Here is a 43058-nt window from a genome sequence, read left to right on the forward strand (position 1 = left end):
GCCAAACGGATCCGGCCGATAACGGACACAATGGAACAGGTAAAAACAGGCCATCTCACAAGTTTCCAGATACAGCCCAATTCCGATGACGAAATCGGATATATTTATTCGGAGCTGATAAAAATGTTCTCGTCTCTGGACGATCATATTCAAAAGGAATCTGTCAATTAGCTCAAACAAAAGGAAATGGAGCTGTATACCCTACAGGCAAAGGCGTAGCCTCATTTTACGGTTTTTTTAACACAGCTAGATTGGTATAAGGGACATGCTGATGGCAGGGCAGGGGGAAAACTGGGAATAATAGGGTGGGGTGGCTAAGTTGTTATTTATTGGTTGAGCTATATATCAGGATGGAGGGCATTCCCTGGTGGCCGGGGTTTCCGGAGCCGTCGTTTATGTAGGCGTCGTTTGAATATAAAAGGTCGGAGGATTTTTTCTTTCCTAAGCGTTTTTTTCTGTGATAGTCCTTTTTCTTCTCCGGCATATCGGAAATTGAAAATGGCATTTTGTAAAGCTCGGATACGTATGCAATGTATTCTTCCATGCCGGATTCCTTCGCTGTCATAACCAACTCTCCTTTTTCGATAATTATTTGATAAATCATTTAAAAATACATAGAGTATAGTAACAATTTATGGCATTTTGTCAATAATTATGGGAGATCCGGTCAAATGTTGGGAGATTACGTCCTTCTGAAGAGCATTACTTCCGCGCAGAAGAAGCCTTCTTCTTCGGTAAACTGAACGTATCCGTTGTACTGGGATGCGATTTTGCGGATAATGCGGATGCCGTAGCCATGGACATCTTTATCCTTTTTCTGGGTTGCCAGGCCGGAATTTGTGTCCAGGACTGAGGTTTCCAGGATATTTCTGACTCTTATGAAAAGCTTGCAGGGATCGCCTTTGATGAACAGTTCCAGTTTTCTTTTTCCTTCGGGCAGCTTCAGGTTCGCTTCTATGGCGTTGTCAATCAGGTTGCCTATCAGATTGCAGCAATCCACATTTTCAATTCCTTCCAGGCCGGCGGTGACGGAATGTACTACCTTTATTCCTTTCTTTGCCGCATAGCTCAGTTTATAGCACAGCATGGAGTCCACAAATTCGTTGCCGGTAGCTGCTATGTATTCTTCCCGATTTACGATATCAAGGACTTCTGAAATGTATTGTTCTATTTCCCTGTTTTTTCCCAGGGAGGCCAGATTGCTGATGAGCTGGTAGGAATGTCTGATATCATGTCTCATCTGCTTCAGTTCTTCTATTTGTTCATGTGTCTGTTCCAGATGGCTTTCGTAATACATCACTCTTTGGCGGAGCATTTTATTATCGGAGGCGAGTTCGTTTCTCTGGTGCAGCTTTTCCATAAGATAGAAGGTAATTCCATTCATAATCACGAGACACAGCAAAGAGAGAATAAACAGATAGGCTTTCCATTCACTGCTGACATTTCCATAGCTGATATCGTGTATAATTCCGAAGGTAATGGCTGATGTTATTAAATTGGAGAGCACGACCCCCTTCTCCAGCCGCTTCATCCGAACGGGCAGCTTTCCTTCCGCACGCAGAACCCATCCGAACATGACTATCTGAAAAGCTCTTTCCAGCAGCATAACAGCCATCTTATACCACTCGAAATCGTAATACAGCTCTTCCAGTGTCCAATCGCCGCAGCGCATGGTTATTATGACTGCTGCCAGGAGTGTCAGAAGCTTAATACAGAGAACGAGCAGGCAGCCTTTCAGCTTCTGTCCGAAGGCCCCATCCAGAAATAATATGGAAAAAATCAGAATACACGGAAAATAGGCAAAAAGGATGAAACCGGTGAAATATGGGATATAGGAAGACCATGTACAAAGAACCGCCATTACCATAGTCTGAAAGACGAGTACCTGCATGCGGCGTTCTTCGCATTTACATTTACAGAAGCGGAGAAGAAAAAAGGTGACGGAAAAGGCTTCCAGAAAAAACAGAATATTTTGGATGATACTTAAGATGAGATGTTTCATAGCGTACTCCTGGAATATGCAAAATACTTTTCCAACACATCCCGTTTATAGTTCCGCCCTATTTCCAGGCACCCTATTTTCTCTCCGCAGACTGCATTCTTCGCATGATCGATCGTACGTATATAATTCATATTTACCAGAATTCTCTTATGAATTCTTACAAAATGGTAATTCTCCATTTCTTTTTCCGTATCCCTCATCGTCCCCCGGATCTTGATGCTTTCACCGGTATCCAGGTTATAAACCATATAATTCCCTTCACTGAGCAGATACAGGATGTCTCTGCAGCGCACGCTGCGTTTCCGGTTATAAGGCAGTTCCAGTATGAACTCCTTTTCCTCCCGGCGAAATTCCCCAAGCTTGCTGAAAATCTTATGCATGTCCATCCTCATCCCCTCAATATCCCTCTTACGCATAAAATAAAAGGGATAATAGTCAAAGGAATCAAACACAAGCTCCTCTTTTGAAGTGACAAAAATCAGATAAGGGCCCCTGTTTATTTCCCCGATCTGCTCTGCAGCTTCAAAACCGCTCATGCCTGGCATGAATATATCCAGGAAAATGATATGAAACGGCTTTTTATTATGTTCCTCCACAAGGTGTTTTCCCTGGGTAAAGCCGCTGATTTCATAAGGCTCAGACAGTTTTCCTGCCTCTTTATCCACTATTTCCGTCAAAATCCCCAGCATTTCCTTCACATCATCACATACCGCAATACGTACCATTTCAAAGTCTCCTGTTCCTTTTGGCAATGATTCCTATTATAACGTATACAGGCCTCCTTTAACAGTACAAAAACACGGCAGCCTCCAAATTGTCACAGAAGCTGCCGTGTCGGTATTATTCAGCTGTAACTCAGGAGCCTGTATTTTCCAGGCATATTTCCAGAGTAAATGAAAAGATCTCTCCCGGCTTTATCACCTTAAGGCTGCCGTTTTCCCGGGCCCTTGATATTCCGTCATAAAAGCCGGTGGAGGGCTCCAGCGCACAATTGCAGTCCCCGCGGTAGCCGCCGGCCGTAATCCAGACGCCCAGATAGGGAAGGGCCTGCGCATCGTACCGGAGCATACAGCGCACTCCCCGGGAAGGATACCAAAGGCCGCATGCGCCTTCCCTGCTCTTTCCCTCTCCATAATATTTCACCATGGATTTGCTTTCCGGCGCGGGAACCCGGCTGAAATCATAGATATCATTCCGGGCCGGATATACCCTTCCTTCCTCTCCCAGAACCGGATGGGAAAGAACATTCCGGTAATATTCAAAATCTGTGGGCAGAAGCAGCCTCATATCCTCTTCATACCGCATCAGTCCATGAAAGGTCCACAGGAAAGGGAATTCGCCGCCTCCCCTGTTTTCTATCCGGTAATGGAGAGAAAGGCTGCTGCCCTTAAGCTCCATTCTCTTTTCATAAGCATAGCCAAAAGCGGCGCTGGCATATGACAGCCTGATTCCTTCAGGCATTTCCTGCAGTTCCATCATATGGCTCCAGATCTCCCCATGATCCGGATAATACAGCTTTCTCCCCTGCCATTCCACCAGGCCGGGATCGATATTGGGAAAGGCATCATCCAGCCCCGACGCATCATACTGGGAAAAATCAGGGCCGAAATCCGTTTTCTTCCCGGTCTGTGCATCCCCGCCGGGAAGCCGGTACTGTCCCATCCTTTTTGGCGCCGCCAGCTCGAACTCTTTTTCCTTCAGATACAGGGAAGTAATTTTCCCTCCCAGTTCCGGAAGGACATGGACTGCAAGCTTATCATTTTCCAGTATATACATGTTTCTCCTTCCTCCCTTTCCATACCTTCAGGCGTTTATCTCTTCCAGTATCAAAAGCCGACTGTCATAGTCCCCGCAAAGACGCAGCCCTATTCCCGCCTGCATGAGATATGCCCCCGATTTCACAATCTCCCTGTCATCCAGCACAAACCGGTAAAGGGAATCCTCCTTCAGGCCTCTCAGTGTTATCCTCTGCAGCGGATCGCCGTAACGTTCATGATCCAGGAATACGAAAACGGCGCTCTGGCCGTCGCCCACATACTGGACACACTGGATATCGCTGTTTTTCAGGGAACGCAGCCGGTACAGTTCTCCCAGCTGGACTGTATTCCTTATGTGTTTATAGGTTTCCACATAGCCTTTGATTTCTTCTCTTTTTTCTTCGGAGGTACGGTTCAGATCCGTACCGATTCCCAGGCTGCCGCACATGGCGGAATGCATGGCAAAGGAAAGGGGTATTTTTCTTCCGTCCATTCCAAAATCATCCGTCAGCCATGCCCGCATATATTTCACCGGATACAGATGGCTGTAATTTTCCTGGATAAACAGCCGGTCAAGAGGATCGGTATTGTCACTGGGCCAGTATTCATCAAACCGGCGCATCGCTCCATAATCCACTCTTCCGCCGCCTGCGGCGCAGGCTTCAAACTCCACTTCCGGATGCTTTTCCCGCAGTGTATTTATCAGCCACTGCACACCCAGGGAATGGCGGTGCCAGAGGGATTTCCACTCCTGTGCAGGCAATCCGCCGCCCGCCATTTCCGAAGCATAACGGTTCATATCCCACTTAATATAGGAGATATCATTTTCCGATAAAAGGGTATCCAGGCACTCCGCCAGGTATTCCCGTACCTCCTGCCGGGACATATCCAGGATGTACTGGTTACGCCCCATCAGAACCTCCCTCGTTTGGTAACGGTAAATCCAGTCCGGGTGAAGCCTGTACAGCCTGCTTTCCGGGTTGACCATTTCCGGTTCGATCCACAGTCCGAAACGCATTCCCAGGCCTCTTACGGCCTCTGTCAGAGGCTTCAGGCCCTGAGGGAATTTCTTCCGATCCACATACCAGTCCCCCAGGCCTGCCCGGTCATGCTCCCTTCCCACAAACCATCCGTCGTCCACCACAAAAAGCTCCACGCCCAGCCGGACCGCTTTTTCCGCCAGGGCGATTTGCTCCTCACACTTTACATCGAAGGTGGTGGAATACCATGAGTTATACAAAACAGGCAGCGGCTTATCCGCCAGCCCGGAGGGCATCAGATGACGGCGGCAGTAACGGTGCATCCTGTGGCTCATGTCTTCCAGGCCTCCGTCCGTATACCCCGCATATACCGCAGGGGCTTCAAAGCTTTCCCCGCCCTTCAATGTCCAGGCAAAATCCGTGTCGTTGATTCCTATAACGATATTTAAAAATCCCGCATCCACGGCTTCCACTATGGTTTTGAAATTTCCCGAATATTCCAGGCTGCCGAACCACACCTCGCCCTGGTTTTCACGGAATGGCTCCTCCAGCCCTTTATGTACGATGAATACCGGGTTGTTCCCATGGGCGGTGAGGCCGTGGAAGCTTTCATACACCTTTTTCCCGCTGGTGATCTTTTCGCTCACCGCCTGGAATTCCATTCCCCATCTGCCGTTATAGTTCAGGGATTCATAGCCTGTTCCCGGAAGGCCGAACTGGGCGGAAAAAATACGTTCCAGCACCACAAGCGCTTCCCCGGTGTTTTCCACAATGCGCCATTTTTTAATGACGTCCTCTTCCTCGAATACTTCATAACAGAGCCTGACCCGGAAAGGATAACATTCATCCTCAAGAACCAGCTCCAGACGGTTTTCCTCTGTTTCCGCATATACTCTTCCGACGCGGAAATCCCTGACTCCGTCTGCAAAACAAACCTTCATGGACGATTCCTTGAACCGCATCCCGCCGAAGGACGCACATTCCTCCCTGAGGCAGTGAGGCGCCTGCATATTCACCGGCGCAGGGCTCGCTTCCCCGGCAAAATCCTCTATCCGGTCAATCCTCTTTCCCCAGTATACATTCTCCGGTATCCTGTCCTCTCCCACACGTATGATGTAAGAGGTATGCCGTGTCTGCAGTGCATAGATTTCATTTTTATATCCCTTTACCGACATTTTTCTTCCCCATTCTTTCTTTTATTTCCCCTGTACCAGCCAAAGCCAGGCCTGCTGCAAACCAAAGGTCCGCCTGAGCCAGACGGCTCCCGGGTATTTATACATTTTCACGCATAATCCGCCCCCGGCCCGCGGATTTAATCCTTCTTATGGGCTCATTATACGATAAGGGCCTTGTAAATGATATAATAAATCCTTGCACAAGCTTATATAAATCTTGCATTTTATTGCCTGCTCCGGTACACTGAATACATATTTTCCGGTTCCTGAGGAAGGGAAAAAGGAGGGCGCCGCATGCTTGTCTATGATCAATATATTTATCCTGAGAAGCCGGATACGGACGAGGACATTATCGTGTTCCACTCCGGTTTCTGTTCCACCACTCCCAATTACAGCTATGGCAGGGACACGCGGGATTATTATCTCATCCATTATGTGACCAGAGGCCGGGGAACCTATCAGGCCGGCGGCCGTCAATGGCAGCTGAAGGAGAACGACGGTTTTCTCATCACTCCGGGCACGACAATCGTACATACGGCGGATAAAAATGAGCCCTGGGATTTATGCTGGGTCGCTTTTTTCGGGAGGAAGGCCGGGGATCTGCTCCGAAAAGCCGGGCTCGATGAGGATCATCTGCTTTTCCATTATGACAGGGATGATTTTCTGGAAGCCTGCATTAAAAACATCTACAATGAAAGCCGGACAGGGAAGAATATCGCCTCCATCACCGGATACTTTTACCTTTTTGCAGGACGGCTGATAGAAATGTATGAAGAAAAAGAGAAGAAAAAGCCGGATATCGTGCGTTTTTCCCGTTTTGATGATGCGGTCATCTATATCAGAAGAAACATCCGTTCCCGGATTACCATAGAAAACCTGGCCAATTATATGCGGCTGGATGCCTCCCAGGTATACCGGATTTTCAAAAAGAAAACCGGGCTTTCCCCGCAGCAGTTCATCACCCGGATTCGCATGGAAAAGGCCTGTGAAATGCTGGATAAAACCGATTTGCCCGTGAGGGAAATCGCGGAATGGATGGACTACGAATACCAGTCTCATTTTACCAAGCAGTTCCGGAAGGAAATGGGGCTTTCTCCCACGGAATACAGGGAACGCTGAATACGTTCACCCGAATGCAAATACACGCCTTCATAAAAATCCGGACAGGAAAATAAGCCTTTTCCTGCCCGGCCTTTGTGCCGTGAGATATCAGTTATAAGCCATCACACAGACCATTCTGTTCTGCTGTCTGAATTGTTTACAGCCCCAGCCCGCAGTAATAACCCTGTGATACAGATGCAGCAATGGAATCCGGCTTTGCGCTGTCCCCTATATTATAGAGTTCCGGAACCTTTCCTTCCAGCGCTCTGTAAAGAGCATTGTCAGCCTTGTCGCCCACAGCGGCCACTACCGTATCCGCAGGTATGGTATGTACCGTGCCTTCCTTATCCTGACAGGCAACAGAGGAATCGGTAATCTCCAGGCACTTGCAGGAAGTGAGCAGCGTGACTCCCAGCCCTTTTAAATGACCCATGAGAATGGTGCGGGCCACGTTGACCATTTTTTCCGCCATGGTATCCAGCATCTCAATAACAGTGACCTTCTTTCCTTTTTCCGCAAGGTACTCCGCCGTTTCACAGCCGACGCTTCCGCCGCCGATAATCACTATCTGTTCCCCTGTTTCCTTCCCGTCCAGAACCTCTTTGGCATTTATGGTACGGGAAAATCCGGGTATGGGCAGTGTGGAAGGAAGCACGCCGGTGGCACAGACTACGGCATCCGGCTTCAGCTCCAGGATCTTCTCCGGCGTTATCTCCTCATTCAAATGGACATCCACGTGCTTAACTTCCAGCTGGTGTTCCAGATAGGGAATCAGTGGCGCCATATTCTCTTTATGGGGCGGTGCGGCGGCATAGAAGATCTGCCCTCCGATTTTATCCGCTTTTTCATAAAGGGAAACCTGGTGGCCCCGGACTGCGGCTATTCTGGCGGCTTCCACACCGGCCACTCCGCCTCCCACAACGATGACCTTCTTAGGCTTCTGTGCGGGCGGAATCGTATAGTCATTATCCCCGTTTCCAAGCACCGCATTGCCTGAACATCTGGCACAGGCCCCGTCCTGAAGCTGTACGTCGATACAGACGCCGCAGCCGAGGCAGGGACGGATTTCCTCTTCCCTATCCTGTTCTATGAGGTTCACCAGATCCGGCTGTACGAGAACTCCTTTTCCTATGAAAATGAAATCACACTGGCCGGAGGCAAGGGCCGCTTCCGCCACCGCAGGATCCTGTGCACGCCCTCCGCCGATCATTTTGATGGCTGCAGGCTTTCCGGTCATCTGCTGGATTCCCATTTTCAGCGCCATGCAAAGCCCGATAGCCTGGCCCTTCGGGGATCCGGAATCCGGTATGTCTTCCATGGAAGCCTCTTTTTTCCAGGTTCCTGCCAGAACCTCCAGCGCATCCACGCCTTCCTCCTGAAAACGCTTCGCATAATACATTCCGTCCTGCATGGTTATGCCCGCGTCCTCACCTTGTTCCACGGCGCTCAGTTTAACAGCAACCGTGAAATCTTTGCCGCACAGTTCTTTAATTTTTCTTATAATATTCAGATGGAAACGAACCCTGTTTTCCGGATTGCCTCCATATTCATCCGTACGGATATTCGCGGTTGAAGAAAGGAACTGCTGCCCCATATAATATCCCACACTGTGCAGCTCGATTCCGTCGAAACCGGCTTTTTTCGCCCGAACAGCCGCCTGGGCATATTTATCTTCTATCTCATGAATCTCTTCAATCGTCAGCGCCCGGGGTTCTTCATTGCTCAGTCCCATCATAAAGGAATATGGCATGGCAACCGCGCTGGGGGCTACAGGCTGATGACCGGTGACCGCCCTTCTGGATCCCCGCCCCGTGTGGCTGATCTGAAGCAGACATTTGGCGCCGTGCTCATGGATGGCATCCGCCAGCTTTGCCATTCCCGGAATATATTTGTCATCATCAATGACCAGCATACGGGAGGTATTCAGACCCACCGGCGCATCCACACAGGTTACCTCCACCATGATAAGGCCGATTCCGCCCTTCGCCCGTTCTGCATAATGGTTGATCACCGCCTGATTGACAAAGCCCTGATCGGACTGGCTCATTCCCATGGCACACATAACCGTCTTGTTACGGATTTCCAGAGAACCGATAGTGCCGGGAGATAATAAATTCGGATATTTGCTGTTCATAGTAACCCTCCTTAGTGAATATAAATCATAAAGTGAACCCAATTCACTTTTATAATACTAGAAGGGGTACTAAATGTCAATCAATAACCGCAGATTATATGATCTCCGGACAGAAGGAAACATACGCTGCAGGCAGAAGGCAAATGTTTACATTCAGCCGTGCGAGTGTTAAGATGGTTATGCATTCAGCAGACACTGAACAGGAAAAACATAGACGGAGTGACGCATATGGGAACCAGACAGCAGGAAAAATCGGAAATGACACGGAGAGAACTGAAGGAAACCGCCACCAGGCTGTTTCTGGAAAAGGGCTATGAAGCGGCCTCTATCCAGGATATTGCGGCTGCCGCAGGCTATAGTGTCGGTTCCGTATACCGGCAATGGAAAAGCAAGCAGCAGCTTTTTATGGAAATCTGGGATGAATATGTATCCGGATTCATCCGTGACAGCGTTATTTTTGCGCCGGAAGCCCCGGACTGTGATACAATGATAGATTATCTGCTTCGGCGGTCCCGCATTTTTGCCGGACAGGAGCTCACCAAAAAGCTGTATTCAACCAGCCTGATGCTGTCGGCCATGTACGATTATGAAGGCCTTGCCGACTGGGCGCATAAGTACCAGCAGATGCTGTATCTGTTTTTAAAGCAGGTCAGCGGATCCGACGATGAACCGAAGCTGAAAACCACGGCCAGCATCCTCCATTGCCTTCTGAACGCGGATGCCATGAGCGCCAGTGATGTGAAATCGCCTCATTATGAATTTGAATATGAAGCGCTGAAGGACAATCTGATTGCTATTGTAAATACCTGTCTTTAATCAGATACTCCCTAAAAAAGCTGCGGCACCAGTTTTAGGTACCGCAGCTTCTGTTTACATATATTCCGTTTCCTATACTGAAGGCCTGTTATTACCCAGCCTGCAGCAGAATTTTGGCCTACGCCAAAAAGTCTTCTATAATTACCGCTTCCGCTTCCTCCTCCGTCATACCGAAGGTACGCAGCTTCAATATCTGCTCATTGTTGATTCTTCCGATAGCCGCTTCATGAATGATCTGGGCATCGATATCCCTGGCATTGATTTCCGGGATAGAAGAAATCTGCGCCTTATCCATAATGATGGAATCACACTGCACATGGGCATGACACAGGGCGTTTCCTATCGCAATGGGATGGAATGTCTGAACCGAATTTCCCTTCGCAACGGAACGTGACACGATCTGGGCGGAACTGCCTGCGCCGTTCATTTCCACAGTCATATCCGAAACCGCCGTCTGGCTGTCATGGGTCATAAGCTTCTCCATCACATACAGCTTGGAATCCGCCTCCATGTACACCTCAGTCTTTCGCACCGTGGAATCCACACCGCCGATTTGGGCCGTATCCAGGGTAAAGACCGCACCCTCTTCCAGGTAGATCTGAGTCACCGGGTTAAGAATCTTTTCCCCGGTTCCCTCTCCTTCCCCATAATGCTTTTCCGCATAGGTGACGTTGGCGTTTTTCCCCACATGGAAGGCATGGATACCATCATGGCGGCTGTCATTGCAGCCATCGTTATGAATCCCGCAGCCTGCCACAATAATAACATTTGCCCCTTCTTCCACATAGAAATCATTATATACCACATCGGTTATGCCGGAAGCGGAAACCACTACCGGGATGTGGACCTGTTCTCCCTGGGTTTCCCTGCTGATATACACATCAATTCCCTGCTTGTCCTCTTTCCTGCGGATTTTGATATGCTCCGTGTCCCCGTGACAGAGGGGCTGTCCGTTATAGCGCAGATTATAGGCACCTTCCTGTTTAAAGCCCAGGTCATCTATTTTCTGTAGTACGCCATCAGTAACTGCATCCAGTTTCATTGCCATTTCCTCCTTCTCTGTCCAGACATGCACAGCCGGCTCCGTCAAGAAAAAGCTGAGGAGCGATTTCCTCTTTGCTGCCGCAGCTCTCCACACGTCCGTCCCGCACCACCATAATGCGGTCGGCCATACGGATGATCCGTTCCTGATGGGAAATCAGAACCAGGCTTTCCTTCTTTTCCCTGTGGATTTGCTCAAACTGTTTTACCAGCATAGAAAAACTCCAGAGATCAATGCCCGCCTCCGGTTCATCAAAGATGCTCACTTTATGATCCTTAGCCATTACTGTGGCGATTTCCACTCTTTTTCTTTCTCCTCCGGAAAGGGTCGCATCCACCTCCCTGTCCAGATATTCCTTGGCGCAGAGCCCTACGCTGCTCAGCAAACGGCAGCTCACATGCTCCGGCAGCTTTGTACCTGCCGCCAGGTTCAAAAGCCGGCGGACGGTCATCCCCTTAAAAGCGGGGGGCTGCTGAAAAGCAAAGCCGATTCCGGCATTGGCTCTTTCGTCAATGCTCATGGGGGTGATATCCTGTCCGTCCAGAAGTATCGTCCCTTCCGTCTCCCTTATAACTCCCATAAGGAGCTTGGCGATGGTAGATTTACCGCCCCCGTTCGGGCCGGTAATCACAAGCATTTCCCCATCATTTACGGTAAAGCTGATATCGGTAACAATAGGAAGTGTTTCCTGGTTTTCCGTTACCGTGTATGAAAGATGTTTTACTTCAAGCATTGGTACACCTCTTCTTTCCTTAAAGGAAAAATACAGGCAGAGAATTCCCCTGCCTGTGCCTTTTCCGAACTGAAGTGTGCGCTCCGGCACACATATTTTATTGTACACAATACGGTTATACATTGCAAGTATTAGTTTGCCATAAAACGGCAGAAAGACTACATTCTCTCCGTAATACCTTACATTTCGATTACGCAGTCAGGCTCGACTTTACGGCATACCGCCGCGACTTCCTTCATAATGCTGTCAAAACGGCTCTCGTCCGCATCGATAGTCAGCTTCTGTGCCATAAAGCTCACATTGGCGTCATTCACTCCGTCAATTTTCTTGATGGCGTCTTCCATCTTTGCAGCACAGTTCGCGCAGTCTAAATCGGTAAGGTTGTATTTTTTCTTCATAACGATTGGCCTCCTGAAATAATTGTCATTCAAACATATGATTAATTGTTCATATGATTATATTATACAAATCCATTTCTGTTTGTCAACCGTTTTTCACAAATTTTCCGGATAAGGGAAGAAGTACAGCCGCAAAACAGGCCAGTACGATATTCCCCAGCAGTTCTTCCGCCGCACGGGGCAGCCAGACGACAATAAAGGGCAATGTTTTCCATGCAGTGCAGATGGTTTCTCTCAGGATAACGGTATTAACTGTGGTAACCGCAAGACCGGAGACAATCATAACGATAAGAAGCTGGGGAAGCTTCCTTTTTTCTCCGCCGGGAAGGATTTTCTTCGACAGGATAAAATCCGCCGCGAGCAGGAGCATTCCCAGAAGCGCACCGCCCGCCGCACCTGCCGCAGTCGGAGTCATGCCCTCTCCCGTCATCAGAGCGCTGCCCAGCCCCAGTACCAGCAAGACACCGGAGCCCGCGGCAATAAGAAGGCGCATCCGTTTATCCTCTTTCTTTTTCAGGATTTCCCAGAGGAACCCTCTGAGGAAGCCCCCTGCCGCCGCGGATATCGTCAATAAAGGAAGATATCCCCCTGTTGGCTTTATGAGAAACCCAAGAAAATCAGAAAGACCGGAAACTGCCGCTCCGTAACCGGGCCCGAAAAGAAGGGCCGGAAGGATGGAAAAAATGCCTGAAATCCCAATCCGCATACCATTCTGCCCGAACAAGGGCAGATCAAAGGTCAGCGTTGTTTTCAGGACAAGGGAAAGACTCAAAAAAACCGCAGAAATGGTGATGCGGCGCACCGAACCTGATACTGCATTCATAAAAATACCTCCTGTCATGCAGCCTGGCCACATAACAAGAGGCATCCGTCAAACAGACATGCTTACACATCCATTTTACCCGTCACCCGCGGAAATCATCCGCCGCTTCTTCTTATGCGGCAGCGGGATGCGAACAATGTACCGTAAGTCTGAAAAGACTATTCGTTCCTCTGACAACTCCCCGTTCAGAAGACACTTTGGATTCCTGATCCACGCACAAAATTCTACTCTGCCATAATCTGTACTATCTTTGTCCGTAACAGTTCAGATAAAACGGAACCGTTATCTTTATTCATTGCGTCTTTATCCTATCACAGCCCTATTTTCCTGTCAATTACGTCCCACTCTGTTTTGTCATATTCTGTTCCTGATACTTGCCGCAGATACAGATAAAAAAAGGGAGTGCCACATGAGTCAGCAGGCTCTTCCCCGCGGGTTAGCCCTCTGTTTCCCTGCAGCTTCTCCCGGCCTCTGTCTCCGGGCGGTCAGTGATTCCTGTAAGGGGCGTCTAAAAACGCCAGTCCTTACGCTGCGTCCTTTGCAGCGTTAGTACTGCTGCGTTTTCAGCCGAGTGAGAACGTCCCCTGCAAGGAACACTGACCGCCCGGAGACAGAGGCCGGGAGGAACTGCAGGGAAACAGAGGGCTAATCCGCGGGGAAGAGCCTGCTGACTCATGCGGCACTCCCTTTTTTTATCTGTATCCCCTGCCGCTATTCCTTCTTGTCTAAATCCGCACAATCAGCTACAATGAAGCCAGATGTTTTCCATAATAAGAGGCAGTCTGCACGATGGGCGGCCGGGAATCCAGGGGGGGATTTATTATGATACCGGAAAAATATTTCACAGGGAAAAAATCTGTCTTCTTTTATGCAGGCGCCTTATACCGCAAGGTAATAAAAAACAGTTTTTTCAATAAAATATTTCTTGTTTATCTGGCAATCACTTTTGTCTCCTGCATCATCCTTTTTTTCACGCTGACTCAGAGCCTTATTTCCGTAAAATATGACCAGGCCCTCGTTATGAGCGATCAGATTCTCGCCACCGTGGACACCTATCTGGAGAAAAAAATCGCCAATGTAAAATCCATCCAGCAAAAGCTTTACCGTGACGGCGGCAATTGGCGTATGATAACCGAAGAGCTGAAAAACCCGGCTGCCGAACGGCTTTCCGCCTATCAGCGGCAGGAATTAAACAATGCGGTCATCCAGACCTATTACTCCATCGATAAGGATTTGAACGGAATCTTCCTCTTTGGCAGCCAGGAGGAAAACATGCTTCAGTTCGGAAGCAGCCAGTCCAATGCGGAATACAGCTTTTTCCTGGATTACTGCAGGAATCATGCATCCGACGATTTTTCCTCGCTTCAGCTGGTTTCCTCCCGCAATCCCGCCCATACCTCCAATACCTTTTCCCTGTTTCTGACGGACGCGGTTCGCAATCCCGATAACTTTGCCGACTGTATCGGTGTTTCCGGCATTTATTTCAATGCCATGAACATCCAGCAGTCCTATTACCAGTATAACCGTCACCTGAAGGGAACCATCTATATCATTGACAGCAGCCGGAATCTTCTGTACGACTCCTCCTCTTCCTATCTGACGCAGGAGCATTTCCCCTGGGAGAAACTGATGGAAACCGCAGGCGGGAATTTCCTTTACCGGGGTATCAACTATAATGTCGTCCGTTCCTCCTCCGGCCCCTGGTATATTGTCAATGCGTTTCCCATGTCCATGGTAAGAGAGGATGTAAAGGTTCTGCAGAAAAATATATTGAGCATCCTGTTTCTGATCTTTATCCTTACCTTCCTTCTGAACTACATCAGCACCAAATTTTTTGCCAAACGGATCCGGCCGATAACGGACACAATGGAACAGGTAAAAACAGGCCATCTCACAAGTTTCCAGATACAGCCCAATTCCGATGACGAAATCGGATATATTTATTCGGAGCTGATAAAAATGTGCTCGTCTCTGGACGATCATATTCAAAAGGAATATGTCTATCAGCTCAAACAAAAGGAAATGGAGCTGTATGCCCTACAGGCACAGGTCGATCCTCATTTTCTTTACAACACGCTGGAATCTATCCGTATGAGCCTTTATATGAAGGGGGAAACCGAGGCCAGCAAGATGATCCGTATCCTTTCCGATATGTTCCGCAACATCATGAAAAAGGATGTGGCCGTCTCCAACAGGGAGGAAATCAATTATGTCCGTTCCTATCTTGAGCTTTACCAGTTCCGGTACGGAAGCCGGATGAAATATGAGATTTCCATCCCGGATGAAGTATACCGCTATGCCACCATCAAGCATATTCTGCAGCCGGTCATCGAAAATGCCCTGATACACGGCATTCAGGATACGGGAACCGATGAGCATCCTTCCGCAATATCCATCAGCGCGGAAAAGAAGGGGGAGGATATTCTTTTCTTTGTCCGTGATGACGGCTGCGGCATTCCGGAGGATAAACTGGAGGAAATCAGACGTAAGCTGGCACAGGGTGATCTTTTCCAGGATTCCATCGGTATTTACAATGTGAATAACCGCCTGCGTATCGTCTATGGGAGCAGTTACCGGCTGCAGATACAAAGCCGCCTGCGCAGGCCACCTTCCTCTGACGGAACCGGCGGGGAAGACGGCGGCACACTTGTCACTCTGCGTATCCGCGCAATGAAGAAAAAGGAGCTTGAAGAATATGTACAGACTATTAATCGTGGATGACGAACCTATGATTGTGGAAGGACTGAAAGCCTATATTCTCACGGCGGATTATCCTTTCAGTGCCGTGGATACTGCCTCTAACGGCAGAGAGGCCCTTGAACAGATGGAAAAGCAGCCTCCCGATATGCTCATAACCGACATCCGTATGCCCCAGCTTGACGGCATCGGCCTGCTTTCCGCCGTGCGGGAACGGGAATGGGGCACGAAAGTCATTGTGCTCAGCGGCTATAATGATTTCGAATATGTCCGTTCCATGGCCGTATTGGGGATTGAAAATTATCTGCTCAAGCCCGTTAACGAGGAAGAGCTGTATGCTACGGTTTCCGCCACATTGAAGAAACTGGATAACGAACAGGCCCTGCAGATGAAGGAACAGCTGAATGCGGATCTGATCCGTGAAAATATCATTAACCGCTGGCTTTATGGTTCTATCGGGGAAAATGAACTGATCGAGCGGGCAGAATTTCTCGATTTTACCTTGGAGGCCGCCAGCTATCAGCCCTGTATCATACGCCTGCTCGGTACGAATGAGGATAAGGATCCCGCCCTTCTCCGCCGGTTCCAGGAGCTGTGCAGACAGATTCTTTCCCGGAACAGCAGCTGCTACTATGCCCGCAATTACGCGGGAGACATCATTGCCGTTTACTGCCCGGATGAAACGGATTCCCCGGAGGATTCCTTCTCCATTCTTCTGAACCAGTGTCTGGAAACGGTAAAAAATGAGCTTCCCGTCAGTCCTTATGTCCTGCTGGGAAGCTGTGTGGAAAATTATTGGGAGGTATCCGCCAGCTTCCGGGAAGCCATACGGGGCGGTATCCACCTGGATTCTATTGCAGCCGGAGAAGCCGCAGCAGCAAAAAAGGAGGAGTACAACGCCTCCTCCCCCTTTTCCCTCCGTCTCGCACAGTATGTGCTGGAGCATTATGATCAGGATTTATCCCTGAAAACCCTGGCGGTGCATTTCAAGGGAAATGCCGCCTATATCGGACAGATTTTCAAACGGGATATGCATAAGTCCTTTTCCGATTATCTGAAGGACGTACGGATGGAAAAAGCGAAGGAGCTTCTGGAAAACAGCAGCCTCAGCGCAAAGGACATTGCGGTGAAGGTCGGTTTTCAGAATGTCACCTATTTTTCCACCGTCTTTAAAAAAGAGACCGGCTTAAGCCCTGCAGAATACAAACGGGCCTTCCTTCCTCCGGCTGACTGACACGCTACAGTTCACGGCCCCGGTATCGCCGGTCTTATGCCGCCCGGCAGGAGCATAAGACCGGCGATACCGGGGCCGTGAACTGTAACACGAATACACTTCGTCGGCTAGTCAGCGGATATCATATACGCTGCGTATGGTAAGCCCTTCCGGTTTTCCTTCCCGGATTTTAACCCGTCTGGTTCCGGCATCCATATCAAAGTAATTATCCTCCAGCAGCATGTCATCCTCCGCATTATGGATTTCCACGCTTCTGGCATAAGCATCCGCCGTCACCACAAGCTCCTCTCCTTCCGCCCTGACCTGAAGGCAGGGATCCCGGAATGCAAAGTATTTGGGCGCACAGAACAAAACGCTTCCGGAGGAAAGGATTTCCCCATCCGCCTCCAGCCGGAAGCTTACATAGTTTTCAAACAATCCGGCTTCCGGAAGTTCCACTTTGTCAAGCCAAAGGGAGGACAGCGGCCCTGCTTCGATCCGGACGGATTCCTCCCTGATAATTGCCGCTGAAGGATCCCGCAGTGACCAGATGACCATTCCCCGCTGTGTCTGCATGGTTTCATTCGCCACATTCAGACGGATGGATCTGCGTACCTCACAGGGCTGGGCGTTCACATTCGGATCCTGGGTGAGCATGCCTTCCTCTTCACAGGACAGCAGCACAGGGGCAAAAAAGCGTTTGGCATAATAATGCAGAGCCTTCCACCGTCCGTAATAATCAATGGAAGACCAGCTTGCCGCGGGCCAGCAGTCATTCAGCTGCCAGATGACAGTCCCCATGCACCTGCCCCGGTTTCTCCGGAAATGCTCCACCCCGCAGCGCATGGCTTCCGCCTGAAGCAGCTGGGAGGCATAAAGAATGGTATCGAACCGCGAGGGATAGAGGAAGGTCTGCTCCATGTAGCTCATGATTTTTCCGTTGGCAGAGGAATTCCTCTGATGTTTTTCCATCACATAGGAAAAGATATTCCGTTCCTCCGGGCGGGTAAATGTCTCCACCGTCTGCAGGGACGGAAAGGACTGGAAACCAAACTCGGAAAGGTAGCGGAAAAAGAACTTCCGGTACTCCGTAAAGGGCTTTCCCCCGTGCCATACATCCCAATAATGCACATCTCCCCTGTTTTCATCGTTGGGCGCATCAAAGCCTCCTCCTGAGGAAGGGCTTGCCGGCCAGTAAAAGGTGTTGGGATCCAGCTCCTTAAGCACCTGGGGGATGATGTATTCAAACATCTTGAAATAGTCGCTTTTCTGGCTTGGCTTTAAACACCAGCCTTTTTCATCCATTTCCAGGAAATATTCCATCTCGTTGTTGCCGCACCATAAGCCCAGGCTGGCATGGTGGCGTATCCGTCTGATATTGTCGGCGAATTCCGCCCTGATATTCCTGTCGAATTCCTCGGTCAGATCATATACACAGCAGGCAAACATAAAGTCCTGCCACACCACCAGGCCCAGCTCGTCACAGATATCGTAGAAAAAATCATCGGGATAATATCCGCCTCCCCAGACCCTGATCACGTTAAAATGGGCATCCCTGCAGGCTTCAAGCAGGCGCCTGGTTCTTTCGCCGTTCACCCGGGGAAGGAGATTGTCCTCGGGAATATAATCCGCCCCCATGGCAAAAATACGTACGCCGTTCACCTCATGGGCAAATTCTTCACCGAACTCATCCTTTCTCCGGCTGACCCCCATGGTACGCAGCCCGATCCTTCTTTCCCATACATCGAGCAGCTCGCCATCCTTCCACAGCTGTACACAGACGGTATAAAGAGGCTGTTCCCCATAGCCGTTGGGCCACCACAGGCAGGGCTCCTTTATTTCTATTTCCCCTTTCTCTGAAATATCCTCTTCCAACCTGGTATCCTGCTGCTTTCCTTTCGGATCGGTGACGGTAATATGACAGGAAAAGCCGTCCCCTGCACCTGCACGCTTCTCTCCTCCTTCGCAGCATTTTAAAATCTCCGGCTGAAAGCCCAGAAGGACCCTGCCGTCTTCATGCGTCTGTGTGACAGAAACGCTTTCCAGCCGTCCTTTATGTACTCCCAGCAGACTCACCTTTCTCCAGATTCCCGCATCGGGTATCCTGGGTCCCCAATCCCAGCCGAACATGCTGTGCCCCTTCCGCAGCCTCGGCAGGCCCTTCATGGCATCCACACATCCGATAATCGGCTCTTCTTCATAGGAGCGGGCAATGAATTCCGTCGGGGAATAAAGAACCGCCCTGAGCGTATTTTCTTCTTTAAGAAGGGACTTTACAGAAAACTCCCATATCCTGTGCATGTTGTTGGTTTTTCCCAAATACACCTCATTCAGCCAGATATCCGCCAGGGTATCGATTCCGTCAAACCGCAGAAGGACCTCGTCCTCTTCCCGGATTTCCGCCTCCGCGGTAAAATCCACCCTGTACTCATAATCATGGGAGATAACCTCCAGAGCCTGATACTCATTATCCCGGTAATAGGGATCTTCCATCTTCCCGTTGGCCATCAAGTCCGTATAAACGCTGCCGGGAACGACGGCAGGAAGGAATTCCCCCGTCCCGTTCTGCCGCATCATCCAGCCGTGATCCAATTCCTTTTTTCTCATGCAAACAATCCTCTCTCCCTTGTAACATCCGGCCCTAAAAACCGCCGTGCGGCGGGCCGGATATCTGTTTTCTCTGCGTTTTCCTACTGTCTGCGCAGACCTGCCTGAACAATTTCGAATTTCCCGCTTTTCCAGCTATATTCTTTCCGCTCTCCTGTTTTCAGATCGATCTCCTGTTTCTGATCCCCATAACAAAGAAGCCTTTTCTCATCTTTCCCGCAGACAAGCACCACCTTTTCCGGAATGCCGTCCTTCCAGTAAATATCCGCTTTCTGTCCGCCTCTGAGACAGATCCCTTTTACATATCCGTTTCTCCACTCATCCGGCAGCGCAGGAAGGATGCGGATGACATCCCCGTGGCTTTGTACCAGCATTTCCGCCATAGAGGCGGTCAGTCCCGTATTTCCGTCCAGTTCCCAGGTGCCGGCCCACATGGAGGTCTCATCGCTCATTACCGAGGAGAGGTTGGGCTTAACCAGACGGCGCAGCGTATCCTGATAGATCGCCAGGGCCTTTTCCCCGTCACACAGACGGGCGTAATACCCCATAAGCATATTCATGCCCCAGGAAGTGATCTCAAAGTCCTCAAGCCTTCTTCGTATGCTCTCATACGCCGCCTGCGCCAGCTGCGGCTGTTCCTCCGGCCGTATCTGGGAAAAGGGGTACAGTCCCAGCAGATGAGAGGTATGGCGGTGATTGGGGATTGGTTCGTCAAAGTCATGGAACCATTCCTGCAGCTGTCCCCGGGAACCGATCCGGTAAGGCGGCAGGTTCTCCCTGATTTCCACGCATTTTTCCAGGAAGGAATCCCTTTCCAGGGAAAGCTCCTGATAACCCTTCGCAATGATGTCCAGTATTTCCCGGACGAGGATACAGTCACAGGTCGTGGAAAGAGACAGGAAATATTCCTTTCCATCTACGGAAAACATATTTTCAGGAGAATAAGAAGGCCCTGTCATATAAAAGCCGCTTTTCTCATCCGGGAACACATAGTCCGCCGCAAATTCCGCCGCCCCTTTCAGGACAGGCCACCATTCCCGCAGGAAATCCTTATCTCCGGTAAACTCATAATAATCCCAGATCAGGGTGGCGCACCATACTCCTCCCAGGGACCATACGCCCCAGTTATAGGACCAGCCCAGAGAGGTAAAGCCCCAGGGATTGGTCACCACATGGGCCGTCCAGCCTTTTGCTCCATAAACTCCGGCCGCTGTTTTCTCCCCGGACGGCACCAGGATATCCCTCATGTAGGCAAATGCGGGCTGATAGCATTCCGGCAGGGCACACAGCGCTGCCAGCCAGTACTGCATCTGGAGATTCATATCCACATGCATATCCTGCGTACAATCGATATTGTTATAGATATTATCATTCCAGATTCCTCCCATGTGCGTGGGAAGGGGCGAATCCTCCCTGGAGGAGGCGATAAGCAGGTAGCGCCCGTACTGGAACAGGAGGCCCGCCAGTCCCGGATCCTCCTTTCCCTCTGTCTGTTTCCTGAGCCGTTCATCGGTGGGCAGTTCCCTCATATCCTCAGCTCCCAGGGAAATATCCATCCGGTTATACAGAGCGCTTACATCCTGTATGTGCTCCTGTCTGAGCTGTTCATAGCCCTTCTGCCATGCTTCCTCCAGACGCCGTCCGGCCGTTTCCTCCGGATCAGGCTGAAACATATCCGTTTCCAGATCCACTAGAAGAGTTGCCCTGGTGGCATTCTCCACCCAGATCCCGCTTTCTTCCAGATGATGGTATCCATCGGTCACTACCCGGATCCTCCCGGCCAGATTGACACCGGTAAGACCGTCACTGTGCAGTGTTTCCCTGGCCTGTCCCCGGATGAGATAATCCTGCTGCCGTTCTTCTGTTATTCCGACCCGGCTGGCAATTCCCTCAAACCGGATACGCAGGGCAAAAGGCTTTCCGGGCCGGGTATCCATATGGATTACGGCTGCCTGCGCGGGATTGGAAAGAAAAACCTCTCTCCTGTAAGTGCTTCCCCCCGCCTTAAAGGATACTTCCGACCGTGCCTCCTCTAAGTACAGCCGGCGGACAAAATCCGTAACCGTATCCGCTCCGGCCGCTTCCTCCCATTCCTTTTCCGGTCTTCCTTCCGGGAAACAATCGATATAAAAATTCCCCACAGGCAGATTCGTACCGTAATTATTCTTATTTCCCACAAAACCATGACCGAGTTCATCGGCTCTTTCATAATCTTCCTCAAGAAGAGCCTCCCGGATCTGAGCCAGCAGTTCCCTGCTGTCCGCCCGGTTATTCTCCTCACTGGCTTCTCCCGACCAGTAGGTGGATTCATCCAGCTGCAGAGTCTCCCTCCACGCGCCGCCGAAATCCATGGCCCCCAGCCTTCCGTTTCCCAAGGGAAGCGCTTCCTTCCAGTTCCCCGCAGGCTGTTTATACATAAGTATTTCTTTCATATTCTTACCCCTTCACGGCTCCAACCATAATTCCGGATGCAAAATAGCGCTGCATAAACGGATAAACCACAAGTATCGGAATGACTGTCAGCATGGCAATCGCGGAACGGACCGATAAAATGGACGGACGGTTCATAACCATTGCCGTTCCGGCTGTTTTCGGGTCGTTCATGACCACGTTCATATTCTGGATAACCTGGTAAAGCATGAGCTGCAGGGTCTTCAGATTATTATCCTGTACCAGCATCAGGTTATCGTACCAGGAATTCCACTGTGTCACGGCGCTGAACATGGCCACCGCCCCCAGAATGGGTGTGGAAACCGGAAGTATGATTTTAAAGAAGGTGACAAAGAAGCCCGCGCCGTCAATTCTCGCGGATTCCTCCAGCTCGGCCGGAATGCTCTCAAAATAGGTTTTAATCAGTATGACATAATAAGCGGACAGAGCGGTGGGAATGATATACACCCAGAAATTATTTTTAAGCCCGTAGGTAACCATGGTAATTACCCAGGGAATCATGCCCGCATTCAGATACATGGTAATCACCACATATTTATAGATCCCCTTCCTGTGAGGCAGTTCCTTCTGCGTAACCAGATACGCGAACATGCTGCAGCAGATCACCGTGATCACCGTACCGAAAAAGGCACGGGCCAGGGAAACAAATATGGGCAGCAGAATCCGGTTGTTCCCGAATATTTCCTGGTAGCTTTTCAGGGAAAAATTGGTGGGAAAGATAAGGAACCATCCTTCCGCCTGCTTGGGATCGCTGAAAGAGCTGGTAAGCAGGCAGTAAAAAGGATAAATACATACAAGCAGTACGATGAACATAAAAAGGATATTTATATAATCAAAAAACGTGTTTCTTTTTTTCATGGATTTTCTCTCCTTAAGCCCGGAAGAATACGGTATGCCTGAATCGCAGCCTGCATTCTAAAAAATCGAACTTCCCCTCACTTTTTTCACGATAAAATTAGCTATCAGCAGCAGGCCGACGCTGAGCACGGACTTCATCATACTCATAGCCGTACCAAACGCATAGTTCCCCTGCACAATACCCATTTTATAGGTATAGGTGTCAATCACCTCCAGCTTATCCAGTACCATGGCATTCCCGAATACATAGTACTGCTCAAAGCCTGCCCCGGACAGCACATTTCCCAAGCCCAGGACAAGCAGCACCACAAAGGTGGACACCAGGCCCGGCACCGTGATATGCAGGATTTTCTGGAACCGGCCCGCGCCATCCACCTCCGCCGCCTCATAAAGCTGTGTATCGATCCCCGCAATGGCGGAAAGATAGAGAATAGCGCTGTAGCCGATGTTTTTAAATAAATAGGTAAATGTCTGTACGGTCCAGGCTATTTTAGGATTGGTGAGTACATTAAGAGGCTGGTCTATCACATGCAGCTTTTCGTAAAGCAGTGTATTGAGCATACCGTCCGACGGGGATAAAATGGTGACAAACGCCAGATACAGGAGAACGTAAGAAATAAAATAAGGGATGGTGGAAAAGGTCTGCACCAGCTTCCGGAACTTCGGCGCCCTGATTTCATTCAGAAGAATGGCGAATACCGCCGGAAGAGGCAGCGTGAGTATGATGAGCCCGCTGAGCACAAACGTATTTTTCACCACATTCAGCACCTGTTCCCCATTGCTGAAAAAGAACCGGAAATTCTGAAGTCCCACAAATTCCAGCTTATTCAGGGGGATACCCGGATAATACTTAAAAAAAGATATCACCCAGCCTAACAGAGGGACATAGCAGAAGGCGGTAATGAAGAGGAGAAAGGGTACACTAATCAGAAACAGCTTCCTTCGGACAGCTGCCTTGTTATTTACGGCTTTGCTTTTTGTTCTCAAATCTAATATACCTCCATAGGATCTCCGGGACCTGCTCTCACAGATCCCGGATACTTTTCAGACCAGGCAGATTCCGTTCATGCCCTGTTAACTATTCCACGCCATAGGCTTTCATAGCCTGATCGATGAGGGGATCCAAATCTGTATGGAGCTGGGCAAAACGATCCTGATACCATTTCACCACATCATCCACGCCCAGTTCTCCTACCTTTTCCATCGCCTCGTTCTGTAATGCTTCGTACTCCGCATCATCCTTTGCATAAATCATCTTAAAGATCTGCTTATACATATATTCATTGATCTGTGCATACTTCTGCTTGATGTCATCCGGCTTGGAACCGATACCGCTGGTATAAGTGGACCAGATAACGTTGGGAAGCTTTTCTCCTGCCCTGTTCTTATATTGGGTAAAATAGTCGGTGAAGCTTTCCGTGCCATAAAAGCTTAAAGCATCCTTTTTCACTGCGGAATAATTGTCCACATTGGGAATCTGTTCCGGCTGGATATAATATCCGTTGCTGTCCACGTCGATATGCTGGAACGCATTGATACCCGCATATTTCCACTTTCCGTAGGTCTCCGCCATATCCACAGTGCCGCCGGCGTTATCATCCAGATACTGCTGTGTCACCGAAGGCACATCGCCGTCCATCGTATAGGCCATTCCTTCCGCTCCCTGGGTGATCATGCGGGAACCTTCCTCGGACATACACCAGTCAAGGAACTGAATCGCTTTTTCAGGGTACTTGCATTTGCTGGTTATGGCAAATTCATTGCCTCCCACCACAGACTCCCAATAAACGGAAAGAGATACCACATCTTCAAGGGGCCTCATGGGCATATAACCCGCATCCTTCATTCCCAGCCCGTCCAGGATAGCTTCTTTGTTCATTACCTGCCATCCGTTGACAGCGGAAAGATAAGCGCCCTTATTGATCTTTTCCGTATACTCCGCGCTGCTCATGGTCACCGCGCCGGGATCCAGGATCCCCATCTGATTCGCCTTATAATACAGCTTTACGCCGTTCCAGAAAAAGCTGTCCGGATCCTGAAGAGGCGCTTCCACCTGTTTGGTTGCATGGTTCAGATAAACGGCATAATTCCCTTCCAGAGGCTCATACCCCTTGCTCAGCGGATAATCCCGGTTCACAAAACCATCCCCCATTCCCTGGGGATCCGCAAAAGCGCCGCCTATGGCATATACCTTTTCCCCTCCGGGAGTCTCCGGATAGCTGTCCTGCATTTCTTTCAGCATCTCCAGATAGTCCTCATCGGTTTCCACATCCGGGTATCCCATTTCTTTATATAAATCCCAGCGCACCCAGTTAGCCGCGCCCGGAAGCTGATCCAGGCCCATGCCTCCCCAGCCGCCCACACTGTAGAACTTTCCGTCATTGTACATATGCTCCCGGCGGTAATCGTTCCGGATGGTAAGTCTGGGGTCCGTTGACAGATTTTCCGTATATTCTGCCACCAAATCATCCAGCGGGATAATCATTCCGGCCTCCACGGCCCGGTTTAAATTATTCAGGATTTCCGGGTTGCCTGACGGGGAACCGAAATCCATAATATCATCCAGATCATTGCTGGCAAGCTTTGTGGCAAGCAGTTCATTAAAGGTACTCGTCTGAGCCGTTGTATTTCCCAGGCTGGAATCCACGGTAAGCTCGATCCGGATTCCCAGCTTTTCCTCTATGTACTTGGCAACCGGATCCTCCTGAAGCCCGGTATATTTGGACTGGTTACGGATAAACATTTTCAGGGTAACTACCTCATCCTGTCCCGCCGCTTCCTGCCCTCCGTTGTCATTTCCCGCTGTGCCGGAAGCCGTTTCGCCGCCCTTCCCGCACCCGGCCAGGGATGCCGTCATAACTGCCGCCAAAAGCATGGCAAGAATTCTTTTTCCGTTCTTTCTCATATTCTGCTTAACTCCCCTCTGTGTCCTTTGACACGCGCAATCATTTGTTCCGTAAATTTCCCTGTTTTCCGGCCGGAAGGGTGTGTCGGCACAATGCTGTTTCTTTTTTTTAACTGCCTGTTATCTCCGACACATTTACTATAATCATACTAATTCAAGCTGGCGCAACATACAATTCAAATAATTATATATTATTTTAAAAACTATAGAATAGACAAAAAGGATCTTTCCGCCCGTCCTCCCACGGCAGAAAAATCCTTCTTCACCTATACACTCTATCTTTTTTCCTGACAAAGCAGCTATCCCACTTTACCCCTGAAAAGGCTCCGTAAAATATCCCATATAGGAAACCGGCTCCCCTCCCGCTCTCAAATGGCCGGTATCCCCCGCCATCTGGCACCGGAAGTAGGAAGCCCCGTGCTCCCTTTCCTCGGACCCCAGCACCGTTACCGAAGTGGGAGCCAGGAAAAACCCGCTTGTCAGCACCACAGGGGAAATCCCCAGCAGATGCCCGCACAGGAACAGCGTCACTCCCATATGGCAGAACAGAACAATCGTGGCGTCCCTGTCCGCCTTCTGTGTCCTGTCCGTCCGGTAAATACCGCCCTCCCGCACATAACCGTATTTTTCCAGAAGCCCGTCCAGACATTTCCCAATCCGGTGATACTCTTCCTTCACATTGCCGCTCTTCATCACATCCGTGTCCAAGAAACCGTCTTTATCATACATAGCCGGTATCTTCGTCCAATATTCCGGATAGAAATCCCACGGATGCGCATTATCCCCCCTTAAGGGATCCTTAACCGGCCCGTGGAACTCCCGGAGCCACTCCATCGTCTCGGCGCTCCTTCCCATCTTTTTAAGGCTCAGAGAAGCCGTATCCTGAGCCCTTCCCAACGGAGACACATAAAAATCCGTCACATCCCAGCCGCTGACCCGCTCCGCCAGCAAAGCCGCCTCTCTCCAGCCCTTTTCCGTCAGCGTATCGTTCGCATAATCCGGATCCCCATGCCTCACAAAAATAATCCTCATCCCTGTCCTTTTCCTTTCCCATATTTATCATCTATTTATCTAAATTCATTCCCTTTCGTCTCAGCCACCGTGTAACAGTCCCGGTCCAAGCCGGGAACGCCTCACTCCACAAAATTCTGAATCCAGACTCCTTTTTTTACAAGTACAAACCCGATCACACATTTAATGATATCCGCCAGCTGGCAGATCAGATACAGCGGAACGATCGGCACAGTGGAAAAACGGCTCATCAGGAAGGCAAGGGGAATGCTGACCACCCACATAAACGTACTGTCAAACAGGAAGGTAATAAAGGTCTTCCCCCCGGATCGAAGCGTGAAATAGCAGGCATGCATAAAGGCCTGTATGGGCATGACAAGGGCGGATATCCAGATAAACTGTTCCGCAAGGCGGCGCACCTCATCCGTGGTGTTGTACATCCGCGGGAAAAGCGGCGCTATGACAGCCATGACGGCACCGATACCGATACAGCTCACCACAGAGAAGAATATCAATTTGATATCCGTATCCTTGGCCTCTTCCATCTTTCCGGCCCCCAGGAGCTGACCGATAATAATCGCCACGGAATTGCCCAAAGCGAGGAATACTACGTTAAAAAGATTGGAAATCGTGGATGATATATTAAGCCCTGCGATAACCGCCAGCCCCCGCATGGAATAACACTGCATCATAATTGCCATCCCTGCGGACCACAGCGTTTCATTCAGCATAAGGGGCAATCCCTTGATGACAATCTGCCCGATAAGATGAGAAGGGATTTTAAGTGTACGGTATACCCCTTCCATGTAAGGCGCCTTTTCCCTATGGGTATGGGTCCATATTACCACGATCAGGCATTCCACATACCGGGAAATTACTGTGGCGATTGCCGCTCCCACAACTCCAAGGGCCGGGACTCCCAGTTTTCCGTAAATCAGGATGTAATTCAGCACCAGATTCACCAACACTGCCGCAATACCGGCCTTCATGGGAAGCAAGGTCTCCCCCGACTCCCTCAGCGTACTGGAATACGTCTGGGAAAGGGCATAAGGCAAAAGTCCCAGCAGCATCCACAGTAAATAGCTGTAGCCGAAGGAAAGTGTTCTTGCCACATCCCCCGCTTCCGAACTTTCATGAAGATAAAGGGAAATCAGGCTTTCCCCGCCGCCGATAAACACAGCGATTCCAATCACTACCAGAGCGGCGCAGAACCACAGCTTAAAACGGAAGGCATTGCGCACCCCTTCATAGTTTCCGCAGCCGTAAAACTGGGCGCCGAATATTCCCGCTCCCGATATGGCGCCGAAAACACAGATATTAAAGACAAACAGCAGCTGGTTCGCCACAGCTACGCCGGACATCTGCTCCGTTCCTACCTGTCCTACCATGATGTTGTCCAGAAGCCCCACAAAATTGGTGATTCCGTTCTGTATCATAATAGGTACGGCCACCGACAGCACCAGCTTATAAAAATCCTTTGTTCCGATTAGTTTTTTTCTTATGCTCACTATCTCAATCCCCTGTTGTCAAGATAACAGCCCCGTACCTGCAGCCAGGCCATAAGCTCATATGGCCTGACTTTCCTCATAGTACGGAGCTGCCTTTACGTTATCATTTTAAAGAAACGGATATCCGTTCATTTTCCTACACAATAATATGGTAGGAAGCATTGAATTCACCGCCTTCTTCCAGCATATTGCCCCATTCCCGCTCCTCAATCGTCCCCCGGAAATCCTTGTGGTCACATCTGCCGTACCAGGGCTCGATACAGATAAACGGCGCCTTCTTTCCCGGAGGCGACCATAGGCCGAAAAGAGGCGCGTCAAACTGCATCGTCACAAATGCGTCTCCCGACGGATCCAGCAGCCTCACCTCATGGGCCTGTCCGCCCTCCACGACAAGAGCGTCCTGATCAAACAGCTCTTCCGTTATGGGAAGTGTGCCCTCATCCAGGAAATATTCCTCATGATCATCCGTAGCCAGGCCATCCGGACCGATAATTCTGGTTTCTAGAGGCTCTCCAGAATCAAACCAGAAGCTGTAGCCCTCCTTATTCCCTTCCTCATTCAGCGGACAGGCAAAAGCCGGATGTCCCCCTATGGAAAAATACATGGTTTCTTTTCCCGTATTTTTTACTCTCCAGAGTACTTCCACCTCTCTGCCGGACAAACGATATCCCAGCTCCAGACGGAAATCAAAGGGGTAGCATTCCCTTGTTGTCTCGTCGGAATCCAGTGCAAACCAGGCTTCCTCATCCGTTTGGGACACCAGGGTAAATTCCCTGTCTCTGGCAAAGCCATGCTGTGACAGCGGATACGCCTTCCCTTCATAAACGGCCTGCTTATTCCGGTAATTCCCCACCAGAGGGAAAAGCACCGGTGAAACCCGTTTCCAAAAAGCCGGATCCCCGCTCCACATATATTCCCTGCCGCTTTTTATATCCTTTAAGGATTTCAGCTCCGCACCCAGCAAAGCGATGCGGACAGCTATTTCCTCATTATGAAGTTCATAATCCCCCATACCTTTTCTCCTTCTTTAGTCAATCGATAATATCATCCCTGTCCCGGAAGCTCTCCTCCATGCTGTCTTCCACGGTTTCCCTGATTTGTCTGGTGATTCTGCGCGCTCTGGAGAAAATCCACAGATCGGACACCCCGTCAAACACCAGAAATACCCCGATAAACTTTATGGCAATGCTCATGGCTTCAAACGGATTCCACAGAAGAATGCCGCCCAGCACGATGGTCAGGCCGGCGAACAGCAGCGCCAGCCACCAGAAACCGTATTTTGCCCGGCCTAAAAATACCGCCTGCTGCAGATCATAAAATCCGTGAAGGACGAGAATAATTCCTACAATCACCGGAATCAGCCCGATGACAAAATCCGGCTTCAGCAGAATCCAAACGCCGATAACCACAAATACGATGGTAAGAACCAGATGCACCTGCTTTATAAAGGTACCGGAGGGCGTGGAAAGAAAGCTGACAAAATAGATGATCCCCATCAGCACCAGAATGGCCCCCAGGACCATACATGCGATGCGCGCCGACATATCCGGCCATACAAACAGCACCGCGCCGCAAAGGATACAGAACAGCGCCGTAAGAATAAAATTGAGCTTCAGCTCCTGCACAAAATTTTTCATAGGAAACTCCCCCTTTCAATTACTCTTAACTTACTCCCCCTGCCATTCCGTGTCAAGGGATTCCCTCCTTTTCCCGCGGCCCCGCCGGTGCCCGGAAAGAAGCCTTCTTCCGCTCGAGCAGCCGGAACATCAGATATCCCAGCATGGCCCCGAAACAATTCAGCAGAATATCATCCACATCAAATGCCCCGAAGGCGGAAAAAAGCTGAAACACCTCTATCCCCGTCACAAAAAGAAAGGCATTGCACAGCACTCGCCACCAGGAACGATAGATAGGATCCGTCCAGGGAAGAAGTATACCGAAGGGCACAAAAATCCCCACATTACCAGCCAGGTTTTCAAAGCTGTTCAGCCTGTCATGATATATGATATACATGCGTACTGTTTTGAAAAGAGTAAAATTGGCAGTTTCCAGCCCCTCCAGAATGATCCCCTTCTCCCAGGTATCCATAATTTCCTTCAGGTGCTCCCAGGGATATTTGAAAATAATAAGCTTTATCGTAACGGCCAGGTAAACCAAAAACACAGCCCTGCGTATTTTCTTTTGCTTTTCTGTGTCCTTTATCTGCGTGGTAATACTTTGCTCCGGCTTACCCACACTGTTTCCTTTCTGTTATCAGCCAATTCTGCGCGCACCCGTCCGGCTCATTGCCCTCAGGAATAACGGACTTCCATCAAAGCCAGCCCGCAGGCCGGTACAAGAGGCCCTGCACATTCCCTGGAACCGCTTTCCAGGATCGCAGTCATATCCTCCGGCTTTTTTGCCCCGGTTCCCACTTCCAGAAGCGTACCCATAAGGATGCGTACCATATGATATAAAAAGCCATTTCCGCTGAAGGTGAAATGTATTTCGTCCCCCACACGGTCGATCTGAATGGAATCAACGGTACGCACCGTTGATTTTTTTCCTTTTTTTGCCGAAGTAAATGCCTTGAAATCATGGCTTCCGGTCAAAAGGATCGCCGCCCGGCGCATGGCTTCCATGTCCAGATGCTCCGGGACCTGATAGACATACCTTCTTTCAAATATATGTGGCACGGCATTGTTTAACACCCTGTACCGGTATGTTTTGCTTTTGGCATTGAGCCGGCTGTGAAAACGTTCCGGTACCTCTTCCACAGAAATCACCCCGATATCCTCCGGCAGATAGCTGTTTATTTTCTCCATAAGCGCTTCCGGCGTGTCATCCGTATCCATATGGAAATTGGCGACCTGGCCATAGGCATGGACTCCGGCATCCGTCCTGCCGGAGCCCTGGATTTCCACAGGCTTTCCGGCTATCCGGGAAAGAAGGCGCTCCAGCTTCCCCTGTATGGTATTCTCAGGAGAAGCGGAGGAAGAGGAATCCCCTTCTCCCTTTCCCTGTTTCTGCCAGCCCTTGTATCTGGTTCCTTCATATTGAAGTACTATTTTAAAATTACGCAATCAGCAAACCTCCCAGGGATTCTTTTTCCCTTCCATAAACAGCTTACAGCTCTGCAGGGAATCCCGCACCACCGTTCTCGTATAGTTATCCGTATAAAAAGCCATGTGATGAGAAACCGTTACATTGGGAAAGCCTCTCAATATAGCCAGTTCTCTGTTGTCCAGTACATCTGATTTCCGGTCATAATAATAAAGGCCGAATTCCTTCTCCACCACATCCAGCGCCGCCGCTCCCACTTTGCCGCTTTCGATTCCTGCGATCAGCGCCTCCGATTCAATCAGCGCGCCTCTGGCCGTGTTGATAATGACCACGCCGTCTTTCATTTCAGCCAGGGATTCCTTATTGATCAGATAATGGTTTTCCTCTGTCAGCGGCGTATGAAGAGTAATGACATCCGCTTCCTTCCAGAGTTCCTTCAGGGGAACATAGGACGCATGCTCCTTCACTTCCTCATTCTCATACAGGTCATAAGCCAGGATCCTGCAGCCAAAGCCGCTCAGATTCCGGATAACGGTCCGGCCGATCCGGCCTGTCCCGATAACACCCACCGTCAGATCCTTAAGCTCTCTTCCCTGTATTCCCTGAAGCGTATAATCCTGAATATTCGTCCTCTCCAGAATTCTTTTCATTTTACGGATGCTCATTAATATCAGCATCACCGTGTAATCCGCAACCCCGTTGGGGCCATAGGGCGCATTCCCCACATGGATTCCGAATTCCTTTGCCGCTTCCAAATCGATATGATCATAGCCAATCGTTCTTGTTGTGATATAACGGATTCCGCTTTTGGCAAATTCCTCCATCATTTCCCTTGTGATCTGGGAGGTGATGATATCCACGCATTCACAGCCCTCCGTCACTCTTGCAATATTTTCCATGTCCGGCGCATCAGGGCAGGGGGACAGTGTAAGCCCCAGCTCCTGACTGTATTTTTCAAACCATTCAGCCTCATCAAAATCCCGCATATCAAAAACAGCTACGCTTTTCATTTCAATTCCTCCAAATCTTCCTTATTCAGTTTACGGAAACGGTTAAACCCTCTTATCAGAATCCGGATACTGTCCATCGTGGTCTCAAACAGTCCCGCTTCATACATATTCACCACTACAATGCCTATGGGTACCGCCAGAATGATTCCCACCACGCTGCCTACCTTATATCCGATAAACAGAAGGAACAAGGTGGGTATAGGAGGCATTCCGATGGAATCACCCACGATTTTAGGCTGGATAATCTGACGCAGCAGCTGGGCTACTCCCCAAATAATCATCAGGCTCAGAGCCATCCGGTAATCACCGGCCAGCAGTTCAATAACAGCCCAGGGCCATAAAACGGCTCCCGTACCGAATATGGGAAGGAAGTCAAGAACGGCAATGAGAAGGGCGATCAGAAGGGCATAGTCCACCTTCAGAATCCACAGACCTATCATAAGGATCAGGTAAATCCAGATTTCTATTTTGCACTGGGCCTTGAAATAACCGCCCACCGCCCCTGCCAGGCTGGTTGAAAGCACCTTCCATTTTTCCCGGAAGCTCTCAGGCAGATATTTCCTCAGAAATTTACCTACATTATCCTTTTCTGCGACAAAGAAATAAGAAGATAACAGACACATTATGGTGCCGATAAGAATGGAGGGAATATTTTTTGCAAAATTCCCTACCGCCGTAACCGTAGGCGCACTCAGGCCATTGATGGCATCCCCGATATACTGCACCAGTTTTTCAGAAATAACGGACAGGTTTTCCCGTATCTCCAGGGGAAAACGGGCATAAAAATCAGTCAGGTTTGCCCCTACCTGGTTGAGATCTCTTTCCAGCCCCTTCCAGATATCAGGCAAATCGGCAATAAATCCGGCCCCTTCCGAAATAAGCCTGGCAATGACCAGATACCCAAGACAGACTACCAGCGCCAGTACCGCCACAATAACGATGGCAGAACCTGCTTTCCTTCGGATTTTTATCTTCTGCTCAAAAAAACGGACCAGAGGATTCGCTATCATGGCGATGATCCAGCCCACCACAAAGGGCATGAAAAATCCCAGCAGCCTGGGCAGCACAAAAATAACAAGCAGCAGCAGAACCACTGCTGTCAGCAAGTTAAGGACTGCTTTTACATACTTCGTCGAACCGGATTTCTGCATAATCACACCTGCCTTTTCCCAGCCTGCTGTCCCTATTCCTCTACTGCCTGAGCATCAGGACGGACTGCCGAATCCGGCGTCTCCTGCTTTTCCGCGGCGAGCAGACTGTCAATCAAATCATAAATCTCTTCCCGTCCCTGCTTGGTCTGCGCTGAGAAAGGAATAATCACTGTTCCTTTATCCGCCTCCAGTCCTTCCCGCACCGTTTTCAGCGCTTTGGGAACCTGGCTTCTGTTCAGTTTATCCATTTTGGTGGCTATAATAACAGGATGATAGCCCTGATGACAGATCCACTGATACATCTGCCTGTCGTTGGCCGACGGCTCATGACGGATATCTATCAGAAGAAAAACGGTCTTCAGCTGTTTTGAGCTCCGAAGATATCTCTCGACCATTTTCCCCCACTGGGCTTTTATCGCTTCATTCGCCTTTGCATATCCATAGCCGGGCAAATCCACGAGATAAAAGGCATCATTTACGTTGTAATAATTTATTGTCTGGGTCTTTCCGGGCTGGGAGGAAGTCCTGGCAAGGGACTTCCTGTTCATGACTGCATTGATGAGAGAAGATTTTCCCACATTGCTCTTTCCCGCAAATGCAATTTCCGGGAGAACATTGTCAGGCAGCTTGCTGGTTATACCGCATACGGTTTCCAGATTTACATTTTTAATAATCATTTTGTTTCCTTCCTGTGACTATCCTGTTTTTCTGCCCGGCTGTCCTGCGCCTACTGACTGACAAAAGCATGCTTTATGACTTCTTCCATGCTTTCCACCAGGATGATATCCAGACCGTTTTTGATCTCTCTGGATATTTCCTCCACATCCTTTTCATTTTCCTTCGGAACCAGCACCGTCTTCATTCCTGCGGTTTTGGCTGCCAGCAGTTTTTCTTTCAGTCCGCCGATGGCAAGCACGCGGCCTCTCAGGGTGATTTCCCCGGTCATTGCCACATCCGCTTTTACCGGGGTTTTGGTAATGGCGGAAAGAATCGCCGTAGCCATGGTAATTCCGGCGGAAGGGCCATCCTTCGGCACAGCCCCTTCCGGGATATGAATATGGAAATCATACTCGGTAAACGTATTCTCCGGCAGATGATACTTCTCACTCACGGAACGGATATAGCTGACGCCGGTCATGGCGGATTCCTTCATCACATCACCCAACTGGCCTGTGAGTCTGGTTTCTCCCTTTCCGGGCATCATATTCACCTCTACCTGCATGGTAACGCCGCCGACGCTGGTCCAGGCCAGTCCGCGCACAATACCTACATCGTCCTTTTCATTCGCCTTATCCCTGGCAATCCTGCGCTTGCCCAGATACTGCTCCAGGTTCCGTCCTGTCACATGCACGCTTTTTTTCTTCTGCTCCAGCAGCTGTCTCGCGGCTTTTCTGCATATTTCACCGATTTTACGCTCCAGCTCACGGACGCCGGCTTCGCTGGTATAGGAAATAATGATTTCCTTCAGGGCGCCGTCGCTGATAGTGAGTCTGTTGTCTTCCAGACCGTTCTTTTTCAGCTGCTTCCCGATCAGGTGTTCCTTTGCGATATGGAATTTTTCATTTGCCGTATAACTGGTCACTTCAATCGTTTCCATACGATCCAGAAGCGGCCTGGGGATTTCCGCCGTGGAATTGGCTGTGGCTATAAACAGTACCTCCGACAAATCCACCGGGATTTCCACATAATGGTCACGGAAATGGTTATTCTGCTCACTGTCCAGAACCTCCAGCAGGGCGGACGAGGTATCGCCCTTATAGTCGCTGCTGACCTTGTCTATTTCATCCAGCAGCATCAGAGGATTCTTAACCCCTGCCTGCTTCAGCCCTGTTACGATGCGTCCCGGCATAGCCCCCACATAGGTACGCCTGTGTCCCCTGATTTCCGCTTCATCCCGGACACCGCCCAGACAGATGCGCACATACTTTTTATTCAGGGCCTCCGCCACGCTCCTGGCTATGGATGTCTTACCGGTTCCTGGAGGTCCCACCAGACAGATAATCGGGCTGTCTCCCTGTTTGGTCAGGCTCCTTACTGCCAGGAATTCAAGGATTCTCTCCTTTACCTGCTCCAGGCCATAATGATCCCTCTCCAGAATTTTTTCCGCCCGCTTAATATCCGTATTATCCCTGGAGGTCTTATCCCAGGGCAGTTCCAGCAGGGTTTCCAGATAGCCTCTTTCCACGGAGGATTCGGCGCTTCCCTGTCCCAGGCTCTTAAAACGGTTGATTTCCTTCTGTATTTTTTCCTTAACTTCCTTACCGGCCTTCAGCTTATTCAGTTCCTGTTGGAACTGTTCGGCATCGGACATCACATTATCTTCGCCCAGTTCCTCCCGGATATAGTTCATTTGTTCCCTAAGCATGTACTCCTTCTGGTTTTTCTCCATCCTCGCCTTCACCTGTTCGGAGAGTTCGGTACGGATCTTGGCCACTTCAATTTCTTCATAAAGGATTTTTGCCAGTACCTGATAACGGGTATTCAGATCAACCGCTTCCAGTACCTCCTGTTTTTTATCAAAAGTAACAGGCATGCTTTCGATGAGCTCATCCATAAGCACGCCCAGGCTGAAGGTACCCTCAAAATGCTTCAGCATGGTTTTTCCGATTCTCGGAAAGAAAGAACAGAACTCCAGAAAAAGCTCCCTCAGGTTGCGGATCATGGCTTCTTCCTCTATATCCGCACCCTCCATGGACCGGCCATGCCGTCCCTCATTCAAGTGAAGGGGTGATTTTATAACTTCAATTTCACTTACCAGATAACGTTCCTCCTTATTGAGGAAACCGTTCAGTCTTGCCCTGTCTATCCCCTCTACCAGGACACGGACCACATTTTCCGGGAGCTTCGTCACCTGCTTAATCTGTGCCAGACAGCCCATATGGTAAACTTCCTCATAATTGGGATCATCATTTTCGATGTCCTTCTGTGCCACAAGGAAAATCCGCTGATCGCTCATCATAGCCTGTTCCACTGCCAATATGGATTTTGCACGGCTTAAATCAAAATGTATGACCAAACCGGGCAGTACTGTCATCCCACGCAACGCCACCGCAGGTACCTGAAGAACTCTTGCAGAAGAATCTTCCTGTTCCTCCGCAGAGATAATATCTGTTATTATATTATCCAAATTCACATTTTCAGCTTTCGTTTTTTCTTCCATTGATTATTCCCTATTGTATGAGGCTCTATTATCGGAAAACAATCCCCTTATCCCGGTTTTCCAAAGCCTCTTCGCCCATTTTACGAGTTACCATAAACGCCGCCCTTAAAAAGGGCGGCGTTATCTTTACCTACTACTTTGCTTCTCTATAATCTTCCAATTGCCCTCCGCTTTCATCATGGACAACCAAAGGCTCGCTCTCTCCGTCCACAGCTTCTTTTGTGATAATGCACTGTTCAATTGTGTCGTCGGAAGGGATGCGGTACATCACATCCATCATCACGTTCTCCAGAATGGAGCGGAGTCCTCTTGCGCCGGTCTTTCTTTCCATCGCCTTTATGGCAATAGCTTCCACAGCATCCGGCTCAAATGTGAGTTTTACATGGTCAAAGGAAAACAGCTTCTGATACTGCTTCACAAGAGCATTTTTAGGCTCCGTAAGAATGCGCATCATAGCCTCTTTATCCAGACCCAGAAGGGATACATTCACAGGCACACGGCCGACGAATTCCGGAATAAGGCCATATTTAACAAGATCGGTGGGTGTTACCTCAGCAAGAAGCTCGCCCATCTCTCTGGTGCTTTTATCCGCTATTTCCGCATTAAAACCAATTGACTTTCTGTCCAGACGTGTTTCCACAATTTTATCCAGGCCATCAAATGCTCCGCCGCAAATAAAGAGTATATTGGAAGTATCGATCTGTATCAGCTCCTGATGGGGATGCTTTCTTCCGCCCTGGGGCGGAACGCTTGCAACAGTTCCTTCTATAATTTTAAGAAGCGCCTGCTGTACACCCTCACCGGATACATCTCTGGTTATAGATACGTTTTCGCTCTTTTTTGTAATTTTATCTATTTCATCAATATAAATGATTCCATACTGTGCTCGTTCTACATCATAATCAGCCGCCTGTATCAGCTTCAGGAGAATGTTTTCCACATCCTCTCCTACATAGCCGGCTTCTGTCAGTGTCGTAGCATCCGCTATCGCAAACGGTACGTTTATAATCTTGGCAAGTGTCTGCGCCAGATAGGTTTTACCGGAACCCGTGGGCCCAATCATAATAATGTTGCTCTTCTGAAGCTCAACATCATCCTCATCCTTCTCAGCAGTCACGCGTTTATAGTGATTATATACCGCAACTGACAAAACCTTCTTCGCCTCATTTTGGCCGATTACATAATCATCAAGGAATTCCTTTATTTCCACGGGCTTCAGAAGATTAATATCCATCGACTCTTCCGGGGTTTCATCTTCGTACTCTTCCTCAATGATATCCGCACAGATATCCACGCACTCGTCACAGATATAGACGCCGTTCGGTCCGGCAATCAGTTTACGGACCTGATCCTGCGTCTTATTGCAAAAAGAACATCTTATCTGGTCGTCTGAATTTCTACCTGCCATTTTTATACCTCAATTTTCCATCTCATAAACAATTCTTTGTCAAAGCATACCGGATATACCGTCCTGAGGACAGTATATCCGCGGGAAATATATTATGCCTGCTTCTGGGCATCTGCTCTTGATATGATGACGCTGTCAATAAGGCCATAAGCCTTCGCTTCTTCAGCCGTTTTCCAGTTATCCCTTTCGGTATCAGCCATAACGACTTCGAAATCCTGTCCTGTGTTCTGCGCTAAGATCTTTGCAAGCTTTTCTTTCGTCTGCAGAATATGCTTCGCAGTGATTTCAATCTCCGTTGCCTGTCCCTGCGTACCGCCGGAAGGCTGATGAATCATAATCTCCGCATTGGGAAGAGCCATCCTCTTTCCTTTTGCGCCGCCTGCCAGAAGGAAAGCTCCCATACTGGCTGCCATACCGATACAGATTGTGGATACATCGCATTTTACAAACTGCATGGTATCATAAATGGCCATACCGGCCGTAACAGAGCCTCCGGGGCTGTTGATGTAAAGATGGATATCCTTCTCGGTATCCTCAGCTTCCAGAAACAGAAGCTGTGCCACTACCAGGCTGGCCGTGGTATCGTTTACTTCTTCACCCAGGAAAATGATCCTGTCTTTTAAAAGTCTTGAATAGATGTCATAGGAACGTTCCCCATGGCTGTTCTGTTCAATGACATAAGGTACTAAACTCATATAATCTGCCTCCGTTTCGCTTCATAAGTTTCAGTGCAAGAGTGTGTCCGGGAATTCACGATGAATAGTTTAATGCTTTCCCAAACACACTCTATATTATCGCACATACGTTTCTTTTGCAATAAGGCATACATTTAATTAAGAAAAGTTTTATAACCTGTTCAGATTATTCTTCTGTCTTAGCTTTTTTAGCCTTGGCTTTCTTTTCTTTTGCATTTTCCCTTACAAAATCAGCAGCTTTGGAAACAGCCAGATCTTCCATGATCTGTTTCTTGCCTGCTTCACCCATGATTTCTTTCACCTTGTCGGCTTCCATCTTATAAGATTCCGCCATTTTCTGAACTTCATTCTCGAAATCTTCTTCAGAAGCTTCAATCTTCTCCGCAGCGGCAACCGCTTCCAGAACCAGTCTGGACTGGATTCTCTTCAGAGCCTGGGGCTTTACGGATTCCAGCATGGAAGCCGGAGTCTGTCCGGTATACTGGCAGTACATATCCAGGTTCATGCCCTGCATCTGCAGTCTCTGTGCGAAATCATCGATCATCTGTCTCTGCTGTGTAACGATCATGGCATCCGGAATTTCCATCTGCGCATCTTCAATGATAGCTTCGATAACAGCATCCTCTTTGGCATTCTTGGCATCCTGCTCTTTTTTCTCAGCCAGTTTTTTGCTGATGTCTTCTTTGTATTCAGCCATGGTTTCAAAATCAGAAACCTCGGAAGCGAATTCATCATCCAGCTCAGGAAGCTGTTTCTCTTTTACTTCCTTGATGCTTACCTTGAATACGGCGGGCTTTCCTGCAAGCTCGCTTGCCTGGTATTCTGCGGGGAAGGTTACGTTAACGTCCAGTTCTTCTCCGGTGCTTCTGCCGATGAGCTGGTCCTCGAAGTTATCGATAAAGGAATGGGAACCGATAGTCAGGGAATAATTTTCTCCCTTGCCGCCTTCGAAAGCAACACCGTCAACAAAGCCCTCGAAATCGATAACTGCAACGTCTCCGTCTTCCACTGCTCTTTCCACAGTTACCATTCTGGAGTTATTTTCTCTCTGCTGGTTCAGATCTGCTTCCACTTCTTCCTCTGTCACTGCGGTATCGATCTTCTCCACTTCAACCCCTTTGTATTTGCCCAGGGTCACTTCCGGCTTAAGAGCCACTTCTGCGGTAAAGATAAAAGGCTTTCCGGCCTCAATCTGTGTAACATCAACCTTAGGGGAGGAAACGATTGTTTCTTCGCATTCTTCAACAGCCTTCTCATATGCCTCAGGGATCACTTCGTTGGCTGCATCCTCATAAAAGAATTCTTTTCCATACATCTGCTCAATCATCTTGCGGGGCACTTTGCCCTTACGGAAACCGGGAATCTGAATTTTTCCCTTATTTTTCTGATAAGCCTTCTCAATTGCAGCTTCCAGCTCTTCTGCCGGCACTTCAATGGTAAGCTTAGCCATGTTTTTTTCCAGTTTTTCCACCTGTAAACTCATTTTACTACTTCCTCCTTGTTTTGCGGAGCAAAATGCGAGTCCTCTGACGAGCAGAGGAATTTTCCTCCTTGTATTTCACTTTCGTGACTCCATATTACTCTGGAACTGTGCTTATCGTTCCTTATCACTATCACCGTCGGTTTGGATGTGTGGGCCAACCAACTTCCTTCCTGTATAAACACAGGCCTTCCGGGGGATTACCACCCTGTTGTTGTTCGCCCGGGACCATTGTTTCCGGGTGTTCACAGTCATTTTACGATTATAGCATAAAGTATTGAAAAATACTAGCTTTTTTTGGGTTTTTGTATTATACTAACAGATAGCCTGTACATACGGCAGCAAAATTTCCTGATGGATTTTCTGTTCCCTTTTGTACAGCCTGCAAACACAATATTACTTTTTTCTGAAACCAAAGGATTCCTGAAGTAAAGAAAGGGTGGCATAACGGAACCTATTACGCCTTCCCGGAGTCTGCCGTGAAGGCTTTTTTAAGCTTTTCAGAAAGGAAATTATTATGGAAGAAAGAGTCGCTATCATCGGTATCTTCATAACGGACAGCAGCGCCGCCGCAAAGGTCAATGACCTGCTGCATGAATACAGTGACTGTATCATAGGCAGGATGGGTGTTCCCTGCCGGGAAAAATCCATGAATATCATATCCATCATTGTGAGCGCCGAACCGGGACGTATCAGCGCCTTATCAGGGCGTCTGGGCCGCATTGAGGGCATTTCTTCCAAAGCCATGCAGGCACAGGTTAAGCCGGGCGCCTCATCCTGACCGGATGTATGGCACTGGCCCGCATATTTTTTATCACAGTCAACAGAAGGAGAATACTATTATGAAAAAATTTTTATCCGTACTGGCAGCCCTAACCCTGTCCGTTTCCATGCTGGCAGGATGCGGCAATAAAACAAACCAGACAGAGCCCTCCGCCGTGCCGGAGTCCTCACAGGCGGCGGAATCTGCTTCCGAAACAGTTCCTGCCGCTCCGGAAGCTTCCGAACAGGAAAGCAGCACCGCAGAAACAGCCGAAACAGCCGCCGTCACCGTGGAAGAAACCACGGTACGCGTCATGGCTTTAAAAGGGCCCACCGCCATGGGTATGGTAAAGCTCATGGATACCGCCGAGGCCGGTCCCGTTAACGGCAATGCCTATGAATTCACCATCGCCGCCTCAGCTGATGAGGTAACTCCCAAGCTCGTGCAGGGGGATGCCGATATCGCAGCGGTTCCCGCCAACCTGGCCTCCGTTCTCTATAACAATACGGAGGGCAAAATCCAGGTGCTGGCCATTAATACCCTGGGCGTCCTTTATATCGTGGAAAGCGGCGATACCGTTCAGTCCGCCGCCGATTTAAAAGGCAAGACAATTTATGCCAGTGGAAAGGGCTCCACTCCTGAATATGCCCTGAATTATATCCTTTCTTCCAACGGAATCGACCCGGAAAAGGATGTTACCATCGAATGGAAATCGGAGCATTCCGAATGTGTTGCCGCCCTCGCTTCCGATGAAGGGGGAATCGCCATGCTTCCCCAGCCTTTTGTTACAACCGCCCAGTCCAAAAATGACAAAATACGGATTGCCCTTGATATGACCAAAGAGTGGGATGCCCTCCAGAAGGATGCGGAAAATCCCAGCGCCCTCATCACCGGCGTGGTAGTCGTACGTTCAGACTTCGCTGCCGAAAATCCGGATGCGGTTAATGCATTCCTTGATTCCTATAAAGAATCTGTGGATTACGTAAACGGAAATACGGAGGACGCCGCCGCCCTTATTGAAAAATATGACATCGTTCCCGCTGCCGTGGCTGTCAAAGCCCTTCCTTACTGCAACATCACCTTTATAGAAGGCAGTGAAATGAAGGAAAAGCTTTCCGGTTATTTAAGCGTCCTGTCTGATCAGAACCCCAAAGCTGTTGGCGGAACCCTGCCTGCCGATGATTTCTATTACAGCAGATGAACAAGCTGACTGTTTACAGCGGAAAACACCCTGATACGGAGGGAAAAACATGCGCAGACAAAAAGCACAAAACCGCATCCGTCCCTGGGCTGTAGCCCTGTGGCTGGTGGTCTGGGAGCTTGCCAGCCTTTACATTGGACAGGAGATACTGTTAGTATCTCCTGTTTCTGTCCTGCGGCGCCTTTGTGATCTAGCACTCCGGCCTGATTTCTGGTCGTCCATTGCCTTTTCTTTTTTCCGGATCATCGGAGGCTTTCTGCTGGCTGCCTTCTTCGGCACCCTGCTGGCCGGCCTGGCGGGCGCCTTCTCCTTTCTGAGGGATTTGCTCGCGCCCGCCATGGCCGCCGTCAAGGCGGTGCCCGTTGCCTCCTTTATCATACTGATACTTATATGGGTGCCTTCCCGGAACCTGTCCATTGTCATTTCCTTCCTTATGGTCCTTCCGGTCATCTATACGAATGTACTCAACGGTATCCGCAGCACCGATCCCAAGCTTCTGGAAATGGCCAGGGTTTTCCGGATACCTCTGTTCCGCCGCATACGCTATATTTATCTTTCCCAGCTTCTTCCCTTCCTGCGGACAGGCTTCTCCCTTTCCCTTGGACTGTGCTGGAAAGCGGGTGTTGCCGCCGAGGTAATCGGTATCCCCAAAGGCTCTATCGGTGAAAAGCTATATGAAGCCAAGGTTTATCTGGAAACACCGGATCTTTTTTCGTGGACGCTCGTTATTGTTTTTATCAGCGTTATTTTTGAAAAGATCTTTCTTCGGCTGATTGATGAAGGTGTGGGGATGATTGAAAAAAGGTAGGTTGTGAATCCGGAGCGGTTCCCTGGGTCCCGGCTGTCTGTGTCCGGCCTTCCGCTCTGGGTCCCGGCCCTCTGCATCCTGTGCACCACATACCGGCCGGGCACAGGATGCAGAGGGCCGGGACCCAGA

The 43058-nt window shown here is 49.4% G+C and carries 35 protein-coding genes and 1 riboswitch; of the genes, 7 read left to right on the top strand and 28 right to left on the bottom strand.

The annotated features are described in order from the left end of the window. Positions 1 to 322: 322 nt before the first annotated feature. From BLA28_RS32045 to BLA28_RS32065, 5 genes are all read right to left on the bottom strand, one after another. Positions 323 to 544: a hypothetical protein gene (locus BLA28_RS32045; protein ID WP_133304937.1), complete on the bottom strand. Its 222-nt coding sequence runs from the start codon at positions 542 to 544 to the stop codon at positions 323 to 325. Between the two features lie 138 nt (positions 545 to 682). Next, positions 683 to 2002 carry a sensor histidine kinase gene (locus tag BLA28_RS32050; protein WP_069155512.1) on the bottom strand — a complete coding sequence of 440 codons (1320 nt, stop codon included), beginning with the start codon at positions 2000 to 2002 and terminating at the stop codon, positions 683 to 685. After that, positions 1999 to 2727 carry a LytR/AlgR family response regulator transcription factor gene (locus BLA28_RS32055; protein ID WP_050018511.1) on the bottom strand — a complete coding sequence of 243 codons (729 nt, stop codon included), beginning with the start codon at positions 2725 to 2727 and terminating at the stop codon, positions 1999 to 2001. The genes BLA28_RS32050 and BLA28_RS32055 overlap by 4 nt, the downstream gene beginning before the upstream one ends. Before the next feature lie 130 nt (positions 2728 to 2857). Beyond that, positions 2858 to 3778 (bottom strand): DUF4432 family protein, encoded by a 921-nt coding sequence (locus BLA28_RS32060; protein WP_069155513.1) that lies wholly within the window; start codon positions 3776 to 3778, stop codon positions 2858 to 2860. 27 nt (positions 3779 to 3805) lie between these two features. After that, the gene (locus BLA28_RS32065; protein ID WP_069155514.1) at positions 3806 to 5914 is read right to left on the bottom strand and encodes an alpha-galactosidase; all 2109 of its coding nucleotides are present in this window, start codon (positions 5912 to 5914) and stop codon (positions 3806 to 3808) included. Positions 5915 to 6208: 294 nt separating this feature from the next. On the opposite strand from BLA28_RS32065, the gene BLA28_RS32070 reads away from it, so the two are divergent. Then, on the top strand, positions 6209 to 7033 hold the full coding sequence (locus BLA28_RS32070) for an AraC family transcriptional regulator (protein ID WP_050018510.1): 825 nt from the start codon (positions 6209 to 6211) through the stop codon (positions 7031 to 7033). A gap of 139 nt (positions 7034 to 7172) precedes the next feature. Here the strand turns inward: BLA28_RS32070 and BLA28_RS32075 are convergent, their stop codons facing one another. Further along, positions 7173 to 9149, bottom strand: coding sequence for an oxidoreductase (locus BLA28_RS32075; protein WP_069155515.1), 1977 nt, complete (start codon positions 9147 to 9149; stop codon positions 7173 to 7175). A gap of 228 nt (positions 9150 to 9377) precedes the next feature. Between BLA28_RS32075 and BLA28_RS32080 the strand changes: the two genes are divergently transcribed. Next, positions 9378 to 9965, top strand: coding sequence for a TetR/AcrR family transcriptional regulator (locus tag BLA28_RS32080; RefSeq protein ID WP_009255793.1), 588 nt, complete (start codon positions 9378 to 9380; stop codon positions 9963 to 9965). Between the two features lie 118 nt (positions 9966 to 10083). Here BLA28_RS32080 and BLA28_RS32085 read toward each other — a convergent pair whose 3' ends face one another. From BLA28_RS32085 to BLA28_RS32100, 4 genes are all read right to left on the bottom strand, one after another. Then, positions 10084 to 11007, bottom strand: a complete 924-nt coding sequence (locus BLA28_RS32085; RefSeq protein WP_069155516.1) for a SufB/SufD family protein — start codon at positions 11005 to 11007, stop codon at positions 10084 to 10086. Then, positions 10985 to 11740, bottom strand: coding sequence for an ABC transporter ATP-binding protein (locus tag BLA28_RS32090; RefSeq protein ID WP_009255795.1), 756 nt, complete (start codon positions 11738 to 11740; stop codon positions 10985 to 10987). The genes BLA28_RS32085 and BLA28_RS32090 overlap by 23 nt, the downstream gene beginning before the upstream one ends. Positions 11741 to 11919: 179 nt before the next feature. Then, complete coding sequence (locus BLA28_RS32095; RefSeq protein ID WP_009255796.1) at positions 11920 to 12138, bottom strand: cation transporter; 219 nt, start codon at positions 12136 to 12138, stop codon at positions 11920 to 11922. Positions 12139 to 12223: 85 nt separating this feature from the next. Further along, positions 12224 to 12961 (bottom strand): folate family ECF transporter S component, encoded by a 738-nt coding sequence (locus BLA28_RS32100; RefSeq protein WP_069155517.1) that lies wholly within the window; start codon positions 12959 to 12961, stop codon positions 12224 to 12226. 118 nt (positions 12962 to 13079) lie between these two features. Further along, positions 13080 to 13195, bottom strand: a riboswitch (THF riboswitch). Positions 13196 to 13783: 588 nt separating this feature from the next. Between BLA28_RS32100 and BLA28_RS32105 the strand changes: the two genes are divergently transcribed. Beyond that, a complete protein-coding gene (locus BLA28_RS32105) occupies positions 13784 to 15682 on the top strand; it encodes a sensor histidine kinase (protein ID WP_143085616.1) in 1899 nt (632 codons plus the stop codon). Further along, the gene (locus tag BLA28_RS32110) at positions 15657 to 16892 is read left to right on the top strand and encodes a response regulator (protein WP_069152310.1); all 1236 of its coding nucleotides are present in this window, start codon (positions 15657 to 15659) and stop codon (positions 16890 to 16892) included. Before BLA28_RS32105 ends, BLA28_RS32110 begins: the two co-directional genes overlap by 26 nt. A gap of 111 nt (positions 16893 to 17003) precedes the next feature. On the opposite strand, the gene BLA28_RS32115 is transcribed toward BLA28_RS32110, so the two are convergent. From BLA28_RS32115 to tig, 18 genes are all read right to left on the bottom strand, one after another. Beyond that, on the bottom strand, positions 17004 to 19478 hold the full coding sequence (locus BLA28_RS32115; RefSeq protein ID WP_069155519.1) for a beta-mannosidase: 2475 nt from the start codon (positions 19476 to 19478) through the stop codon (positions 17004 to 17006). 83 nt (positions 19479 to 19561) lie between these two features. Next, positions 19562 to 21910, bottom strand: coding sequence for a glycoside hydrolase family 95 protein (locus tag BLA28_RS32120; protein WP_069155520.1), 2349 nt, complete (start codon positions 21908 to 21910; stop codon positions 19562 to 19564). Between the two features lie 4 nt (positions 21911 to 21914). Then, the gene (locus tag BLA28_RS32125; RefSeq protein WP_009255802.1) at positions 21915 to 22787 is read right to left on the bottom strand and encodes a carbohydrate ABC transporter permease; all 873 of its coding nucleotides are present in this window, start codon (positions 22785 to 22787) and stop codon (positions 21915 to 21917) included. Between the two features lie 57 nt (positions 22788 to 22844). After that, positions 22845 to 23774 carry an ABC transporter permease subunit gene (locus BLA28_RS32130; RefSeq protein WP_044971004.1) on the bottom strand — a complete coding sequence of 310 codons (930 nt, stop codon included), beginning with the start codon at positions 23772 to 23774 and terminating at the stop codon, positions 22845 to 22847. A gap of 91 nt (positions 23775 to 23865) precedes the next feature. Then, a complete protein-coding gene (locus BLA28_RS32135; protein WP_069155521.1) occupies positions 23866 to 25692 on the bottom strand; it encodes a type 2 periplasmic-binding domain-containing protein in 1827 nt (608 codons plus the stop codon). A gap of 309 nt (positions 25693 to 26001) precedes the next feature. After that, a complete protein-coding gene (locus BLA28_RS32140; RefSeq protein ID WP_069155522.1) occupies positions 26002 to 26724 on the bottom strand; it encodes a histidine phosphatase family protein in 723 nt (240 codons plus the stop codon). Between the two features lie 101 nt (positions 26725 to 26825). After that, the gene (locus BLA28_RS32145) at positions 26826 to 28211 is read right to left on the bottom strand and encodes an MATE family efflux transporter (RefSeq protein ID WP_009255806.1); all 1386 of its coding nucleotides are present in this window, start codon (positions 28209 to 28211) and stop codon (positions 26826 to 26828) included. Positions 28212 to 28347: 136 nt separating this feature from the next. Continuing rightward, positions 28348 to 29223 carry an aldose 1-epimerase family protein gene (locus BLA28_RS32150; RefSeq protein WP_069155523.1) on the bottom strand — a complete coding sequence of 292 codons (876 nt, stop codon included), beginning with the start codon at positions 29221 to 29223 and terminating at the stop codon, positions 28348 to 28350. A 19-nt stretch (positions 29224 to 29242) separates the two neighbouring features. After that, positions 29243 to 29848 (bottom strand): HdeD family acid-resistance protein, encoded by a 606-nt coding sequence (locus BLA28_RS32155; RefSeq protein ID WP_069155524.1) that lies wholly within the window; start codon positions 29846 to 29848, stop codon positions 29243 to 29245. A gap of 52 nt (positions 29849 to 29900) precedes the next feature. Beyond that, positions 29901 to 30446, bottom strand: coding sequence for a VanZ family protein (locus BLA28_RS32160; RefSeq protein ID WP_044971010.1), 546 nt, complete (start codon positions 30444 to 30446; stop codon positions 29901 to 29903). 56 nt (positions 30447 to 30502) lie between these two features. Then, positions 30503 to 31273 carry a tRNA pseudouridine(38-40) synthase TruA gene (truA, locus tag BLA28_RS32165; RefSeq protein ID WP_069155525.1) on the bottom strand — a complete coding sequence of 257 codons (771 nt, stop codon included), beginning with the start codon at positions 31271 to 31273 and terminating at the stop codon, positions 30503 to 30505. After that, positions 31274 to 32263 (bottom strand): D-isomer specific 2-hydroxyacid dehydrogenase family protein, encoded by a 990-nt coding sequence (locus BLA28_RS32170; protein ID WP_044971013.1) that lies wholly within the window; start codon positions 32261 to 32263, stop codon positions 31274 to 31276. It abuts the gene before it with no gap. After that, the gene (gene ytvI, locus BLA28_RS32175) at positions 32260 to 33414 is read right to left on the bottom strand and encodes a sporulation integral membrane protein YtvI (protein ID WP_044971014.1); all 1155 of its coding nucleotides are present in this window, start codon (positions 33412 to 33414) and stop codon (positions 32260 to 32262) included. The genes BLA28_RS32170 and ytvI overlap by 4 nt, the downstream gene beginning before the upstream one ends. Before the next feature lie 32 nt (positions 33415 to 33446). Further along, positions 33447 to 34091, bottom strand: a complete 645-nt coding sequence (gene yihA, locus BLA28_RS32180; protein ID WP_069155526.1) for a ribosome biogenesis GTP-binding protein YihA/YsxC — start codon at positions 34089 to 34091, stop codon at positions 33447 to 33449. A gap of 50 nt (positions 34092 to 34141) precedes the next feature. After that, complete coding sequence (gene lon, locus BLA28_RS32185; RefSeq protein ID WP_071699750.1) at positions 34142 to 36574, bottom strand: endopeptidase La; 2433 nt, start codon at positions 36572 to 36574, stop codon at positions 34142 to 34144. A 133-nt stretch (positions 36575 to 36707) separates the two neighbouring features. Continuing rightward, on the bottom strand, positions 36708 to 37982 hold the full coding sequence (clpX, locus tag BLA28_RS32190) for an ATP-dependent Clp protease ATP-binding subunit ClpX (protein WP_009255816.1): 1275 nt from the start codon (positions 37980 to 37982) through the stop codon (positions 36708 to 36710). A 92-nt stretch (positions 37983 to 38074) separates the two neighbouring features. Beyond that, positions 38075 to 38677, bottom strand: coding sequence for an ATP-dependent Clp endopeptidase proteolytic subunit ClpP (clpP, locus tag BLA28_RS32195; RefSeq protein WP_009255817.1), 603 nt, complete (start codon positions 38675 to 38677; stop codon positions 38075 to 38077). A 166-nt stretch (positions 38678 to 38843) separates the two neighbouring features. Further along, on the bottom strand, positions 38844 to 40160 hold the full coding sequence (gene tig / locus BLA28_RS32200) for a trigger factor (protein WP_009255818.1): 1317 nt from the start codon (positions 40158 to 40160) through the stop codon (positions 38844 to 38846). A gap of 514 nt (positions 40161 to 40674) precedes the next feature. Between tig and BLA28_RS32205 the strand changes: the two genes are divergently transcribed. From BLA28_RS32205 to BLA28_RS32215, 3 genes are all read left to right on the top strand, one after another. After that, on the top strand, positions 40675 to 40938 hold the full coding sequence (locus BLA28_RS32205; protein ID WP_009255819.1) for a TM1266 family iron-only hydrogenase system putative regulator: 264 nt from the start codon (positions 40675 to 40677) through the stop codon (positions 40936 to 40938). 61 nt (positions 40939 to 40999) lie between these two features. Further along, complete coding sequence (locus BLA28_RS32210) at positions 41000 to 42121, top strand: ABC transporter substrate-binding protein (protein ID WP_069155527.1); 1122 nt, start codon at positions 41000 to 41002, stop codon at positions 42119 to 42121. Positions 42122 to 42170: 49 nt separating this feature from the next. Further along, positions 42171 to 42929, top strand: coding sequence for an ABC transporter permease (locus BLA28_RS32215; protein ID WP_009255821.1), 759 nt, complete (start codon positions 42171 to 42173; stop codon positions 42927 to 42929). Positions 42930 to 43058 lie beyond the last annotated feature (129 nt).

The sequence above is a fragment of the Eisenbergiella tayi genome (genome assembly GCF_001881565.1).
Taxonomy (GTDB): Bacteria; Bacillota; Clostridia; order Lachnospirales; family Lachnospiraceae; genus Eisenbergiella; species Eisenbergiella tayi.

Coding starts and splice junctions, on each gene's coding strand:
- BLA28_RS32045 (WP_133304937.1), bottom strand. CDS start 544: ATGGAAGAATACATTGCATACGTATCCGAGCTTTACAAAATGCCATTT.
- BLA28_RS32050 (WP_069155512.1), bottom strand. CDS start 2,002: ATGAAACATCTCATCTTAAGTATCATCCAAAATATTCTGTTTTTTCTG.
- BLA28_RS32055 (WP_050018511.1), bottom strand. CDS start 2,727: ATGGTACGTATTGCGGTATGTGATGATGTGAAGGAAATGCTGGGGATT.
- BLA28_RS32060 (WP_069155513.1), bottom strand. CDS start 3,778: ATGTATATACTGGAAAATGATAAGCTTGCAGTCCATGTCCTTCCGGAA.
- BLA28_RS32065 (WP_069155514.1), bottom strand. CDS start 5,914: ATGTCGGTAAAGGGATATAAAAATGAAATCTATGCACTGCAGACACGG.
- BLA28_RS32070 (WP_050018510.1), top strand. CDS start 6,209: ATGCTTGTCTATGATCAATATATTTATCCTGAGAAGCCGGATACGGAC.
- BLA28_RS32075 (WP_069155515.1), bottom strand. CDS start 9,149: ATGAACAGCAAATATCCGAATTTATTATCTCCCGGCACTATCGGTTCT.
- BLA28_RS32080 (WP_009255793.1), top strand. CDS start 9,378: ATGGGAACCAGACAGCAGGAAAAATCGGAAATGACACGGAGAGAACTG.
- BLA28_RS32085 (WP_069155516.1), bottom strand. CDS start 11,007: ATGAAACTGGATGCAGTTACTGATGGCGTACTACAGAAAATAGATGAC.
- BLA28_RS32090 (WP_009255795.1), bottom strand. CDS start 11,740: ATGCTTGAAGTAAAACATCTTTCATACACGGTAACGGAAAACCAGGAA.
- BLA28_RS32095 (WP_009255796.1), bottom strand. CDS start 12,138: ATGAAGAAAAAATACAACCTTACCGATTTAGACTGCGCGAACTGTGCT.
- BLA28_RS32100 (WP_069155517.1), bottom strand. CDS start 12,961: ATGAATGCAGTATCAGGTTCGGTGCGCCGCATCACCATTTCTGCGGTT.
- BLA28_RS32105 (WP_143085616.1), top strand. CDS start 13,784: ATGATACCGGAAAAATATTTCACAGGGAAAAAATCTGTCTTCTTTTAT.
- BLA28_RS32110 (WP_069152310.1), top strand. CDS start 15,657: ATGTACAGACTATTAATCGTGGATGACGAACCTATGATTGTGGAAGGA.
- BLA28_RS32115 (WP_069155519.1), bottom strand. CDS start 19,478: ATGAGAAAAAAGGAATTGGATCACGGCTGGATGATGCGGCAGAACGGG.
- BLA28_RS32120 (WP_069155520.1), bottom strand. CDS start 21,910: ATGAAAGAAATACTTATGTATAAACAGCCTGCGGGGAACTGGAAGGAA.
- BLA28_RS32125 (WP_009255802.1), bottom strand. CDS start 22,787: ATGAAAAAAAGAAACACGTTTTTTGATTATATAAATATCCTTTTTATG.
- BLA28_RS32135 (WP_069155521.1), bottom strand. CDS start 25,692: ATGAGAAAGAACGGAAAAAGAATTCTTGCCATGCTTTTGGCGGCAGTT.
- BLA28_RS32140 (WP_069155522.1), bottom strand. CDS start 26,724: ATGAGGATTATTTTTGTGAGGCATGGGGATCCGGATTATGCGAACGAT.
- BLA28_RS32150 (WP_069155523.1), bottom strand. CDS start 29,223: ATGGGGGATTATGAACTTCATAATGAGGAAATAGCTGTCCGCATCGCT.
- BLA28_RS32155 (WP_069155524.1), bottom strand. CDS start 29,848: ATGAAAAATTTTGTGCAGGAGCTGAAGCTCAATTTTATTCTTACGGCG.
- BLA28_RS32170 (WP_044971013.1), bottom strand. CDS start 32,263: ATGAAAAGCGTAGCTGTTTTTGATATGCGGGATTTTGATGAGGCTGAA.
- ytvI (WP_044971014.1), bottom strand. CDS start 33,414: ATGCAGAAATCCGGTTCGACGAAGTATGTAAAAGCAGTCCTTAACTTG.
- yihA (WP_069155526.1), bottom strand. CDS start 34,091: ATGATTATTAAAAATGTAAATCTGGAAACCGTATGCGGTATAACCAGC.
- lon (WP_071699750.1), bottom strand. CDS start 36,574: ATGGAAGAAAAAACGAAAGCTGAAAATGTGAATTTGGATAATATAATA.
- clpX (WP_009255816.1), bottom strand. CDS start 37,982: ATGGCAGGTAGAAATTCAGACGACCAGATAAGATGTTCTTTTTGCAAT.
- clpP (WP_009255817.1), bottom strand. CDS start 38,677: ATGAGTTTAGTACCTTATGTCATTGAACAGAACAGCCATGGGGAACGT.
- tig (WP_009255818.1), bottom strand. CDS start 40,160: ATGAGTTTACAGGTGGAAAAACTGGAAAAAAACATGGCTAAGCTTACC.
- BLA28_RS32205 (WP_009255819.1), top strand. CDS start 40,675: ATGGAAGAAAGAGTCGCTATCATCGGTATCTTCATAACGGACAGCAGC.
- BLA28_RS32210 (WP_069155527.1), top strand. CDS start 41,000: ATGAAAAAATTTTTATCCGTACTGGCAGCCCTAACCCTGTCCGTTTCC.
- BLA28_RS32215 (WP_009255821.1), top strand. CDS start 42,171: ATGCGCAGACAAAAAGCACAAAACCGCATCCGTCCCTGGGCTGTAGCC.